This is a genomic window from Novosphingobium sp. HNCC26BN242 (assembly GCF_057180525.1).
The window spans coordinates 1-56,435 of the sequence record NZ_JBXUGM010000002.1 but is presented as its reverse complement, the minus strand read 5'-3'; the positions used below and the strand labels follow the sequence as shown (position 1 = coordinate 56,435).

Annotated in this window: 52 protein-coding genes and 2 tRNA genes; 23 read left to right on the top strand and 31 right to left on the bottom strand. The window is 61.4% G+C overall.

The features are described from left to right. The first annotated feature begins 38 nt into the window (after positions 1 to 38). The gene (locus AC2A1F_RS07915; RefSeq protein ID WP_484208240.1) at positions 39 to 1,283 is read left to right on the top strand and encodes a TIGR00341 family protein; all 1,245 of its coding nucleotides are present in this window, start codon (positions 39 to 41) and stop codon (positions 1,281 to 1,283) included. Positions 1,284 to 1,367: 84 nt separating this feature from the next. On the opposite strand, the gene AC2A1F_RS07910 is transcribed toward AC2A1F_RS07915, so the two are convergent. The 7 genes from AC2A1F_RS07910 to AC2A1F_RS07880 form a co-directional block, all read right to left on the bottom strand. Continuing rightward, positions 1,368 to 2,360: an RDD family protein gene (locus tag AC2A1F_RS07910; RefSeq protein WP_484208992.1), complete on the bottom strand. Its 993-nt coding sequence runs from the start codon at positions 2,358 to 2,360 to the stop codon at positions 1,368 to 1,370. A 5-nt stretch (positions 2,361 to 2,365) separates the two neighbouring features. Beyond that, a complete protein-coding gene (locus AC2A1F_RS07905) occupies positions 2,366 to 3,448 on the bottom strand; it encodes a stage II sporulation protein M (RefSeq protein ID WP_484208239.1) in 1,083 nt (360 codons plus the stop codon). Beyond that, complete coding sequence (locus AC2A1F_RS07900) at positions 3,445 to 4,728, bottom strand: DUF58 domain-containing protein (protein WP_484208991.1); 1,284 nt, start codon at positions 4,726 to 4,728, stop codon at positions 3,445 to 3,447. The genes AC2A1F_RS07905 and AC2A1F_RS07900 overlap by 4 nt, the downstream gene beginning before the upstream one ends. A 41-nt stretch (positions 4,729 to 4,769) precedes the next feature. Beyond that, the gene (locus AC2A1F_RS07895; protein ID WP_484208990.1) at positions 4,770 to 5,726 is read right to left on the bottom strand and encodes an AAA family ATPase; all 957 of its coding nucleotides are present in this window, start codon (positions 5,724 to 5,726) and stop codon (positions 4,770 to 4,772) included. A 17-nt stretch (positions 5,727 to 5,743) separates the two neighbouring features. Beyond that, the gene (locus tag AC2A1F_RS07890) at positions 5,744 to 6,979 is read right to left on the bottom strand and encodes a DUF4350 domain-containing protein (RefSeq protein WP_484208989.1); all 1,236 of its coding nucleotides are present in this window, start codon (positions 6,977 to 6,979) and stop codon (positions 5,744 to 5,746) included. Positions 6,980 to 7,020: 41 nt separating this feature from the next. Then, entirely contained in the window at positions 7,021 to 7,680 is a 660-nt protein-coding gene (locus AC2A1F_RS07885) for a DUF4129 domain-containing protein (RefSeq protein WP_484208238.1), read from the bottom strand. 100 nt (positions 7,681 to 7,780) lie between these two features. Then, positions 7,781 to 8,671, bottom strand: a complete 891-nt coding sequence (locus tag AC2A1F_RS07880) for a prephenate dehydratase (protein ID WP_484208237.1) — start codon at positions 8,669 to 8,671, stop codon at positions 7,781 to 7,783. A gap of 167 nt (positions 8,672 to 8,838) precedes the next feature. Between AC2A1F_RS07880 and AC2A1F_RS07875 the strand changes: the two genes are divergently transcribed. Next, positions 8,839 to 9,462, top strand: coding sequence for a c-type cytochrome (locus tag AC2A1F_RS07875; protein ID WP_484208236.1), 624 nt, complete (start codon positions 8,839 to 8,841; stop codon positions 9,460 to 9,462). Between the two features lie 207 nt (positions 9,463 to 9,669). Here the strand turns inward: AC2A1F_RS07875 and AC2A1F_RS07870 are convergent, their stop codons facing one another. Together AC2A1F_RS07870 and AC2A1F_RS07865 are read right to left on the bottom strand one after the other, a co-directional pair. Then, positions 9,670 to 10,350: an RlmE family RNA methyltransferase gene (locus AC2A1F_RS07870; RefSeq protein ID WP_484208235.1), complete on the bottom strand. Its 681-nt coding sequence runs from the start codon at positions 10,348 to 10,350 to the stop codon at positions 9,670 to 9,672. Further along, positions 10,347 to 11,672 (bottom strand): Ppx/GppA phosphatase family protein, encoded by a 1,326-nt coding sequence (locus tag AC2A1F_RS07865; RefSeq protein WP_484208234.1) that lies wholly within the window; start codon positions 11,670 to 11,672, stop codon positions 10,347 to 10,349. Before AC2A1F_RS07865 ends, AC2A1F_RS07870 begins: the two co-directional genes overlap by 4 nt. Positions 11,673 to 11,845: 173 nt before the next feature. On the opposite strand from AC2A1F_RS07865, the gene AC2A1F_RS07860 reads away from it, so the two are divergent. Next, positions 11,846 to 11,919, top strand: a tRNA-Gln gene (locus AC2A1F_RS07860). A 153-nt stretch (positions 11,920 to 12,072) separates the two neighbouring features. On the opposite strand, the gene AC2A1F_RS07855 is transcribed toward AC2A1F_RS07860, so the two are convergent. Next, positions 12,073 to 14,568, bottom strand: coding sequence for a TonB-dependent receptor (locus tag AC2A1F_RS07855; protein WP_484208233.1), 2,496 nt, complete (start codon positions 14,566 to 14,568; stop codon positions 12,073 to 12,075). Positions 14,569 to 14,863: 295 nt separating this feature from the next. Between AC2A1F_RS07855 and AC2A1F_RS07850 the strand changes: the two genes are divergently transcribed. Both AC2A1F_RS07850 and AC2A1F_RS07845 read left to right on the top strand, forming a co-directional pair. After that, positions 14,864 to 15,856, top strand: a complete 993-nt coding sequence (locus AC2A1F_RS07850) for a sterol desaturase family protein (protein ID WP_484208231.1) — start codon at positions 14,864 to 14,866, stop codon at positions 15,854 to 15,856. An 89-nt stretch (positions 15,857 to 15,945) separates the two neighbouring features. Next, positions 15,946 to 16,626 carry a hypothetical protein gene (locus AC2A1F_RS07845; RefSeq protein ID WP_484208230.1) on the top strand — a complete coding sequence of 227 codons (681 nt, stop codon included), beginning with the start codon at positions 15,946 to 15,948 and terminating at the stop codon, positions 16,624 to 16,626. A gap of 158 nt (positions 16,627 to 16,784) precedes the next feature. Here the strand turns inward: AC2A1F_RS07845 and AC2A1F_RS07840 are convergent, their stop codons facing one another. After that, complete coding sequence (locus tag AC2A1F_RS07840; protein ID WP_484208229.1) at positions 16,785 to 17,648, bottom strand: MBL fold metallo-hydrolase; 864 nt, start codon at positions 17,646 to 17,648, stop codon at positions 16,785 to 16,787. A 112-nt stretch (positions 17,649 to 17,760) separates the two neighbouring features. After that, a complete protein-coding gene (locus tag AC2A1F_RS07835; protein WP_484208228.1) occupies positions 17,761 to 18,117 on the bottom strand; it encodes a hypothetical protein in 357 nt (118 codons plus the stop codon). A gap of 230 nt (positions 18,118 to 18,347) precedes the next feature. On the opposite strand from AC2A1F_RS07835, the gene AC2A1F_RS07830 reads away from it, so the two are divergent. The 3 genes from AC2A1F_RS07830 (at position 18,348) to AC2A1F_RS07820 (ending at position 20,220) form a co-directional block, all read left to right on the top strand. Beyond that, positions 18,348 to 18,689, top strand: coding sequence for a UrcA family protein (locus tag AC2A1F_RS07830; protein WP_484208227.1), 342 nt, complete (start codon positions 18,348 to 18,350; stop codon positions 18,687 to 18,689). A 117-nt stretch (positions 18,690 to 18,806) separates the two neighbouring features. Further along, positions 18,807 to 19,685, top strand: coding sequence for an LOG family protein (locus tag AC2A1F_RS07825; protein ID WP_484208226.1), 879 nt, complete (start codon positions 18,807 to 18,809; stop codon positions 19,683 to 19,685). Between the two features lie 4 nt (positions 19,686 to 19,689). Beyond that, positions 19,690 to 20,220, top strand: a complete 531-nt coding sequence (locus tag AC2A1F_RS07820; protein ID WP_484208225.1) for a GNAT family N-acetyltransferase — start codon at positions 19,690 to 19,692, stop codon at positions 20,218 to 20,220. On the opposite strand, the gene thiD is transcribed toward AC2A1F_RS07820, so the two are convergent. The 3 genes from thiD to glmM all read right to left on the bottom strand — a co-directional run bounded on the left by thiD (position 20,205) and on the right by glmM (position 22,642). Beyond that, positions 20,205 to 20,951 carry a bifunctional hydroxymethylpyrimidine kinase/phosphomethylpyrimidine kinase gene (thiD, locus tag AC2A1F_RS07815; protein ID WP_484208224.1) on the bottom strand — a complete coding sequence of 249 codons (747 nt, stop codon included), beginning with the start codon at positions 20,949 to 20,951 and terminating at the stop codon, positions 20,205 to 20,207. The two genes, AC2A1F_RS07820 and thiD, sit on opposite strands and share 16 nt — an antisense overlap. Positions 20,952 to 21,079: 128 nt before the next feature. Continuing rightward, positions 21,080 to 21,304 (bottom strand): DUF1272 domain-containing protein, encoded by a 225-nt coding sequence (locus tag AC2A1F_RS07810; RefSeq protein ID WP_484208223.1) that lies wholly within the window; start codon positions 21,302 to 21,304, stop codon positions 21,080 to 21,082. Further along, positions 21,305 to 22,642: a phosphoglucosamine mutase gene (gene glmM, locus AC2A1F_RS07805; RefSeq protein ID WP_484208222.1), complete on the bottom strand. Its 1,338-nt coding sequence runs from the start codon at positions 22,640 to 22,642 to the stop codon at positions 21,305 to 21,307. An 84-nt stretch (positions 22,643 to 22,726) separates the two neighbouring features. Between glmM and AC2A1F_RS07800 the strand changes: the two genes are divergently transcribed. Together AC2A1F_RS07800 and AC2A1F_RS07795 are read left to right on the top strand one after the other, a co-directional pair. Continuing rightward, positions 22,727 to 24,037 carry a dicarboxylate/amino acid:cation symporter gene (locus AC2A1F_RS07800; protein ID WP_484208221.1) on the top strand — a complete coding sequence of 437 codons (1,311 nt, stop codon included), beginning with the start codon at positions 22,727 to 22,729 and terminating at the stop codon, positions 24,035 to 24,037. 132 nt (positions 24,038 to 24,169) lie between these two features. Next, on the top strand, positions 24,170 to 24,784 hold the full coding sequence (locus AC2A1F_RS07795; RefSeq protein WP_484208220.1) for a superoxide dismutase: 615 nt from the start codon (positions 24,170 to 24,172) through the stop codon (positions 24,782 to 24,784). A 109-nt stretch (positions 24,785 to 24,893) separates the two neighbouring features. On the opposite strand, the gene AC2A1F_RS07790 is transcribed toward AC2A1F_RS07795, so the two are convergent. Together AC2A1F_RS07790 and AC2A1F_RS07785 are read right to left on the bottom strand one after the other, a co-directional pair. Next, positions 24,894 to 25,538: a sigma-70 family RNA polymerase sigma factor gene (locus tag AC2A1F_RS07790; protein ID WP_484208219.1), complete on the bottom strand. Its 645-nt coding sequence runs from the start codon at positions 25,536 to 25,538 to the stop codon at positions 24,894 to 24,896. Continuing rightward, positions 25,531 to 25,686 (bottom strand): NepR family anti-sigma factor, encoded by a 156-nt coding sequence (locus AC2A1F_RS07785; protein ID WP_484208218.1) that lies wholly within the window; start codon positions 25,684 to 25,686, stop codon positions 25,531 to 25,533. The genes AC2A1F_RS07790 and AC2A1F_RS07785 overlap by 8 nt, the downstream gene beginning before the upstream one ends. Positions 25,687 to 26,093: 407 nt before the next feature. On the opposite strand from AC2A1F_RS07785, the gene AC2A1F_RS07780 reads away from it, so the two are divergent. Then, entirely contained in the window at positions 26,094 to 27,785 is a 1,692-nt protein-coding gene (locus AC2A1F_RS07780; RefSeq protein WP_484208217.1) for a CHASE domain-containing protein, read from the top strand. A gap of 124 nt (positions 27,786 to 27,909) precedes the next feature. Here the strand turns inward: AC2A1F_RS07780 and AC2A1F_RS07775 are convergent, their stop codons facing one another. Next, the gene (locus AC2A1F_RS07775) at positions 27,910 to 28,704 is read right to left on the bottom strand and encodes a response regulator (RefSeq protein ID WP_484208216.1); all 795 of its coding nucleotides are present in this window, start codon (positions 28,702 to 28,704) and stop codon (positions 27,910 to 27,912) included. 252 nt (positions 28,705 to 28,956) lie between these two features. Next, complete coding sequence (locus AC2A1F_RS07770) at positions 28,957 to 29,361, bottom strand: response regulator (protein WP_484208215.1); 405 nt, start codon at positions 29,359 to 29,361, stop codon at positions 28,957 to 28,959. A 154-nt stretch (positions 29,362 to 29,515) separates the two neighbouring features. Here AC2A1F_RS07770 and AC2A1F_RS07765 point away from each other — a divergent pair, with 154 nt between their 5' ends. Further along, complete coding sequence (locus AC2A1F_RS07765; RefSeq protein ID WP_484208214.1) at positions 29,516 to 30,310, top strand: Crp/Fnr family transcriptional regulator; 795 nt, start codon at positions 29,516 to 29,518, stop codon at positions 30,308 to 30,310. Positions 30,311 to 30,579: 269 nt separating this feature from the next. Here the strand turns inward: AC2A1F_RS07765 and AC2A1F_RS07760 are convergent, their stop codons facing one another. Beyond that, a complete protein-coding gene (locus AC2A1F_RS07760; protein WP_484208988.1) occupies positions 30,580 to 31,737 on the bottom strand; it encodes an N-acetyltransferase in 1,158 nt (385 codons plus the stop codon). 167 nt (positions 31,738 to 31,904) lie between these two features. Here AC2A1F_RS07760 and AC2A1F_RS07755 point away from each other — a divergent pair, with 167 nt between their 5' ends. Then, positions 31,905 to 33,011, top strand: a complete 1,107-nt coding sequence (locus tag AC2A1F_RS07755) for a fatty acid desaturase family protein (RefSeq protein ID WP_484208213.1) — start codon at positions 31,905 to 31,907, stop codon at positions 33,009 to 33,011. Between the two features lies 1 nt (position 33,012). On the opposite strand, the gene lptG is transcribed toward AC2A1F_RS07755, so the two are convergent. The 5 genes from lptG to AC2A1F_RS07730 form a co-directional block, all read right to left on the bottom strand. Continuing rightward, on the bottom strand, positions 33,013 to 34,113 hold the full coding sequence (lptG, locus tag AC2A1F_RS07750; RefSeq protein WP_484208212.1) for an LPS export ABC transporter permease LptG: 1,101 nt from the start codon (positions 34,111 to 34,113) through the stop codon (positions 33,013 to 33,015). After that, positions 34,103 to 35,344 (bottom strand): LPS export ABC transporter permease LptF, encoded by a 1,242-nt coding sequence (gene lptF / locus AC2A1F_RS07745; protein WP_484208211.1) that lies wholly within the window; start codon positions 35,342 to 35,344, stop codon positions 34,103 to 34,105. The genes lptG and lptF overlap by 11 nt, the downstream gene beginning before the upstream one ends. A 238-nt stretch (positions 35,345 to 35,582) precedes the next feature. Next, positions 35,583 to 35,963, bottom strand: a complete 381-nt coding sequence (clpS, locus tag AC2A1F_RS07740; protein WP_484208210.1) for an ATP-dependent Clp protease adapter ClpS — start codon at positions 35,961 to 35,963, stop codon at positions 35,583 to 35,585. Positions 35,964 to 36,183: 220 nt separating this feature from the next. After that, a complete protein-coding gene (locus AC2A1F_RS07735; RefSeq protein ID WP_484208209.1) occupies positions 36,184 to 37,074 on the bottom strand; it encodes a phasin family protein in 891 nt (296 codons plus the stop codon). 142 nt (positions 37,075 to 37,216) lie between these two features. Beyond that, positions 37,217 to 39,085, bottom strand: a complete 1,869-nt coding sequence (locus tag AC2A1F_RS07730) for a PHA/PHB synthase family protein (protein WP_484208208.1) — start codon at positions 39,083 to 39,085, stop codon at positions 37,217 to 37,219. Between the two features lie 182 nt (positions 39,086 to 39,267). Here AC2A1F_RS07730 and AC2A1F_RS07725 point away from each other — a divergent pair, with 182 nt between their 5' ends. The 5 genes from AC2A1F_RS07725 to AC2A1F_RS07705 all read left to right on the top strand — a co-directional run bounded on the left by AC2A1F_RS07725 (position 39,268) and on the right by AC2A1F_RS07705 (position 44,922). Beyond that, positions 39,268 to 40,467: an LL-diaminopimelate aminotransferase gene (locus AC2A1F_RS07725; protein WP_484208207.1), complete on the top strand. Its 1,200-nt coding sequence runs from the start codon at positions 39,268 to 39,270 to the stop codon at positions 40,465 to 40,467. A 147-nt stretch (positions 40,468 to 40,614) separates the two neighbouring features. Next, entirely contained in the window at positions 40,615 to 41,439 is an 825-nt protein-coding gene (locus AC2A1F_RS07720) for a crotonase/enoyl-CoA hydratase family protein (RefSeq protein WP_484208206.1), read from the top strand. Positions 41,440 to 41,460: 21 nt separating this feature from the next. Further along, positions 41,461 to 42,846, top strand: a complete 1,386-nt coding sequence (locus tag AC2A1F_RS07715) for an RNB domain-containing ribonuclease (RefSeq protein ID WP_484208205.1) — start codon at positions 41,461 to 41,463, stop codon at positions 42,844 to 42,846. 76 nt (positions 42,847 to 42,922) lie between these two features. Further along, a tRNA-Cys gene (locus tag AC2A1F_RS07710) sits at positions 42,923 to 42,996 on the top strand. Positions 42,997 to 43,242: 246 nt separating this feature from the next. After that, complete coding sequence (locus AC2A1F_RS07705; RefSeq protein WP_484208204.1) at positions 43,243 to 44,922, top strand: glycoside hydrolase family 13 protein; 1,680 nt, start codon at positions 43,243 to 43,245, stop codon at positions 44,920 to 44,922. Positions 44,923 to 44,965: 43 nt separating this feature from the next. Here AC2A1F_RS07705 and AC2A1F_RS07700 read toward each other — a convergent pair whose 3' ends face one another. Both AC2A1F_RS07700 and AC2A1F_RS07695 read right to left on the bottom strand, forming a co-directional pair. Then, positions 44,966 to 45,904 (bottom strand): MBL fold metallo-hydrolase, encoded by a 939-nt coding sequence (locus tag AC2A1F_RS07700; protein ID WP_484208203.1) that lies wholly within the window; start codon positions 45,902 to 45,904, stop codon positions 44,966 to 44,968. A 32-nt stretch (positions 45,905 to 45,936) separates the two neighbouring features. Next, on the bottom strand, positions 45,937 to 48,246 hold the full coding sequence (locus AC2A1F_RS07695) for a TonB-dependent receptor (protein ID WP_484208202.1): 2,310 nt from the start codon (positions 48,244 to 48,246) through the stop codon (positions 45,937 to 45,939). 136 nt (positions 48,247 to 48,382) lie between these two features. Between AC2A1F_RS07695 and AC2A1F_RS07690 the strand changes: the two genes are divergently transcribed. The 5 genes from AC2A1F_RS07690 to AC2A1F_RS07670 all read left to right on the top strand — a co-directional run bounded on the left by AC2A1F_RS07690 (position 48,383) and on the right by AC2A1F_RS07670 (position 52,575). After that, positions 48,383 to 49,327, top strand: coding sequence for a LysR family transcriptional regulator (locus tag AC2A1F_RS07690; RefSeq protein ID WP_484208201.1), 945 nt, complete (start codon positions 48,383 to 48,385; stop codon positions 49,325 to 49,327). Positions 49,328 to 49,413: 86 nt separating this feature from the next. Beyond that, a complete protein-coding gene (locus AC2A1F_RS07685; protein WP_484208200.1) occupies positions 49,414 to 50,178 on the top strand; it encodes an SDR family NAD(P)-dependent oxidoreductase in 765 nt (254 codons plus the stop codon). Next, complete coding sequence (locus tag AC2A1F_RS07680) at positions 50,168 to 51,097, top strand: NAD-dependent epimerase/dehydratase family protein (protein ID WP_484208199.1); 930 nt, start codon at positions 50,168 to 50,170, stop codon at positions 51,095 to 51,097. The genes AC2A1F_RS07685 and AC2A1F_RS07680 overlap by 11 nt, the downstream gene beginning before the upstream one ends. An 18-nt stretch (positions 51,098 to 51,115) precedes the next feature. Further along, positions 51,116 to 52,081, top strand: coding sequence for a fumarylacetoacetate hydrolase family protein (locus AC2A1F_RS07675; RefSeq protein WP_484208198.1), 966 nt, complete (start codon positions 51,116 to 51,118; stop codon positions 52,079 to 52,081). Then, positions 52,078 to 52,575 carry a cupin domain-containing protein gene (locus tag AC2A1F_RS07670; RefSeq protein ID WP_484208197.1) on the top strand — a complete coding sequence of 166 codons (498 nt, stop codon included), beginning with the start codon at positions 52,078 to 52,080 and terminating at the stop codon, positions 52,573 to 52,575. Before AC2A1F_RS07675 ends, AC2A1F_RS07670 begins: the two co-directional genes overlap by 4 nt. A 2-nt stretch (positions 52,576 to 52,577) precedes the next feature. Here the strand turns inward: AC2A1F_RS07670 and AC2A1F_RS07665 are convergent, their stop codons facing one another. From AC2A1F_RS07665 to AC2A1F_RS07650, 4 genes are all read right to left on the bottom strand, one after another. Next, positions 52,578 to 53,054, bottom strand: coding sequence for a hypothetical protein (locus tag AC2A1F_RS07665; protein WP_484208196.1), 477 nt, complete (start codon positions 53,052 to 53,054; stop codon positions 52,578 to 52,580). Between the two features lie 98 nt (positions 53,055 to 53,152). Further along, positions 53,153 to 54,511: a sensor histidine kinase gene (locus tag AC2A1F_RS07660; RefSeq protein WP_484208195.1), complete on the bottom strand. Its 1,359-nt coding sequence runs from the start codon at positions 54,509 to 54,511 to the stop codon at positions 53,153 to 53,155. Then, positions 54,508 to 55,194: a response regulator transcription factor gene (locus AC2A1F_RS07655; protein ID WP_484208194.1), complete on the bottom strand. Its 687-nt coding sequence runs from the start codon at positions 55,192 to 55,194 to the stop codon at positions 54,508 to 54,510. Before AC2A1F_RS07655 ends, AC2A1F_RS07660 begins: the two co-directional genes overlap by 4 nt. A 100-nt stretch (positions 55,195 to 55,294) precedes the next feature. After that, entirely contained in the window at positions 55,295 to 56,197 is a 903-nt protein-coding gene (locus tag AC2A1F_RS07650; protein ID WP_484208193.1) for an SH3 domain-containing protein, read from the bottom strand. Positions 56,198 to 56,435: the final 238 nt, after the last annotated feature.

Genomic DNA, 56,435 nt, shown 5'->3' with positions numbered 1-56,435 from the left:
TCCCCAGGGAAACACACCAAATGGGTTAAGGGCGACTGATGAGCGCAAGCGCGAAACCCACCGGCGAAGGCAGCGCGAAACCAAGCCACGGTCGCGCTGCTCTTTTGGCGTCCATCGCCCGTGCGGCCCGTTTATCACCGACATATCTGATGCTTGTCGCGCTTGCGACGGCCATTGCCCATGTCGGGCTGCTGATGGATTCACCACCGGTGATCATCGGCGCGATGCTGATTTCGCCCCTGCTCGGCCCGATCATGGGGTTCGGATTTGGCGTGGCGATTTTCGAATTGGCGCTGCTGCGCCGTGCCGCGCTGTCGCTAGGCGCGGGCATGGTGCTGGCGGTTCTCATCGCTATCGTGCTGACATGGATATCGCCGATTCAGGACGTGACGCCCAGCATCCTTGCCCGCGTGCGGCCCAACCTGCTCGATCTTCTGGTGGCCGTTTTTGGCGGGATCGCAGGGGCTTATGCCACAGTGCGCCGGGAGGCGATTAGCCTTGTCGGCGTGGCTATCGCAACAGCACTCGTACCGCCACTGGCCGTCGTCGGCTTTTCCATCGCCACCTTGCGCCTCGACTATGCCTGGGGCGCGCTGCTGCTGTTCATCACCAATGCCACCGCGATTGCCCTGATGGCCACGATCACCGCGCGCATTCGCGGCTTTGGCACGCAGCTTTCACCCCGGCAAAGCTGGGTGCAGACGGTTGGTATTTTCGCAACGCTGGTGGCGCTGGCCATTCCGCTGGGCTTGCGGCTTGCCGCCAACGTGCGCGAGGCGCGGGCGCAATCGGCGATCAGTCGCCAGTTGCAGGAACTGGCAGGCCCAGCTGCGCGGATTGATCGTCTGGAAAGCAACCTTGCGGCCACGCCAGCACAAGTCGATGCCGTGGTGATGGCGCCTACCTATAACGAAGGGCTGCAGGATCGCTTTGCCGACCGGGTTGAAGGGCTGCTGGGACGCGAGGCCAATGTGCGGCTGGTCCAGATCCGCAGCGGCACGCCCGAAGCGGATGATGCCCGCCGCGCGCTGGAAGATGCGGTTGCCACCGAACGCGCGCGCAAGGAGGAAATCACCCGTCTGCGCGCCACTTTGACGCGCATCGTCGAAGGCGATGGCACATCGGTGCTGGTCGATCCTGAACGTCGTTCGGCCCGGGTCTTTTCGGCTGAACCACTGCCGGATTCGACCATTGCCGCGTTGCAGATTGCCTTTCCGGGCTGGACGCTCAGCTGGGGTGAAGCCGAATCCCCGCCGGTTACGGCATCGGAAGCTGCAGAGTGAGACACTGGCGCTGAGTGTTTTTTCGAGTGCCGGTTTCAGATTGACAGGCAACAGATCCAGCGCCTGCGTCACATTCAGCAATCGTCAGGCCTTTTCGCTGTGCCTGTTGGCTTCACTGTGCTTGTCCGCCTTGCGTTTGCCAAAGCGCATGCCCGCTTCCAGCCGCGCGCGAAGCTGCGCATAATACGCTTCCAGAAACGCACGTTCGTCACCCGCTCCGGCACTCCAGCCGATCTTCAGGCAGATGGCCTGGGCGACGTCGCGCAAGGCCTCGGCGCGGTTTTCGCGCAATACGCGCTCCAACACTTGCAGTTCATATTCGCCGTAAACGGCCAAGTCGGCTTCACCGAAGGTATATTGCGCGCCGGTCTGCACCGATTTTCCGCGCGCGGCCTCGCCCACAGAAAGCGCCTGTTCCAGCTTCTTCTTCGGCGCTTCGACCACCCATGTGCCCGCAATCATGTCGCCACAGCGCATCCGGTCGCGGTTGAAGAACGGGAACAGCACGAAGATCGCGAACCAGCCAAGGCCCGCCCATCCGGCCAGTTCGGTATCGCCACCCTCGACACTGGCCGAAATGAAGAAGACCAGCGGCATGAACAGCTCGATATCGCGCACCAGATTGCGCGCAATCACGGCTTCGGTGGTCAATCGTCCACCATTCCCACCGCTGGCGCGCGCGGCCACGCGGATGCCGCAGATGCGCTTTCCGGGCGTTGCCCCGCGCGGGCCCAGTTCGAAAAACAGGAACCAGGCGTTGCGGAACAGGAACATGATCACGATCCAGATGATGATCAGTGCCTGAATCGCACGGTGCGCCGGGCTTTCGCCGTTTTCCACCTCGATGCCGATACCGCTGGCCACCCAGATCAGGAACAGCGTGGAGCCGACCATCGCAGTTGTGATCATCAGCAGATCAAGGAAAAGCGCCGCCGCCCGCGCCCCGCGTGATGCCAGCACGAAGGGGATCGGCACGCCTTCGGGCGAGATCACCATGCGCCGCCGCTTGTCCTCGTCAGCCCGGAACGGGCGGGTATCGCCAGCCGCCTTGCGGCCAAACGGCAGCTTGAGCGCCAGCGCCATCAGCGCGCACCCCGGCGGAACGCGAAGAAATAGCCGCACCACAGCACCAGCATGAACACACCCACGATCAGGCGCGATGGGGTGGAATCGACCATCTGGCGCGCAAACCCTTCAAGCAGCGCTGCGATCACCAGCATCAGCACTACGCCTGTCATCACTTGTGCCGCGCGCCTCCCGGCTGCGGCGGCTGCGTCTATGACCGGCAGATTGCCGGGAAAGGCCATGGACCGGCCCACGTGAATGCCCGCCGCCCCTGCCAACAGGATGGCGAAGAGTTCAGTCGTGCCATGGATCGAAAGCCAGCCGACCAGATCAATCAGCAGCCCTTGGCCGTGATAGAGCCACAGCAGCGCACCCAGCAGCGCCGTGTTGTGGATCAGCAGCAGCATCGTGGGCAGGCCAAAGGCAAAGCCCAGCGCAAAGCACAGGATCGAGACTTGCGCATTGTTGCTGAACAGGCTGGCGGCAAACACGCTCATCCCGTTCTGATCCTGATTGCCAAACAGCGTGCGCAGCAGCACCTCGCGGCTTGCGCCAGGGACGCGCACTTCGCCGGGGCCGCCGGGCACCAGCGCATAATACCAATCGAGATTGGCTTCCACCAGCAGCCAGCCCACCACCGTGCCCGCCACCATCAGGGCCAGCGCAATCCAGATTTCCAGCGCCATGCCGCGCACGCTGGCGCTCCACCCGCCGCCCAGAAAACTGCGAAACCATGACCACAGCGAGGCACGCGGTCCATAGACCAGGAACCACGCGCGTTGAGTCAGTGCTTCGAGATAGGCCACAAGCGCGGCATCAAGCGAGGTTTCGCGCGCGATGGACAGGCTGGAGGCGGCGGTGCGATAAAGCGCGGGCAGGGCGAGCAGATCCTCGTCCGACAGCGCACGGGTGCGGCCTGCTTCCATGCGTTTGAGGATCGCGTCAAGCCGCTTCCAGTCGGCCTCGCGCTCGAGCCGGAACCGGTCAGAGCGCAGCGCGGCCTGTTCGGCGGCGACGACGGATTCGGAAGGCTTGGAAAACCAGCCGCCGATGCGCCCTGCAAGTCCTTTGGCTGCAAGTCCAGTGGTGACCGCGTTCATCCGATCCGCCCTTCGCGTTTGATCGCAAGATAGGCATCGAGCAGGCGGGTGCCGATCTGGTCATGCCGCGCTTCCAGCACGCGCACGCCCAGATGGCGCAGCCGTTGGAGCACCAGCGCGCGCTGGCGGATCAGACCAGAGGCGGTCACCGCTTCCGCCACCGATTGCATATCGGTCACGTCAGCCGTGGTGATCCCGGCGAGTTCGGCATCGGTCATCACCACGAACAGCACGAGGTGCTTGTCGATCAGGCGGCCCACATTCTCCACCATCAGTTCGGCGCTGGTGGGATCGGAAAAATCGGAAAACAGCACGATCAGCGAGCGGCGTTTCAGCCGTGCGGCCAGCGTGGACAGGGCCAGCGTGAAGTTCGGCTCGCCGGGGTGGTAATCGAGCTTGGCAGCGGCGCGCTGCAATCTGGCGAAATCGCGGCTATCGGTGACGAAGGGTGTGGCGACTTCGGGCCGTGCGGCAAAGCCGAACAGGGCGACACGGTCCTGCGCCTTCAGCGCGACATAGGCGGTAGTCAGCGCGGCGGTGACGGCGCGGTCGATGCGCGGCAGGCCCTCGATCGGTTCGCACATCGCCTGCCCGCAATCAAAGGCGAAGACGATCTGGTTGTTGCGCTCAACCTCATACTCTTTGGCATAGAGGCGGGCGTGGCGGGCCGAGCTTTTCCAGTCGATCCGGCGGCGGTCCATGCCGGGTTCGTATTCGGCCAGCGCTTCAAAATCAGTACCTTCGCCACGGATGCGGCGCGCGATCATGCCGAACTGGGCATCGCGGAGGAAGATTTGCAGAGCAGGGCTGCGCACCGGGGCGATGTTCGGCCAAACGCGCACTTCGGCGTCGAGCAGGCGCGTGGCCTGCCGGTGCGCAAGGCCGAGCGGGCCGTTCCAGCGCAGCCACACGCGGCTGACAGCGCCGGTGCCGCGCCGGTTGGGCACGAGTTGCGTTGTGCCGCTCCATGCGCCATCGGCGAAGGTCAGCGGCAGAGCGATGCGTCCACCAGCGGCGATGCGCGGATCGCATTCCAGCGCGGCTTGAGGGCGTGCGCGTGGGGCGGTGCGGGCAAGGTCGGCCATGATGGTCAGCTTTGCTGCCTCGCCCACTTCGGCATCGCCGGGTGCGATCACGCGCAGATCATCAAGCGACCCGGCAAACAGGCCATCGAGCAGGATCAGCACCAGCAGCGCCCCGCCCAGCGCAGGCGCGGCAATCCATGCGCCGGGGGCTGCGGCGGCCAGCACCAGTGCCAGCGGCGCAAGTCCGGCAATCATCAGGACCGCGCGGCCCGTTGGCAGCAAGGCGGGCGGTTTGCTCAACGGGGGGCTTCCGTGCTTTCCACCAGCGCGGCGACTATGGCTTCCACCTGCTTGCCCTCGATTTCCGCCGCCGGGCTGAGCATCAGGCGGTGGCGAAGGACGGCGGTGGCGAGCGCCTTTACGTCATCGGGGATCACGTATTCGCGGCCATCCAGCGCAGCGCGGGCGCGGGCAGCGCCTGCCAGCAACACGGCCGCGCGCGGGCTGGCGCCTACCACCAGATCGCCGCTTTCGCGCGTGGCGCGGATCAGGCGGACGACGTAATCGACCACCGCTTCGGCCATCGTGACTGCACCGACGGCCATTTGTGCGGCCTTCAATTGCGCGGCATCGGCCACTGCCACAACGCCCAGATCGGCAGGCTTTGGTGCGCCGCGTCCTTCGCCATAACGGGTGACGATGCGGGCTTCTTCCTCTGCCGAAGGGTATTCAACCAGCAGCTTGAACAGGAACCGGTCCAACTGCGCTTCAGGCAGGGGATAAACGCCCTGGCTCTCGATCGGGTTCTGCGTGGCCACCACCATGAAGCGGTCCGACAGGGCGTGCGCCTCGCCATCCAGCGTCACGCGGCGCTCCTGCATCGCTTCGAGCAGCGCGGCCTGCGTTTTGGGCGGGGTGCGGTTAATTTCGTCGGCCAGCAGCAGTTCGTGGAAAATCGGGCCGCGCGTAAGGGTGAACTGGCTGGTCTGGAAGTTGAACAGGTTGGAGCCGAGGATATCCCCCGGCATCAGATCGGGGGTGAACTGGATGCGGCCGAAGTCCAGCCCCAGCGTGGCCGCGAAGGTTTGCGCAAGGAACGTCTTGGCGGTTCCCGGCGGTCCTTCAAGCAGGACGTGGCCACCGGCAAAGAGCGCGACGAGCAGGTGGTCGAGCACTGGCTCCTGCCCCACCACAGCCTTGCCGACCTCGGCCCGGATGGCGGCGGACAGCGCGCCAAGGTCGGCCAAAGTCATTCTAGGTGTATCTAGGTTCACTTCAGAAGCCTTTCTATCTGTTGCAGCACCAGCGCGCGGCGGGTCACCTCATGGGGTTTGCGCGCATCGCGCAAATGCTTGGCGGCGCTGGAAAATGGGGGGCCGGGAATGGCGCGGCGTTCCTGCGCGGTGTCGATCATTCGCTCCACCTCATCGGGAGCCAGCCCACGGGGAAATCCAAGGGCAAGCGCGATCCGTTCACGCACGGCATCGGCATAGGGCGCGCTGGCAAGGTGGACGCGACCCGCGCGGCGGATCAGTCCGGCGGCATTGGCCACCAGCGCGGCCTTGCCCATCGCGATTTCTGGCCCGCTTTGCAGCGCCGGGCCAAAGCGGTGGAGCGCGCGCCATGCCACGGCCAGCGCGGCGAGGAACAGGCAGATCGTGGCGGCCAGGAACGGCGGTTCAAACGCCAGCGTCAGCAGGTTGCGGCTGGCCCCGAAGCCGTTGAAAGTCATATCAAAAGCAATCGGCGCGTCACTATAATCTGCTGTGGCCAGCACCAGATCGCGGGCGAGCAGCGCGGTATCGCGGTCAGCCAGTCCCCAATTGTCCAGCAGGTCAGGTTCGAACACCAGCACGACCGGGTAGGCGTCTTCATCATCCCCGCCATACTCTTCGTCGATCCCGGCAAGTTCGTTGAGCGCCGGGTAATAGCCGTCATTGTCCAGCCACGCGGCCAGCACTTTGCCGTTTCCGGCGTTGACAATCGGCACCAATCCCTTGCCAGATCCGCTTTCGACCAACTTGTCATCGGGTAGCTTCCCGCGCCGTTCACCCACACGCCAGCCGCCTGCGGGAGGCTTCTTGTCGTTGCTGAGTTCGACCGTGACGTCATCGGCAAAGCCCCGCCATTCGGGCGTTGCGGTAGAAACGATCTGCACCCACCCCCGCTTGGCCTTGGACGAATTGGTGTCCATCGCCAGCCATTTGGGCGCAACAATCAGCGTTGGCCCGACATAGCGCCGCGCTTCGACGATTTTGGCGATTTCCTTGCCCTCGGCCTCGGCGGGCGGGGTCAGGATCAGCAGGCCCGGCGCGCTCTCCAACGCCTTCCGGTTGCGCAACCGCTGCACCTCCAGCCCATCGGCTTCGAGCATCTTGGCAAGGCCCGCAAAGCCGGTCAGCCCTTTGCCGCCGACATGCGCGCCGCCATTGTTGCCGCTGCCGCCGGTGTTGTTGCCCAAAAACCAGAGCAGCGCGGCAAACGACAGCGCGCCGACCAGCAACATGCCGATCACCGTTCCGCGGGAAAAGGGTGAGGCCGCAGTGCTCAAGCAGCAGCTCCCAACGGTTCCAGCGCAAAGCGGGCATAAGCCGCACGCGCGGTGGACCAGTCCTCTGCCCCCAGCGGGCGCAGCGCATAGCGGGCGCGTTCAACAAGGGCTGTGATCGTGCCGAAGGCGGTGCGCGCGTCAGCGGGTAGGCCGGTGATCGCGCCAATCTCGCGCGCGGTGCTGGCAGGGGTGAGCCAATCGGGCCGGGCGCGGGCAATCTGTCCCACGCTGCGCCGCAACAGCAGGTGCGCGGCCTCTCCATAAAGGCCCTGCGCGGCCAGCCTGTCAGCATCTTCGAGCAGCGCCAGCGCTTCTTCGCGCGGTGGTGTCCATTCGGGCGCGGCCACTTTGGCGCGGCCCTTGCGCGCCAACCACAGCGGCCAGAGGAAAGCCCATACGATCCATAGAGCGCCCAGCCCAGCGCCGACGATCAGCAGCTTTTCGACCATGCTCCAGCTGCCACCCAGCAGATTTCCCAGGGGTTTGAGCAGCCAGTCCAGCCATTCGCCAAGGCTTTTCAGCCATTCGGGCGTGACGGGCGGCGGATCAGGGGGCACGGGGGCGAATTGAATGTCCGACGAATCGCGGACAGAGCGCCATGCCGCTTGCGCTGCTGCGTTATTCTCTGCCGAATTTGCCGCCGCCGGTGCCGTCACCCCTGCAACCTTGCACGCGCGGGGATGCGGTTCAAGCGCAACTCACTCCGCCCCCTATGCCCGAAAGTGGCCAGTCTCGAATACGTCAGCCCCGAATACGTCAGCCGCGGATACGTTCCATCGGGTAGGTGCCCAGCATGCGCAGGTCCTTGGCGAAGAAGCCCAGTTCCTCAAACGCCAGATCGACCGCGCGATCGCCGGGCGCACCGACGATATCGGCGAAGAATGCAGTCGCGGCAAAGCTGGCCCCGCGCTGGTAGCTTTCCAGCTTGGTCATGTTCACGCCATTGGTGGCAAAGCCGCCCAGCGCCTTATACAAGGCGGCGGGGATATTGCGCACTTCGAACACGAAAGTGGTCATTGCAGGGCCGGTGATAGTGGCGGGATCAAGCGGCGATTTGGACAGGATCACAAAGCGCGTGGTGTTGTCGTGCGCGTCCTCGACATTGTCCTCGATGACTTTGAGGCCATAGAGGTCTGCGGCGATGCGTGGGGCCAGCGCCGCTACGGCCGGATCGCCAAGTTCAGCCACGAAGGCCGCTGCGCCGGCGGTATCGGCATAGCTCATTGGCACGATGCCCCGTTCGCGCAAATAGAAGCGCGATTGGCCCAGCGCTTGCGGGTGGCTGTAGGCAGCGGTGAAGGGGCCGGTGCCCAACGCCATCAGCGCGGCGTGAATTTCAAGGAAATGTTCGCCCACGATGGACAACCCGCTTTCGGGCAGGAGGAAGTGGATATCGGCCACGCGCCCGTGTTGCGAATTTTCGATCGGGATGATCGCGCATCCGGCGCGGCCTTCTTTTACCGCATCGAGCGCATCTTCGAACGAAAAGCACGGCAGGGGCAGGCCATCGGGCAGGGCTTCCATCGCGGCGCGGTGCGAGTTGGCCCCCGGTGCGCCCTGAAACGCAACTGCGCGCGCCGGATCGGCTGCGGCGGCAGCGGCCATCTTTTCAACAAGGGCAAGCGCGGGGGCGGGATAGCTCTGCATAACGCCTGCGCGTTAGGCTGCTGCGTTCTTGCGGGCAAGTGACAACACATTTTTGTGGGCTTTTTGGGAGTCAAACCGGCTTGCGCTGCAGCATGGCGCTGACTAGAGGGTCCCTCAACTCGCGCGGGTGCTGGCAAGGTGCTGGCGTGCGCCATTGGGGTTCTTAAATGGACGATCGTTTCAATACCATCGCCGGCTGGGGCTTGTTCGGAGGCATCGTGGCTCTGGGGCTTTCCAGCCTTTCGGGCCACTATTTCCTGGCTGACAAAGAGCACCGCCCTGAAACGATGGGCTATGCGATTGAAGGCGTGGTGGAAGAGGCCGCTGCCGGAGCTGTGGCTGAACTGCCGCTGCCGAATCTGCTGGCCGCAGGTGACGTGGGCAAGGGTGAAGCGGTGTTTGCCAAGTGCAAGGCCTGCCATACCCCGAACGAAGGCGGTGCCAATGGCATTGGCCCGAACCTCTATGGCGTTCTGGGCAAGCCTATCGCCAAGCACGCCGGGTTTGCCTATTCGGCTGACCTTGCGGGCAAGGGCGGAAACTGGGACTTTGCCACGATGGATGCGTGGCTGAAGAACCCCAAGGCTTTTGCCGCCGGCACCAAGATGTCGTTCGCTGGCCTTGCCAAGGGCGAAGACCGCGCCAACGTGATTCTCTATCTCAACTCGCTGGGTTCAAACCTGCCCCTGCCAGCGGCTGAAGCGGCCCCTGCTGCTGATGCTCCGGCTGATGCAGCTGCCAGCGAAGCGGCCCCTGATGCCGCGGCAAGCGAAGCGGCACCCGCCGCCTGATTTGCCGAACGCAAATGTGAAAAAGGGCGCGCGGAGATTGCTCCGGGCGCTCTTTTTCGTGGGAATTGAGGCATTAGTTTTGCCCGAGAGCTTGGGAAGCCCACCCCGCTGTGACTAACTTCGCCTTTGGCTCAGTAAGTCTCGCTCCCCTCCCGCAAGCGGGAGGGGTTGGGGGTGGGTTTGAGGTTGGGTGCTTCAGATCAAACTTCACTCAGGCGCAGCTTCGGCCCGCCCTTTGAAGCCTTGCGCGATCACATACCATTCGGACGAATCCTTGCGGCTGGAGGGCGGCTTGGCGTGCTTCACCGTGGTGAAGTTCTTTTTCAGGATGCTGAGCAGTTCGGCATCGGTGCCGCCTGCAAAGACTTTGGCCACGAAGGCGCCGCCGGGGCTGAGCGTCTGCACGGCGAAGTCCACCGCGGTTTCCACCAGCCCCATCGTGCGCAGATGGTCGGTCTGTTTGTGGCCCACGGTGTTGGCGGCCATATCGGACAGGACAAGGTCTGGCGGCCCGTCCAACGCATCGCACAGGGCCTGCGGGGCCTCGTCGGCCATGAAGTCCATCTGGAAAATGGTCACGCCCTCAATCGGCTCTGTCGGCAGCAAATCGATGCCGACGATCTTGGCAGCAGAGGCCTTCTTGCGCACCACCTGGCTCCACCCGCCAGGCGCTATGCCCAGATCGACCACACGCTTGGCATTGCGCAGCAGGGTGAACTTTTCATCCAGATCGATCAGTTTAAACGCGGCGCGACTGCGCCAGCCTTCGGCGCGGGCCTGTTTGACATAAGGGTCGTTCAACTGGCGCGAAAGCCAGCGGACCGATGAGGCAGAGCGTCCCTTGGCGGTCTTCAATCGCTCATGAGGGTTCTTGTCGGATCTGCTCATGCTGCTTCCGTTCCCTTGGGGCCGCGTGGGCTTTTTGGCGAATCCGGGCTGATCGCCATCAGGCTGCGCAGGATGCCTTCGCGGATGCCGCGGTCGGCAATGCCCAGCCGGTCGGCTGGCCAGATATCGAGGATCGATTCGAGAATTGCGCAGCCTGCCACAACCAGATCGGAGCGTTCGCGCCCGATACAGGGCAGGGCGACGCGTTCGGCAGGCGTCATCACCGCCAGTCGCTGGCTGATATCGCGCATCGAGGTTGCGGGCACGACCAGCCCGTCGACCGCGCGCCGGTCATACTGGGGGAGTTCCAGGTGCACGCTAGCCAGCGTGGTGACCGTGCCACTGGTGCCGAGCAGACGGATGCGGCCATCGCCGCGCGCGGCACTGCGCATCGGGCTGACGCGTTCGCAGAAATCGGCAAAGCCTTCATCCACGCGGCGGCGCATTTCGGCATAGGCGGCGGCGCGGGCCTGCGGATCATCGGCAATCGGCCCGATGCTTTCGGTGAGGGAGACAACGCCCCACGGCACCGATTGCCAATCGAGGATGCGCGGCACGGTTTCGCCGGTTTCCACCAGCACCATTTCGGTCGATCCGCCGCCGATATCGAAAATCATGGCGGGGCCGGTGCCCTGTTCTAGCAGGATGTGGCAACCCAGCACCGCCAGCCGCGCCTCTTCCTGCGCGGTGATGATGTTCAGGTGGATGCCGGTTTCGGCCAGCACGCGATCAATGAAGGCCTGCCCGTTGGTGGCGCGGCGGCAAGCTTCGGTTGCCACCGAACGGGCGAGGTGGACATTGCGCTTGCGCAGCTTTTCGGCGCAGACATGCAGTGCCGCCAGCGCGCGGTCCATTGCGGCATCCGATAGCCGCCCGGTCTGCGCCAGACCTTCGCCCAGCCGCACCACGCGGCTGAAGGCATCGATCACCACGAAGTGTTCGCCCGATGGCCGTGCGATCAGCAGGCGGCAGTTGTTGGTGCCAAGATCAATGGCGGCATAAGACTGCCGGTAGTGCGGCGCTGACCTTTGCCAGCCCGTGGGCGCTGCTGTGAATGCAGGTGCTGATGGCCTGTCGGTTGCTGGTGAAGTTGCGGGCCCAGTTGCGGGCGCAGTTACGGGTTGGGGGAGAGGTGCTGCGCTCCCTGCAATTTCACCATTCGTCCCGCTACCGCGCAATGCGGGCGGTCTCGTCTTGCCGACCGGTTCGGGAGGAATTGCGCTCCCGGCACTGCTGCGTGGCTTGCGAGGCTTTTTCCTTTGCCCCTTCTTGCTGCCAAAACGCGCAACCTGCCCGCTGGTCGGCGGAATGATTCCCGCCATGACATGTATTCGCTTATGTTTTCCCGTGCCGCTTCATGCCGCCGGGTACTTGGGCACAGTGCTAGCGCTGCAACGGCTTGCCCGCAAGGCCCCGACCACCGGCCCCTCGTCCAAAAATGCCTATCCGCGCGCTTGACTTGCACCCGGCGCCCCCTTAGGTGCCCGCCACACACTGCCCCGTCGTCTAATGGTAAGACTACGGATTCTGATTCCGTCTATCGAGGTTCGAATCCTCGCGGGGCATCCATCCTTCCTGAAAACACGCTGTTTAGGTCACCGCCGTTTTCGGTGGTGCTTGGGCGCGTGCGTGGCCTTTACTTCATGCAAAAAGGGCATGGGCCGGGTGAACCGGACCATGCCCCTGTGTGTTGGCGGGTGTGCCGCCGGATGGGATTCAGTTTTAGAAGCGGCCGCGGAATTCCACGCCTACCACGCGGGGCTGGATTACGCCGTAGCCGTACGAGCGGATGATCACGCCATCGTTCTGACGGGCCAGCGTGTAGTCGTTCGATACGCTGACGGTGGCGTACTTGTTGAACACGTTGTTGGCGAACAGCGTGATATCCAGTTGCGGCGTCTTGTAGGTGATCGATGTGCGGCTGGTGGAATAGCCGGGGATCGCTTCACCATATCCGCGCTTGCCGGTGGTGGAGAGGACATCGCTGCGTGCCGCCGTGGTCCACTGCAGGAACAGTTCGTTGTCGTTCTCCAATGGCACCGTGTAGGTGGCGGTGATCGATCCGGCGTGCTTGGAGGTTCCGGGCAGGCGATCACCCACGAAGGCATTCCCTGCGGTTGGCTGGCCGTCGACGACGACTCCAAAGCCATCGCTGATCCCGCCAATCAATCCCGGTGCATCCTTGGTCAGCTTGGCATCAAGGTAGGTATAGTTGCCCGACAGGCTCAATCTGCCGAGATTGAGCGCAAGAGTTGCTTCAACGCCACGGCTGCGGGCACCGCCTGCATTGGTCGTTATGCCAACTGCGCCATTTGCCGTTTGGCTGCCGAGTTGCAGGTTAGTCCACTCGACATTGTAGAGGTTGACCGTGCCTTGCAGCTTTTTATCCAAAACACTGAAACGAAGGCCAATTTCATAGTTCGTGGTTTCGTCTGGCCCGAAGCCAAGTTCGTTGGGTAGGGCGCAGACGTTTTGGCCCAGCGGGAGCGGCTGGATGCAAGGCGCAACGCGGTTTACGCCGCCGATGCGGTATCCGGTGGAGTAGGTCGCGTAAGCGAACAGTTCCGGGCTGAATTCGTATGACGCGTTCAGCTTGTAGACGAATCCGTCTCTCTCAGTCTCTCCAGAGCGGATGCGCGACGGATCAAACTGGATCAGCGGATAAGGCGTGCGGCGGCGACCGCCTCCGGTTAGCGGCGTGTCGGTTGCGCCCGAGATAAAGGCCGAGTACTTGTAATAGCGCACGCCGCCCGTGACCTGGAAGGCAGGGGTGATGTGCCAGGTGGCTTCGCCAAATAACGCCTGTTCCTTGTTGTCGATATCGGTGAACGAGATATACTCCAGACCATCGGGCCGGAAAACGCCCAGGAATTCAGGTAATCCGGGTGTGCGTTCGGCGCTGAACGTGTATTGCTCGAACCGGTTGTAGAAGCCGCCGAGGACCCAGTCGATCGGGCCGCCGTGAGCCGATACGATGCGGATTTCCTGGTTGAACTGTTTGGGGTTGCTGTCCGAATTGGTCCGGCCAGCGAAGGCGGGGAACAGTTCGTAGTCATAATCAAGATCGAGCAGCAGGTCAGTGACATCGGCCTGGCTGGACAGGGTTTGCCTTGTAAAGGCCGTTGCCGACACGATCTTGGCGATGTCCCCGACGTCGATTTCAACTTCGGCGGCGAACATTTCGGCCTTGCGGCGTGAAGGCTGCAGAACACGCTGGCCGTTTTCATACTTGCCGGTGCCCAGCACACCACGGCAGTTGGCATAGACGCACTGACCATCCGGGAAGGGCACGCCAATGGGGTTCAGCGTGTACCTTGCGCCAAAGCCGCCATTGGTCTGCGTACCGTTAGACCTGGTTTCCTGCAGGATGTAGCTGAAGGTCGGACGCAACCAGCCGAAATCGAAGCCAAGCTGTGCGCGGACCGAATAGGTTTGCTCGTCGTTCAAATCCTTGCCGCGATAGAGGTTTGCCTCAACCGCCTGCGGATTGTTAAAATCGGGCTGCGGCAGCGAGACGCCAAGCGTGCGTACGAGGAATGGCGAATCCATGAAGCCGGGATCGCTGAAGTACCCGCCGGTAACGCGCAGGGCGACCTTGTCTTCAATGATCGGGATGTTGATCGTGGCATCAACAACGCTGCCGACGCCTTCGGATTCAGCCACATCATAGATGCGAGCGTGGCCTTCGGCCTCAAGCTTCGAGAAGTTCGGGCGGTTAGGGATGTAGCGAATTGCGCCCGCCAGTGTTCCCAAGCCATAGAGTGTGCCCTGAGGCCCCAGCAGCGTTTCCACGCGGTTGATGTCAAGGAACTTGAAATCGACGTAGAGCGGAATCTCACCAAGGTAGACACCAACCGCCGTGTCGCGGTTTGCTCCGCCGGGACCGCCCGAGGTGATGCCGCGCATGACAATGCTGTTGGCGGTGCGCGGACCGGTGTCCGGCACGGTCAGGCCGGGCGTGAACAGGCCGAGGTCGCCCACGTCATCAAGTCGCTTGTTTTCGAGTGATGGACCATCGACCGCCGATATGTTGATCGGCGCAGTTTGCAGCGACAAGGAGCGCCGCGTTGCGGTGACCACAAGCTCGTTCTGGCCCGCCGCTTCATCGGATGCCATGTCTTGCGGAGCCTGTTCCTGCGCTTGGGCTGGCATGGCGATGATGCCCGCCAGGAAAGTCGCTGAGAGCAGCCTGAGTTGCGTTTGCTTCAAATTCCTCATGATTTCCCCCGGTCTATCAGATACTTAACCTAGGCTCACCCCGCCCATGCGATGGCTCCGGCCATTTACGGCTCACGCTCATTCCAGCTTGGAGTTGCAAAGTTACGCATCACTGGCGGGGGGTATATGTGTTGTTTGACGTATGCCCGGAGCCTGCTCGGGGAGAGGCGGGGGGGTGGGCCAAGGCTCACCAAAGGGCAGCTACGTTAAACGACGTAACACCGGAATCGGTCAGGCGCGGTAATGTTCCACCACAAAATCAGTATTTTCGAACCATTTTGTCGTGGGAAATGCCATGAGCGAAGCGATAGCTGCCGAAAAACCTGCATATATGGTCAGTGCCCCGATCACGCGCGGGCTTGAGAATCTGGGCCGCGTGGAAGGCGGGCCGGTGAAGCAATTCATCTTCACGTATTTTCAGCCAGCGTTTCTCGTGCTGGTCGTCGCGTTCTATTACTACGCCCCAGCAGCCTGGATCAAACCATCGGTCACGCTGTGGATCGGCTATATCGTCAAGGTGATGATGCTGTCGATGGAGTGGATTTCTCCGCGCTACAAAAGCTGGCAGCACACCTGGAAAGAGCTGGCCTGCGACACGTTTTATGTGGCCATGGGCGCGATGTTCGTGCGGGTGGTGTTTGGCCCGATCAACAGCGAAGCGATCATTACGTGGTTTCAAGACACGTTTGATCTGGCCAAGTTTGCATGGTTCATGGGCCTGCCGCTGCTGCTTCAGGCGGTAATGATCTCGTTCATCGGTGACTATTTCCAGTATTGGATGCACCGCGGCATGCACAACTGGCACCCGCTATGGCTGACGCATGCGCCGCACCACTATGTGACGCAACTGAACGTACAAAAGGGCGCGATCGGCAACCCGATCGAAATCTTCCTGATCGGCCTTGGCATCGGTGGCTTGTTCGATTTCCTGCCGCGCGCCGCGCTGTTGGCAGGGGCCTTCGGGATGGCTGTGAGCAGCTATCAGCACTGCAACATCCGTTTCAACACGCCGCGCTGGTGGTTCAAGATTTTCAACACGACCGAGCATCACAGCCTGCACCACGCGCAGGATTATGAAGCGACCCGCAGCAACTATGCCGGCACGTGGATCTGGATCGACCGCATGCATGGCACCTGCCTTGACGGTGAAGCCGAGCTGCTGGGCCAGGAAGGTGGCCGCCGGATGTCGATCTGGGAAACGATGCACTACACGTTCACCGAGTCCTACAAGATCATCCGGCAAAAGCTGGCTGCCCGTGGGCCAATGAGCGCGGTCCCTGCAGAATAATGAGCCCGACGTGATGGGGCGCGGAAATGCCACTTTTCACAGTGGACAGTGACCGCGCTCCACCCGCGCCGTTTGCGAAGGATGATATTGTGAACCTGCCATACATTGACTGGATTTGGCGCACCAAGGGACAGATCGAGATCGATCCATCCGAAGCCCCTGAGCAGGCCTTTGGCAAGCTGGAAGAGCTTTTCCAGAAGCATAACACCAAATATCAGATTGATGGCGATACGCTGACGTTCACAAAGAACAACCCGCTGCCGCAAGACAAGATGTCGATCTTTGACCGTGGCACTTTGGTGATTTCAAATGGCAAGCTGTTCTATGACATGACCAGCCGGGCCTTGCTGGCCTGCTTTCTGGCCCCGTTGTTCTTCTATGGGCTGGGCCATGCCGGGGTGGCCATCGACAAGTGGCGCAACCCGCCCGAAGTGGTGAAGGCCAAGGCAGAGGCGGCCAAGAAGCGCCAACTGGTAAAGCCCGAAGACGTGCCGATGAACCCGGTTGACCAACTGCTCGGCGCGCCGGTTCCCGAGAAGAAAAAAGACGGTAGCGAGATGGGCAAGCGCAACCGCAAGCCCTCAATGCAGACCGCCTATATTTACATGGGCATTTTCTTTGCTCTTTGGATTGTTGGCCGCATTCTGGAGCACAAGCTGATCCACAATCGGTTCCGCAAGATGCTGTATGGCGAGGCATTTGCCCGCGATGACAACACGAGAAGCGACATGGGTGTTCAGTTGGGCGGCACAGTGCAGACCACTGGTTGATCGTCCGCATAACGGGATGAGCTGCAATACACTCTCACCTGAACGCAGGCTCACAAGATTGATGCGTATCCGCGCACGCGGGGACCTCAGGCCGTATAAACCGCCCTTACGTAAAAGGCACGAGGCACCCGCCTTCGCGGGGGTGCAAAGCCTTTCCTTTATGGATTAGGGCGGGGCGGGCGCGGATAGACGATGAAATCGGCGTGCCGGTCAATCGTCGGCGGCGACGGGGCACTGGCCAGGGCCTGCCGCAGCTCTTCGATGACGGCGGGCGAAAGCGGCAAGGCACGTTCAGCCGGATGGGTTGCGGCCTGCATCGGATAATCCTGCCCCGGGGTGCTCGTCATTTCGATATGCGCACCAAGCAGCGCCTTTATCGGATGAATCTTTGCAAAGTCTGCCAACCGTTCTGTGCTGGCGCGGAAGGTGGCAAATTGCCCGGCGGGGACATAGAGCCGTCCCGGATAGAGCATGTCGCCGGAAAACAACAGTTGCGTCTGGCCATCATAGATCATGATGTGCGCCGGTTCGTGCCCCGGGGTTGGAATGATATCCAGAACCCGTCCGCCCAGATCAAACCGCGCGGTCTTTTCGGGCCAATCGCTTATGCCAAAAGTGGCCGCGACGTTTTCGGGCTTAAGGCCCACCACGGTCGTATCAGGCCGATCGGCAAATTCAGAATCACCTGCGTGGTGATCACCGTGCCCGTGCGAATGCGCCACGATCAGGTGTAGCGGGCGGTCGTTGTGCCGCTTGCGCCATGCTGCAATCAGGCGATCCACTACAGGACGAATGCGGACATTGCCCGCGCCGCTATCAAGCAGCAGGACACGGTCTTGCCCGAACACCAGATAAAGAAAGGGCGCTTCGAAGTTCGTCCGCACCGATTGCCGAATGACGACCGTATCCGCATCGATCATCTGAACCTGCGTTTCAGGCTCGTCTGTAGCGGTCCCATCAATCCACGGGGTAAAGCTGGGCGGCCGGAACGGCTCGGCACCGGCTGCGGGCTGGCACGCCATGACCGATACGAAAAGTGCAAGACGCAAGCCCGAAAGGGTTCGGCGCGCGCGACGATCAGGTGGAAGCCGGTTCAGAAATCGCACTCCTTCGTGCTTCACCGGCAGGGCAGGATTACGGCGCGCTGATGCTCAGAAAGGCGAGGTTGGTGGTGCCGCCGAACACACCGATGGGCAGTTGAGCCTTCGTCTGAATGCTCTCCTTGCCCACAATCTCTACGGAGATTGCGCGCGCGGCAGGCGCGCTCCAATTGCGCACGGTTTGCAATGGCAGTGATACGTGCCACCGTTTTGCGCCTGAGACCGCAACTTCGTGCTGTTCAATCAACACGGTTGCCGCAGGATCATCGCGCTGCCCGGAAATCCGCAGACATGTCCGTTCGCCGCACCGCTCAAGTTTTGTCGATGGGGTGGATTGCTTTGCCCAAGCCCATGTCGGGACAAGGGCCGAAGCAGCGAGAAGGGCAAGCAATGGTTTGCGAAGCTTTTGCATGACTTCAATGTCACCCATCGCGCACCATTGCTCTATACGGCAATTGACGTAGAGCTTTTCAGAGCGGAGCGACTATGCTGAAAGTATGAAGTAGTAGCTTCGCCCGTAATAATGCGGTTCGCGGCCGTGATTTGTTGCCATTTGCGCGGCTGAAGCCTATATCTCCAGTAGAGTCGACGAAGAGCGACCAGGTTTTGCAGGAGATAGAAATGTTGAAGGCTTCGATTGCGGCTCTGGCCGCCAGTATTATTGCCGCCACACCCGTATACGCCGCCAGCCCATCAAGCCCGCTGGTTGAAGACAGTGTGGTCCTGAAGCTCGGCAATCTCGATCTGGGCACAGTTGATGGTCAGCGCCAGCTTTCCATCCGCATGAACCAGGCCGCCCGCCGCGTTTGTGGTGAGCGTCTTTCGAACATCCACCTGTCGCTTGAAGCGCGCAGCCGTGAATGCAAGGCCGACGTCGTTGCAGACATCCGTTCGCGGATCGAACAGCAGGTCGCCAGCGCTGGCAACGTTTTGCCAACCGCTTACCAGATCGCTGTCCGCTGATTATCTGCCTGAGCGGGTGCGTCAGCAAATCTGGCAGCACCCGCCAGCCAGTTCTGAACCAGTCACCAAAAGAGTAACCTCTTGCACTTTCTGCCGGTTCGCCCGACTTAGGGGCCTATGACCGAAGAAGAAAAGCAGCACGAGCTGACCACACGCAAGTTCTACAAGGCCGAGCAAGAAGCCGGTTTTGTTGAGAGCCACCCAAAAACCACCCCGCAACAGCAGGACCCGGCCTACCGGCTGGCCTTCCGCGACACTGACTTCCTCCTGCGCGAGGAATTGCGCCCCGTCCGGTTCCAGCTGGAACTGATGAAACCCGAAATGCTGCTGGATGAGGCCAACATTGGCTCCACGTTGGTGATGTATGGTTCGGCGCGCATTCCTTCCCCTGAAATGGCCGATGCCGCGCTGGCCACGGCCACCACGCCCGAGCGCAAGGCCGTGGTGGAGAGCCTTGTGGCCAAGGCAAAGTATTACGAACAGGCGCGACAGCTTGCCAAAATCGCCAGCACTTGCGGTGTGGTTGAGGACGGCAAACGGCAATTCGTCGTCTGTTCTGGCGGCGGACCTTCGATCATGGAAGCCGCGAATCGGGGGGCCGAGGAAGTGGGCGCCGAATCGATCGGGCTCAACATCGTCCTGCCGCATGAGCAGGCACCCAATGCCCATGTCACGCCGCATTTGTCTTTTCAGTTCCACTATTTCGCGCTGCGCAAGATGCATTTCCTGCTGCGTGCGCGCGCCGTGGCCGTGTTCCCCGGCGGATTCGGCACGTTTGACGAATTCTTCGAACTGCTCACGCTGATCCAGACGGGCAAGATGCAGCCGATCCCGATCCTGCTGTTCGGCAAGGATTTCTGGAGCCGCGTCGTGAATTTTCAGGCACTGGCCGAAGAAGGCGTGATCAACTTTGACGATCTTGAACTGTTCACCCCTGTCGAAACGGCAGAAGAGGCTTGGAGCCATATCGTGAAGTTTTACGATCTGGACTGCTGATGCGATGATCTGCACGCCCCGGTTGCTCCTGCGCCAAGTGCGCCCGGACCAGGATCTGGGCGCAATGCACGCTATCATGAAGCAGCCGCGCGCCATGGCATACTGGTCCACCCCGCCGCATGACAGCGAGGCGCAGACGCGGGAATGGCTGGGAAATATGGTGGAAATCGAGCCTGCGCAGGGCGAGGATTTTATCGTCGAGCGTGATGGCCAAGTGATTGGGAAGGCGGGATTCTATCGCTTTCCCGTTCTGGGCTATCTGTTCGATCCGGCGGTCTGGGGGCAGGGGCTGGCGCGCGAGGCGGTGCGGGCGGTGATCGAACGCGGCTTTGCGGTGCATGGCTTGCCGCGCGTGACGGCGGATGTCGATCCGCGCAACAAGGCCTCAATGCGTCTGCTCGAACGGCTGGGCTTTGCCGAAACGCACCGGCAGGCACGGACCTGGCTGGTGGGCGATATGTGGTGCGACAGCGTGTACTATGCGCTGACCCGCGAGGACTTCGTCACCGGAAACTGGGATCAGCGCACCGCCTGATGGCCCAATGGGCCATGGCCTGCGCCAAAGCCGGGGGCGGACAGCAGGGCTGCGCGGACAAATTCGCGGGCGTCTTCAACGGCTTCTTCCAGCGATGCACCACTGGCAAGGAATGTGGCGATGGCGCTCGACATCGTGCAGCCGGTGCCGTGGGTGTGGCGCGTGATGATGCGCGGGGCGGTCCACACGCGCTCTGGTTGGCCGGGGATGACGAGGCGATCGGTTACATCTACGCCTTCTGCGTCACCGCCTTTGGCAATATAGGCCACGCCGCGCGCGCGCATGGCGGCATCGCCGCCTAACGCAACCAGTTCCGGCACGTTTGGCGTCGTCAATGTGGCAATGGCCATCAGTCGCTCGAACGCTGCAATTGTGGCGGCATCGGCCAGTGCCGCGCCGCTGGTGGAGATCATGACCGGATCGAACACGATAGGAATGCCAAGCTTTTCCAACCGGTCAGCCACCACGGCGGCGATTTCGGGCGAGCCGAGCATGCCGATCTTTACCGCATCCACGCCAATATCGTTCATGCAGGCGTCGATCTGGGAGGCGACCATGGCGGGATCGACCGGAAGCACAGCGTGGACGCCGGTCGTGTCCTGTGCGGTCAGCGCGCAGATGGCAGTCATGGCATAGCCGCCGAGCATCGTTATCGTCTTGATATCGGCCTGAATGCCAGCGCCGCCGCCGGAATCGGAGCCTGCGATGGAAAGGATGCGGGGTGGGGTCATTGGATTGTTATGCAAACCCCATCCGTTCGTGTCGAGCGAAGTCGAGACACGGCGAGCAAGTGTCTCGACTTTGGGCAAAGCCCAAAGTTTATCCCGAGCGTGACGAGGGGCTCGACACGAACGGAAAGTTAGATTTTGAACTTGCGCACGCTCGACGGCGGGCTCTTCGCATGTAGCGCCTTGGCGCGCGTGGGGCGGTCCATCAACTCGCCGCCACAGTTGGGGCAGCGATCATCGAGCCCCTCTGCACATTCGGCGCAGAAGGTGCATTCGAACGAGCAGATGAACGCGCCGGGAGCTTCGGCGGGAAGGTCTAGGCCGCAGCGTTCGCAATCGGGGCGCATTTCAAGCATTTACGCGGCCTTCCGCACGGCGTTGCAGATATCGTCGACCACGGCTTCCACCTCGCCCGCATCATCACCTTCGGCCATCACGCGGATCAGGGGTTCGGTGCCGGAGGGGCGGATGACGAGGCGGCCCTTGCCGGCAAGGCGGGCTTCGGCCTCGGCAATGGCCTGCTTTACCGACTTGTCTTCCAAGGGCTTCCCGCCGGAAAAGCGCACGTTTTTAAGCAGCTGCGGCACCGGATCGAAACAGTGCAGCAGTTCGCTGGCAGGTTTTCCGCTTGCCACCATGGCGGCCAGCACCTGCAGCGCGGCAACGGTGCCGTCTCCGGTGGTGGCATGGTCGGTCAGGATCATGTGGCCTGATTGTTCTCCGCCGACGTTGAAGCCACCGGCCTTCATGCGCTCCAGCACGTAGCGGTCGCCCACCGCAGTGCGCTCCAGGTGCAGGTTGTGGGCATTTAGGTGCCGTTCAAGACCAAGGTTGGACATGACTGTGGCGACCACGCCGCCGCCGCGCAATTCGCCGCGCGCGTGCAGTTGCGTGCCGATCAGCGCCATAATCTGGTCGCCGTCCACTGTCTGGCATTTTTCGTCCACCACGATCAGTCGGTCGGCATCGCCATCCAGCGCAATGCCGATATCGGCGCGGGTTTCGCGCACTTTGGCCTTTATCGCATCGAGGTGGGTGGAGCCGACGTTCAGGTTGATATTCTTGCCGTTGGGTTCAACGCCGATGGCGATCACTTCTGCACCCAGTTCCCACAGCGCCGATGGCGTGACGTGATAGGCCGCACCGTTCGCGCAATCGAGCACGATGCGCAGTCCATCGAGCCGCACGTTATCGGGCAGGCTGGCTTTGACGGCGTGGATATAGCGGCCGCGCGCATCTTCGATCCGGCGGGCGCGGCCAACCATTGTGGCATCGGCCAGATCCAGATCCTGTCCGAGCAGCGCTTCAATGGCGAGTTCTGCCTCGTCAGACAGCTTGTAGCCATCGGGGCCGAACAGCTTGATACCATTGTCTTCATAAGGATTGTGGCTGGCCGAGATCATCACGCCAAGGTCTGCGCGCATAGAGCGGGTGAGCATGGCGACGGCAGGTGTGGGCATTGGGCCAAGCAGGACCACGTCCATGCCGACTGAGGTGAAGCCTGCCACCATCGCCGATTCCATCATGTAGCCCGACAGGCGCGTGTCCTTGCCAATCACCACGCGGTGGCGGTGATCGCCGCGCTGGAAATAGGTGCCAGCGGCCTGCCCCACTTTCATCGCGGTGGCGGCGGTCATCACGCCGGCATTGGTGCGCCCGCGGATGCCATCGGTGCCGAAGAACTTGCGTGCCATTAAACGGCTTTCCCCTTTGCTTGCGCGCCCTTTTGCCAGCGCCCACATTGCCATGCCGCGTGACATAGCTAATGTCACCTCAACATGACCTTACCGCCTTCCGAAAATTCGTCCAAGCCGGAGCTGACATCGGCAGCAATGGCATTGCCGCCGATTGCACAAGTGCCTGCGGTGTGGACGTTCCTTGGCCTGATCGCCGGTTTGGGGGGCGGGCTGTTTGTGGCTTTTGCAGCCCCATCGGCGCTGCCTTTGGTAGAAACCTGGGTGAAGCCGATTGGCGAAATGTGGCTGCGCGCATTGCAGGCCACGATCGTGCCGCTGGTTGCCGCGTTGCTCTTTACCGGGGTGACGCAGACAGTGGCGACGGCAAGTGCAGGCGCGCTGGCTCGGCGCAGTCTTGGCCTGTTCCTTGCTGTGCTGACATTCAGTGCAGGTGCGGCGCTGGTGGTTACCCCGGCTCTGATCGCACTGATCCCGATCCCGGCAGATGCGGGCGCAGCGCTGCGTCAGACGCTTTCGGGCAAAGATGCAGGGCCGGTGCCGGGCATAGCCGATTTCCTGCGGTCTATCGTGCCGACCAACGTGCTGGATGCTGCGGCGAACGACCGGATGCTGCCGCTGATCCTGTTCATGGCAGTATTCGCGCTGGCCGTATCGCGGCTGGCCGGGCCGCAGCGTGAAGTGATGACCACGTTTTTTGCCGCGCTTGCCTCGGCCATGCTGGTGGTGATCGGCTGGGTGCTGGCGCTGGCCCCGCTGGGTGTTTTCGCGCTGAGCCTTGCGGTGGCAGCGCAAAGCGGCACGGCGGTGATCGGCGCGCTGGCGCACTACATTCTGATCGTGGTGCTGACCGGGGCCGTGGTGCCGCTGGCCGGATATGGCATTGCGGTGCTTCTGGCGCGCAAGCCTCTGATCGGCTTTGCCAAGGCCATGGTGCCGGTGCAGGCCTTTGCATTGTCCACGCAGTCCTCGCTCGCATCGCTGCCCGCCATGCTGGGCGCATGCCGCAATCTGGGCGTGCGCGAGACGACAGCGGAGTTCGTAATGCCGCTGGCCGTGGCGCTGTTTCGTGCGACCAGCCCGGCGATGAATCTGGCGGTCGCGGTCTATGTTGCGCATCTTTATGGCGTGGCGCTAACGCCGATGGCGATGATAGCCGGGTTTGCCGTGGCGATCCTCGTCTCTTTGAGTTCGGTCAGCCTGCCAGGGTCAATCAGTTTTGTCGCCTCGGTTGGCCCCATCGCCATTGCCATGGGCGTGCCGATTGAGCCGTTGGCGCTGTTGGTGGCGGTGGAAGTCCTGCCCGATCTGATGCGCACGCTGGGCAACGTCACGCTGGATGTGGCAGTTACCGCCGCGGTTGATCGCGGGCATGAGCGCGACATCCAGCCCTAGTGCATTGATTGCAACTGCTGTGGTGAAAAACGCAATCGTCTCGCCCGCTTCGGCAGCTTGCGCTTGGGCAACCAATGCGCATTTCGTGCGTTGATCTGTACCGCAGATTTCAACCAGAGGACTGAAACCAACATGGCAATCATCCTGCCCGCGCTGCCCTATGCCGATGACGCACTTTCGCCAACCATCTCGGCCACCACGCTGCAAACCCACCATGGCAAGCATCACAAGGCCTATGTCGACAAGACCAATGCCGCCATCGAAGGCACGGATCTTGCCGATGCCAGCCTTGAAGACATCATTGCGACCGCAGAAGCCAAGGGCGACAAGGGCCTGTTCAACAATTCGGCCCAAAGCTGGAACCATGCGTTTTATTGGAACAGCATGGCCCCATCAGCCAGCGCGCCATCGGGCGAACTGGCCGCTGCCATCGACGGCGCATTCGGTTCGCTGGAAAAGCTGAACGATGAACTGGTGGCGCAAGGCACCGCGCACTTCGCTTCGGGCTGGGTGTGGCTGGTGGTAAAGGACGGCAAGCTGGCGGTTGAGCAGACCCATGATGCCGCCACTTTTGCCCATGGCGATGCAAAGCCACTGCTGGTGATCGATCTGTGGGAACACGCCTATTACCTTGATCACAAGAACTTGCGCCCCGATTACCTGAAGGCCGTGACTGCCAAGCACCTGAACTGGGATTTTGCGGCAGAAAACTTCGCACGCGAAGGCAACTGGACCTATCCGGCCTGATCGCTGAACACGAAAGGGGCCGCCAGCTCATGAAAAGCTGACGGCCCCGTTTTCTTGCTGCCAAGGCCGACACGCCAAGTTGCGTGCGCGGCAATTCCCGGCGTTTCTCTCAGTCTCGGTGTCCGTGTAGCACCGTTTGCTCAAGCTCACTCATGATAGCCGAATGCGCAACGGCATCGCCTGTGCTGCGGCGCGGGATCTGGCCATGTTCGATCATCTGCGTCAGCGTGGCTCGCGCACGGCCTACGCGGCTTTTGATCGTACCAACGGCGCAGCCACAGATCTGCGCTGCTTCTTCATAGCTGAAGCCACCGGCACCCACGAGCAGGAGTGCTTCGCGCCGTTCAGGCGGTAACGTCAGCAATGCCCGGTGCATGTCCGAAAGGTGCATCGGCCCTTCTTGTGCAGCTGGAGCCACCAAAATACGTTCCGCCACGGTTTCATCGTAATCCGCGCGGAAGCGATTGCGGCGCATGTCTGTGAGATAGGCGTTGCGCAGGATGACAAAGGTCCATGCACGCATTGATGTGCCCGGTTCAAACCTTTCCTGCGCAGCCCATGCCTTGAGCAGGGTTTCCTGCACCAGATCGTCGGCCAGATCGGGGCGCCCGCACAGGCCACGGGCAAACGCGCGCAAATGCGGAATGACGCCTGTCAACTCTCGTTTGAAAGAAACCGGATCCTGCGCAGGGCGTGGCGCGGTATCGACCTTATCGGCCGGGGTGACATTGGCGATGGGATCAGCCTCAGCCATTGGACGGATCATCGAGTTTGTCGAGCAACTGGGCAAACGAATCTGGCAACGGTTCATCCAGCACGGAATCGTAAAGGCGTTTCAAACCGTCAGCCCATTCGGGAGGCTGCGATTTCGCACCTTTCCGCTTTTGCTTACCGGAATTCATGGATGGCTCTTTCGGCATTCGCTCTGTCAACGCCTCCCCCCCAGGGATTGTTCAATGTGGACCGCAACGGCGCGGCAGATGCGTACAATACAAGCTGTTGCGCCGCCGTTCCAGACACTGGTCAATTGACCAATACTGTTACGGCTGCGGCCAGCGGTTCAATTGTGGAACGATATCGCTGCCGGTCGGTTCCCGTTTTACATTTCGGTTCCGGTTGATTGCATCTTGCAATTCCTTTGGTGGGAAAAAGATGCAATGGAATGAAGGTCTTCGCATTGGCATAGATGCGTGTTCACTGGTCTGGAGAGATACCGGCCGCAAGTTGGAAGGTGTGCTGAATCGCTATGGAGAGGCTTCTTGCCCAAAAGAAGCTCACGCCAAGGTGGTATGAACGCTTCCCGCGGGGGGTGCCTGTCGGCATCTTCACGCTGACGATGACGGTTACCGTACTGAGTGTTTTTGCCATCGAGCGCACTGAGTATCAGCGCGAAACTGCCCAGATCGAGCAGGTTGCCCGCGATGTTGCATCGGGCATCGAGCGGCAATCGAATGTGAACTCCGCCTATCTCCGGTCGAGCGCCGCGCTGTTTGCCACGCAACATATGGTTGAAGCGCCGCTGTTTCGAACATTCGTGAAGCAATTGCATCTGGACGGGCGCTTTGTGGGTTCGGACGGCATCGGATGGGCCATGAAGGTTCGGCGGGCCGATGTGCCGGTGGTGGAAGCGATCATGCGAACCGGGGGTGTGGTGGACTTCACCATTACCTCGGCGCCGATCCCGTCGCCAGTCTCGCCCCCAGTCTCGTCGTCAGTCTCGTCGCCAGTCTCGGCCCTTGCAGAGACGCCCTTGCCCAACGTGGCCCCGATCATGTTTGTCGAGCCACAGACCGAACGCAATCAGCAGACCATCGGCTTCGACATGTTTTCGGAATTCGAACGACGCGCTGCTATGCTGAAAGCAGAGCGATCAGGCCAGCCGACGGCGACGGGCCGAGTTGAGCTGCAATATGAAGGAGAGGCTGACGGGCGGTCGGGCTTTATCATCTACATGCCGGTATTTGCCCTTGGCCAGGATGGCCCGGACCGCAATCTGCGAGGCTATGTCTATTCGCAGTTCAATGCCCAGCGGTTCTTGCAGTCTGCGATCGGTGCCGATCAGTTGGAAGGTGCGGTCGTGCGCCTGTTCGATCTGGGCACGGCCGCCAATGGCACGCCGGCGGCGATGCTGATGGCACAAACTGCGCCTGATCGCGCATCAAACCGGACGGTGAAGCGCCAGATCGAGATTGCCGCCCACAAGTTCGTGGTCGAAGTGGAAGCGCCGACCACGCCGATGCTGTCCAGCTTATCAGCCCTGACGTTGCTGTTCGGCCTGCTTGTGGCAACCTTGCTGCTGGTGCTGGCGCGGTTGTTGACCCAGCAGGCCATGGAAGACCGGATTGCCCTGTCATGGTTTGAACAGCAATCTTCGATCCGAAATTCGCTGACCCGTGAACTGAATCACCGCGTCAAGAACACTTTGGCCAATGTGCTTTCGATCATCTCGCTCACGCGCCGCCGGTCTGACAGCGTCCATGATTTTGCCGATAGCCTGGAAGGGCGAATTCGGGCGCTTTCAGCCACACATGATTTGTTGACCCAATCGGACTGGGGCACAACGCCGGTTGCTGCGGTGGTTCAAGCCGAACTGGCGCCTTATGCGCAGGATGAACAGCGCATGCTTGAGATCAGCGGGCCCGATGTTGAATTGGCCCCCAACGATGCGTTGTCACTGGGCCTTGCTATTCACGAGCTTGCGACGAACGCGGCAAAGTATGGCGCGTTGAGCGTCGAAAGCGGCGGTGTGAAAATCCACTGGGAAATGGCCGGGGAAGACGTTGCCAGAATCGAATGGATGGAGTGGGGTGGACCGCCAATCGATCCTGCGCTGCGACGAAAGCGTGGCTTCGGCACTGAACTGATCGAGAAGATCGTGGCGCACGAACTGCGTCATCCTGTCGACCTGAAGTTTGAACCCGAAGGCGTGCGTTGTTCTTTATTGATCCCGGTTCGCCGCCCGACTGACTTTGCGATCAGGCAGGATCGCGACAAGACCTGAGACCAACTTGCACTGATCCTGATCCATGACGGCCAGAATAAGTGCATGCTGTTATGACCCAAAAGAAAAGGCGCCGACACTTCTGTCGGCGCCCATAGCGTTTTGTGAAAGTGCTCCGGTGCAATCAGAGCGGGCGGCTATGCCCAAAGAACAGTGCCTGACTGATCGCCGTACGAACGGTTTGTTCCTGAAACGGCTTGGTGATCAGATAGGTCGGCTCAGGCCGGTCACCTGTCAGCAGGCGCTCTGGGTAGGCGGTGATGAAGATGACCGGCACGGAACCGAGCTTTAGGATATCGTCAACCGCATCCAGCCCAGAACTGCCATCGGCCAGCTGGATATCGGCCAGCACCAGTCCGGGCTGCTCACGCTTGACGATTTCCAGCGCTTGGGTGCGCGTGGCGGCCATTCCACAGACATCGTGACCTAGCGAGCGGACCAGATCTTCCAATTGCATGGATATCAGCGGCTCGTCCTCGATAATGAGCACCGAGGTTGCGGATTCATTGTCGATTTCGGCAATGGCGTCCTGCACCAGCACTTCCACTTCGGCCGCTTCACGGCCCATGATGTAGGCAGTATCGTCAATGCTGAAATCTTCGAGCGTTGTCAGCAGCAAGGCCTGGCGGTTGGCCGGTGTCATCGCGGCGAGCCGCTCCTGCGCCGCTGCTTCATGCTTTTCAACCAGACCCACGGTCCGCTCAGCAGTTTCTACATAAGCGGTGGACCACACGCGATTGAAGGCGTGATACAGCTGCGGGCGGCCTTCACCAATCAACGCGCGCAGCGCTTCATCAGCGAGGGCAGCTTCGAGTGTTGCCCGCACGAACGAATCGCCAGCCGATTGGCTGCCGGTCAGCGCGCGCGCATACCGGCGCAGATAAGGCAATTGATTGGCAACTTTTGAACCCAGCGACATTCCCACACCTTCCCGGTCAGTGACGTGCGCCTAAACGCGCAACATCGTCATCTGGTTCCCGGCCAGGAGCAAGACAATCTTCGCAGGCTAGTGGATTGATTTTGACATTCGGGTCCCGCTGGCCGCGCTCTCGCGTTCGAATGTCAAAATCATAAAATCCACTAGAACCACACATATTTTCTAGTGGTTCTTATGATTCTGACATTTGCTCCAACCCATCCCCACAGGAATGCAAATGTCAGAATCGAAACACTAGATACCATACCGCTGACGGCTCTGCCCCAAACCCAAGGCTTCGACCACCCAGTCTGCCAGAAGGTTGGCAGAGACGGGCTTTCTGAACTGAACAGCAAAGTCGTGAGAAGTCGGAACAGCATCTTCATCAAACGCGGAACTGAAGGCCACTATGCAGCCATGCTGGTGCAAGGTAATGGCAAGATCGAGAGTGTGCCCATCAGGCAACTGCAGGTCGAGCAAGACCGCATCGGGCAGGCGCTGCTGCACGAGTGCGCACGCGTTTGCGAGCGTAGTGGCGACGACAACGTCCACCCCGCGATCGATCAGCGCATCTTCGATGGCCATGGCGACCAGAATCCCGTCTTCCACAACCAGCACAATTGGCTTACCAGATAATTGTTTTTGCAGAAAATTCCCCAAAATTTGGCGCCTGAGCTGCCATAATTGGCTCGTGCATTAGGTGACAAACCGGGAACCAGCCCTGTCATTTGACATAGCAGCACTAGGCGCGGCGTGTTTGTCGTGCTCCCTTATGAGGGAACACTGGCATTCAGCCCGAGATCTTGGAGTCAAAATGGCAAGAGACGATGAGTCCGCGACAGCACTTGGGCATGCAGATCTCGGGCACTTCATTCGTAATGGGGGTGAACGCTGCCAAAACTGTCCGTTGGCACGTTGCCAGGGCTTGCACCAGCATGCCCCTGACGTACGCGACTGGGTCGCCTCGTTCCGTAAAGGCGAGGTGCGCTATGATCGTGGAGATCAGGTCTTTGTCCAAGGAACGCGTCCTCCCTATCTGTTCACTGTCTTGTCCGGCGTGCTTATGCGCACACGACTGCTGGAAGATGGCCGTCGCCAGATCATCAACTTCATGTTTCCTGGCGATTTCATTGGTCTGCAGGCAGCTGTCGATGGCGAGATGGGGCATTCGGTGGAAGCCTTGACCAGCGTCACGCTGTGCGCCTTTGCCCGGACACAATTCTTCGATCTGGTCATCCAGCAGCCTCGGCTGTCCTTTGATCTCACCTGGCTGGCGGCGCACGAAGAAGCCGCGCTTGAAGAGCACATCGTTTCATTGGGGCAGCGCAACGCGCGCGAACGCATGGTCGCGCTGGCGGTGTTTCTGGTGCAACGGGGACTCGATACCGGGCTCGCACCCGAAGGCGTTTTGCAACTGACGGTCACGCAGAGTCAGATTGCCGACATGCTCGGGCTATCACTTGTTCACACCAATCGCAGTCTGCAGGCTCTGCGCCGTCTTGGCCTTGTCGATTGGACGGTGACGTCTATCCGCATACCCGACCTTGCTGAGGCGCGCCGTTTTGCCCGGCTTGATAGCGGCTCCCAAACATTGCGGCCTTACATTTAAATCTGCATTCCAATTTCTATGGCCGAGGGAACATCTCAAAACATTGAATTATAGAGATAATAAAAAATCTATCGTGTGGGAACCGGTCGGCCGAACGTTCGTTTTAAGTCTGTCACCGCCGAGACCCCCCTCCCGTCCAAGCGGCTGGTGACACGATCCCGGAAGGTCCCCGATGGAAACGTCGGGGACCTTTTTTCTGGTGATCAGTCCCGGTCGGGTGGAAACGCCCGATCGGGATTTGCCCGATCGCACTATCGCCAGAGGGGCGCTCACAGTGCCTTTTCGTAGATCACGTAAGACTTGTTGACGTGGCTATTGATGGCGTCGGCAATGGCGTTCATCCCCTGATTGTCATCAAGTATCCAGCCAAGTTCACCGCGCGTTGCGCCATAATCGCGCACCGAATTGCGCCGAATGTATTCGATCATCATGAAGGCAAGCTGGCTGGCCAGCCGCGAAGATTGCAGCCGTTTGCGCACCCCCATCAGCGGCACCCTCATCGTACGAACTTTGGGTTTGCGCAGCCATAGCAGCAGCTTGGCCCAGTTAAACGGAAACAGGCTGCCCCCCATCGGCCTGATAACTTCATTAAGGTCGGGCAGCGTCATCATGAAGGCGACCGGTTCGCCTTCGTACTCGGCGATCATGATCAGATCTTCGCGCACGATCGGTTTGAACTTCTTGCCCGCGTACTGAATCTCGGCATCGCTGAACGGCACGAAGCCCCAGTTGGTGGACCATGCATCGTTCAGAATGTCGAGGATCAGCGCCGCTTCCTGATCGAACTTCGATTTATCGACATTGCGGATGCGGATCTTGGCGTTTTTTTCGCCCGACTGGATCACGCGCTGGATCAAGGGCGGGAAATTCTGGGTGATATCCAGTTCAAAGCAATTCAGCGTCTTGGCCGGCTGATAGCCCAGTGCGTTGATATAATCGTCATAGCGCTTTGGCTGATGGCCCATCATCACTGTGGGGGCGTGATCGAAACCCTTGACCAACTGGCCCGGCTCTTCCCAGATCGACATCGACAGCGGAGCAAGCACGCGTGTCATTCCTTTGCTGCGCAGCCAGTCCTCGGCCCTGGCGATCAGGGCCTGCGCCACGGCTTCATCTTCAGCGTCCAGCAGACCCCAGTTACCTGTGCCCGGTCCCATGCCTTGCGATGGGTCCATGCCGATGGCCAGATGATCGATATGGGCAGAGATGCGTCCGACCACGCTGCCGCCGCGCCGGGCAAGGAACAATTGGACGTCGGCGTGGGCGAAGAACGGGTTCTTGCCCGGCGTGATCAGCTCCTCCGCCTCCATCCGCAGTGGCGGCACCCAGTTTGGATCGGACGCATTCAGGCGATAAGTGATATCGACGAATGCCTTCTTGTCTGCCTTGCCGGAAACGGGGGTGATGACTATTTCGCTGGGGGCCACGTTCTTGCCTTTGTTTACAGGTAGGCGGGTTTTGCCGGTCAAACTGCGGTCGCCCGACTGCGGTTAGCACCGTCAAGTTGTCAAGCCAGTGGCGCCAGGTGGGGGCGCTGCGTGGTGCAAAAAGCCGGTTCAGACCGGCCAATACGGGTCTTACTGGAATTTGTGGCATGATTGCGACCAACACGCTTGAACCTGCGGCAGCACCCGCCCCAGTCACTAACGCGCCAGCTGCTCCGCTTCCGCGCGGCCTTGCCGGAACCCCTGATGACAAGGACATGCTCCGCGCCGCAGTGGATCTGACGCGCGACATCGCAGCCGCGCGGCCTGAAATCTACTGGCCCGATATGCTGATTTCCACCGCGTTGGGCTATGCCGCGATGGCTGGCGCGATCATGCTCGAAAATCCCGTTCTGGCCGCGCTTTCGGGCGTGCTGTCCGCGGTGGCGCTCTATCGTGCGCTGCTGTTTATCCACGAACTCACGCATATCCACAAAACGGCGCTGCCGGGTTTCCGCTTTGGCTGGAACCTGCTGGTCGGCATTCCGATGCTGATCCCCTCGTTGATGTATGAAGGCGTCCATACCTTGCACCACGCGCGTACGCGCTATGGCACGGCGGAGGACCCGGAATACCTGCCGCTGGCCTTGATGAAGCCTTGGAGCCTGCCGGTCTTTGCGCTGTCTGCGCTGCTGCTGCCGATTGGCCTGCTGATCCGTTCGGCCGTGCTGGTGCCGCTCGGCGCAGTGGTCCCGCCCCTGCGCAAGCTGGTGTGGGAGCGCGCCTCATCGCTGTCAATCAATCCCGATTTCCGCCGCCGTCCACCCGAAGGTGATTTTGCACAGATGGTGTTCTGGCAGGAACTGGGCGCATCGGCCTGGGCGCTGTTTGTGGTGGGGTGGAGCGCAACGCATTCGTGGCGTCCGCTGCTGATCGGCCTTGCCGTGATTTCGCTCACCGCGCTGCTCAACCAGATCCGCACGCTGGTGGCGCATCTGTGGGAGAATGAGGGCGAGGCGATGACCGTGACCGGGCAGTATCTCGATTCGGTAAACGTACCACCGCCTGCGCTGCTGGCACCGCTCTGGGCGCCAGTAGGGCTGCGCTATCACGCACTGCACCACCTGCTTCCATCAATGCCCTATCACTCGCTCGACGAGGCGCACCGCCGTTTGCGCGCGCACCTTGGGCTTGCCTCGACCTATGAAAAGGCCAACTACATCGGGCTGATGCCGTTGCTGCAACGGCTGGTGCGTTCTACCATGAGCGCGCGCTGAGTTATTCCTCGGTGCGGATCAGCACCGTTTCGCCAATCAGGAAAAACAGCACAAACGGGGCCCAGGCTGCCAGAAACGGCGGATAAGCCCCGAAATTGCCCATGGCCAGCGCGGCATTGTCAAACACGAAGTAGGCAAAGCCTAGACCCATCCCCGTCACCGCGCGCACGAACAGGTGACCCGACCGCGCAAGGCCGAACGCGGCGACGGCACCCAGCAAGGGCATCAGCAGCGCTGATAGCGGCCCTGCCAGCTTGTGCCACCATTTGCCTTCAAGCTCGGTCGTGCGGAAACCGGCTTCGCGGATTGCGGTCAGCGATGTGTTGAGTTGGCCCAGCGATTCGGCATCGGCATCAACCCGGCTGATCGTCACCTGCACTGGTTCTACTGACTTTGCATAAGTTTCATCGCGCCCAAGCTGAGCCTTTCGCGCACTTTGCACGTCAAACAGAACTGGCGCGCGGAATTTCCAGCCGGGATTGGCGTAAGTGGCCGACGCTGCCGTCACGATTTCGGTGACCATGCCTGTGGGGTCGCGTCGATACCAGCTTACCCCGTCCATATGCATGGCCTTGCCCTCACCAGCCACCGTGCGCGCAAACAGGATATTCGGCCCATCCTGCAGCCACACATTGGTCTTGGTTCCCGATTCCAACGGGATCGGGCCATACTGGACGTTCTGCCAAGCCTTGAGCGTCGAGGTGGCGCGCGTCACGACGCGTTCGTTGAACCCGAAAGTGACCGCCGATGTAAGCGCCGCGACAAGGAACAGCGGGGCCAGCACCTGATGCGCTGAAAGGCCGGCAGCTTTCATGGCAATGACCTCGCTGTTCTGGTTCAGCGTCATCAGCGTGATGATCGTGGCCAGCAGCACCGAATAGGGCAGGAACCGGCTGATCAACTGCGGCATGCGCAAGGAAACATAGGTCAGCAACTGGCCCTGCCCGTTGCCGGGGGCGGCGAGCACTTTGCCGCTTTCGCTGAGAAGATCGAGCATTTGCAGCACGAGCACCAGCATCAGCAGCACCGCCACGATGCGCATCGCAAACATCTTGCCGATGTAGATCGCCAGTGTGCGCGAGGGGAAGAATTCAAACTGCATGCGCGGTGTCCTCTGCTGCAGTGGGCACTTCGCCGGGCAGGCGCTGGCGCTGGAACAGCTTGCGCAAGGACCGGGCGATCTTGCCGAACGCCGTTTCCAATGCTCCAATCGGCTGGCCGCCGGGAACATACGCAATGCGCCAGTACATCCACAGGATCAGCGCAGCAAACAGCAGGAACGGCCCCCACAGCGCCAGCACAGGATCGATCCGGCCAAGGCTGGCAACATCCTGCCCATACTGATTGACCTTGTGATAGGCCACCACCATCACGATCGACAGGAACACGCCCAGCGCCGAGGTTGAGCGCTTCGGCGGCACGGCCAGCGCCACGGCCAGCAGCGGCAGCAGGAACATCATCACCACTTCGACTATGCGGTAATTGAAGCTGGCCTGCGACTGGATGCGCATTTCTTCGGAATAGCGATCATTCCAGCCGATCCGCAGCAGTTCAGGCAGGAAGTATTCGTTATCGGCATCGCCGCGTTGGCGGAACTGTTCAATCTTGGGCAAATCGATCGGCAGATCGTGGCTGGCAAAAGTCAGCACGCGGGGTGATGTGATGGTCGGGCCATCTTGCACAATCTGGCCATCAGTCAGCCGCAGGATCACCGTGTCAGGGCTTTCGCGATTGGCGAAGAATCGGCCTTCGCGTGCGGAAATGACCATGACCTGGCCATTGGCGGTCTGTAGCCGGGCAAAGATGCCGCGCAGATCGCGTCCTTCATCACGGCTGGAATCCACCCGCAATGCGGTGCGGTCTTGCAGCGAGTTGAATTCGCCCACTTTGATCGAGGCACCCAGCGCGCCCGAGCGTAGCTCGAACTGCAATTGCTCGTAGTAATAGCGGGACAAGGGCTGCAGATAACTGACGATCACCAGATTGAGCGCGGCAAGGCCAATCGCAAACATGTAGGGCACGCGCAGCAGCCGGGTGTAGGACAGCCCCACCGCGCGCATCACGTCCAGCTCCGAACTCGTCGCCAGTTTGCGAAACGCAAACAGGATGCCCAGCATCAGGCCCAGCGGAATGGCGAGGCTGGCATATTCGGGCAGGAGGTTGGCGAGCATCTTGAACACGATGCTGACCGGCCCGCCCTCGGTCGCGACAAAATCGAACAGCTTGAGCATCTTGTCGAGGATCAGCAGCGATGCAGCCAGCACGAACACCGACACCATCGGCACGAAAACCAATCTGGCGATGTAGCGGTCCGTGGCGGTGAGGAACTTCATGCAGGGGGTGCTATCCGATAGTCAGGCCGAGTGTCAGGCATCGTTGCGTCCAGTGACGTCTTTATTGCCATCATTTGATTCGTAATGGCAAAACGTCGCAGGCTTCACTGGCAAGATTTCCGCAATCGCGCAAACTCGGCTTGTCGCAGCGCCTCTTGTCTGTGGCTTGGTTGGCTTAGCGGGAAAGCAAAAAGGCGCTGGGGTTGCTATTGCGGCGTCGGCAATACTCGGGCCGCGTTCACGCCTTTTCGAGCGTGCATTGCAACGGATGCTGGTTCTGCCGCGCAAAATCCATCACCTGGTTCACCTTGGTTTCGGCAATTTCATACGGGAAAATCCCGCAGACGCCGACACCGCGCTGATGAACGTGGAGCATAACCCGCGTCGCCTGTTCCAGATCCATATGGAAAAAGCGTTTGAGGACCATCACCACGAATTCCATCGGGGTGTAATCATCGTTGAGCATCAGCACTTTGAACTGGCTTGGCTTCTTGGGCTTGGCCCGCGTCTTCGTGGCAATGCCAACCTGATCGCCATCGCCAGGCCCACGCGAATCATCGCCACCCGCACAATGTGGGGCAGCGGACTTGTCCGGCAAGGGATGGCTGATACTTTGCATGATCGGTCCGAATATCGCATTCGCTGCGCCCATTCGCAAGAGGCACTAGGGGCACAGTCCTGCGGTGTGGCGCAAAAGCAGCAATCTTTGGCACGCCCGCAGCGCACGCTTGGCGTTGCGGTATGTCCAGTTCAGGCAAAAGGGCCGCACACCTTAGTGCGCGACCCTTTTTCGTCGGTCCACAGGCACCGGCACCCAAAAGGGGCCAGTGCGGGATGGATCAGGCAGCCTGCTTCATCTTTTCGACAGCAAGGCTGACGCGCGTCGAGATCGGCTGGAAAGCCTCGGTCGCAAGCTTCAGCATGGCTTCGCTGTTCTTCGAGCTTGCGGCAACCGCAGCGTCAAAGTTCTTGCGCATCAGGGCCGACTGCTTCTGGAAGAATTCGGTCGGCGAGGTAACCGTGGTCAGGTCCTTGACGTCGGCCGTCATCGTTTCGATGACAGTCTTCGTTTCGGCGACATAGCCCTTGGTCATTTCCTGCAAGCCGGTGGCGAGGATCTTGGTCGATTCAACCACGGCTTCAACGTTGCCCTTGGTGAATTCGGTAACATCGCCCATCGCGGCCTGGCTCTTTTCAAGCGCGGCCTTGGCCTTTTCCTGAGCTTCCTTGAAAGCGACGGTCATCTTTTCGGTGATTTCGGTGCTGGTGGTAGCCATTGCGAACAGTTCCTTTCTGGGCGCCGTCGTTGCTTTGAGGGCGGCGCTGTTTTGCTTCACGCGGGGTGTGGCGGTGAAAGGACGCTTTATTGCGGGCTTCACCGCAGGCACTGGTGAGATTGCCGCAGGGGCTTTTGCAGCAGGGACCTTTGACTGGGTTTTCTTGGCGGTCTTGACGGCAGGCTTGGCCTTGGCGCTCGCCTTTGCAGGCTTTGCCGTGGGCTCCGGTGCAGGCTTGGCCGTTGCCTTGGCTTCGGGCGCTTCCACTTTCGGGGCAGCAGCCACTTTGGCCTTGGGTGCCTTGATCGGGCGCGTCTTCACGGGCTTGGGCGCTTGCTCTACCGCCGCTGGGGTGGCTTCGATCGCCGCGACAGGCGCAGTTTCGGGCAGCACGACGGTTTCATCTGCCGTCGGGGCAGTTTCAACCATGCTGGCTTGCGTTTCTTCGACCATCGTTACGACTCCTGCTGGCATCACATACTAGGCTTACGCCAGCATTGTGCTGCACTGCACAAAATAGGAATGCGCAAGGCGATGTCAAGAATATTGTGCACTGCACAATAATTTGAAACGGACCATTTTGGCTTAAATACGCTCAGCGCATGCTGACATAGCGTCCCGGTGCATCTTCGATCACGCGGTCACCCCGGCCACCAGGAACGCGTTTGCCTTTGGCAGCTAACCGTGCGGGAGCTTGTGCCTCCAGCCATGAAACCCAGTCCGGCCACCAGCTCCCCTTGTGTTCGGTGGCCCCGGCTTCGAATTCGCCAAGACTGCTGACATCGCCGGGGTTCAGCCAGTACTGATATTTACCCATCGATGGCGGGTTAACCACGCCTGCGATATGGCCTGACCCTGCGAGCACGAACCGCCATGGCCCCGAAAGGTGCCGCGTGATTTTCCACACGCTGCCCGGCGGTGCAATATGATCCTCACGCCCAGCCTGAATATAGCACGGTGTTGCAATGCGGCGCAGATCAACAGGGGTATTGTCGACGATCATGGCATCGGGAATGACAAGGCGGTTATCGCGATAGAGGTCGCACAGATAGCTCTGGTGCCATTTGGACGGCAGGTTGGTGGTATCGCCATTCCAGTGCAACAGGTCGAACGCCGGATAGTCCTGGCCCAGCAGGTAGTTGTTGACCACATAATTCCAGATCAGGTCCGCCCCGCGCAGGGCATTGAAGGTTGCGGCCATGTACCGCCCATCAAGGTAACCGTCTGTGGCAAGGCTGTTCATCAGCTTCAACTGGCTGTCGTCGATGAAGTTCTTGAGCTCACCCGCATCTTCAAAATCGACTTGCGCGGTAAAGAACGTCGCGCTTGCCACCTTGTCAGCTTCGCCCCGCCGCGCCAGCACCGCCAGCGTTGCCGCCAGCGTCGTGCCGGCCACGCAATAGCCGATGGTATGGACAGCAGGCACTTTCAGCCTTGCCCGAACGTGATCGATCGCTTCGATTTGCGCGCGGACGTAATCATCCCACACCACATCGGCCATCGCAGCATCAGCCGATTTCCATGAGACGACGAAAACGCTCACGCCCTGCTCCACCGCCCAGCGAATGAAGCTTTTCTGCGGGTTCAGGTCCAGAATGTAGAACCGGTTGATCCACGGCGGGAAAATCACCAGCGGCACCTCCAGCACTTCGTCGGTGGTCGGCGTATACTGGATCAGCTGGAACATCGGCGTTTCAAACACCACTTTGCCTGGCGTCATCGCGATATTGCGGCCCAGTTCGAAGGCGTTCGGATCGGTGTGCGTCAACTGCCCCTTGCGCAGATCGTCGAGCATATGTTCGACGCCTTTGACAAGGTTCTCCCCGCGCGTTTCCATCGTCCGTTCGATCACCACCGGATTGGTCAGCGGGAAGTTTGCAGGCGAGAGCGCATCGGTCACCACTTTGGTGGCAAAGCGCAATTGCTCCTTGCGTTCAGGCGAGAGGCCCTGCGTTTCCGCCGCCATCTGCTGCAACCGTTCGGACAGTAGCAGGTAGGTTTGATGCAGCAGCGCAAAGGCGGGCTGTTCATGCCAGCGCTTGTCAGCAAAGCGGCGGTCCTGCCGCGGCAAGGCGGGCGCTTGCGCGTCAGGCTTTGGCCCGGCGATGAATTGTCCCATCACCGCGCTCCACAGCGCCATGCTTTCATTCCACAGCTTGGCCTGCGTTTCGGCATGGGCAATCGGCATCTGGCCTGCCATCGCCATGAAGGTCTGCGTCCATTTGCCGATATCGCCAAACCGGGCGAGCATCGGCTCAATATGGCCGGCCTGCTCTGCGCTGAAATCCAGCCACATTTTCTGCAACTTTGCCGCAGACATTGCCCAATGCTGCAGATCGGCAGGATCTGTCGGCAAGGCCTCTGCCCCCGGAACAAGCGGCATGAACATCGTACGGAACGCCTCACCCTGTTGCCGGAACAAGTCCTCAAGGACGATCGGATCGGTTACGGTCTTGTCCGTCATGCGTGTTCCCTGCCACTACGTCATGCTTCTGGTTAGGCCATCTATACACGCAGTGTGACAGCTTGTTAGCCCCGACGTTACCGTCTGCCGTCGGGGCGAGAGCGTGGTTTCCACAAGCCGCCATTTCGCGTAAGGGCCAATCTGCGGCGATCTTGCCGCGCCTTTTCGACGAGTATTCAACCGTGGACGAAGAATTCTACCGCATGAAGCGCCTGCCGCCCTACGTCATTGCCGAAGTCAACGGCATGCGGGCCGCCGCGCGCGCCGCCGGTAGGGACATCATCGACCTCGGCATGGGCAACCCCGATCTGCCGCCGCCCGATCACGTGATCGACAAGCTGTGCGAAGTGGCGCGCAAACCCGATGCGCATGGCTATTCGGCCTCATCGGGCATCCCCGGCATCCGCAAGGCACAGGCCAATTACTATGGCCGCCGCTTTAACGTGGACCTTGATCCCGAAACCGAAGTGGTGATGACGATGGGCTCGAAGGAAGGCTTGGCCTCCCTCGCCACCGCCGTCACCGCGCCCGGAGACGTGGTGCTCGCGCCCAATCCCAGCTACCCGATCCACACCTTCGGCTTCATCATCGCCGGGGCCACGATCCGATCTGTGCCCACTACGCCCGATGAACGCTATTGGGATTCGCTGGACCGCGCGATGAAGTATTCGGTGCCGCGCCCGTCGATCCTGATCGTCAACTATCCCTCGAACCCCACGGCCGAAACGGTTGATCTGGCCTTCTATGAACGGCTGGTGGCCTGGGCCAAGGAAAACAAGGTCTGGATCCTGTCCGACCTTGCCTATTCCGAGCTTTATTTCGATGGGAATCCCACCCGTTCGATCCTCGAAGTCCCGGGTGCAAAGGACGTGGCGGTAGAATTTACCTCGATGTCCAAGACATTCTCGATGGCGGGCTGGCGCGTCGGTTTTGCGGTTGGCAATCCGCGCCTGATCGCCGCGCTAAAGCGGGTGAAGTCGTATCTCGATTACGGTGCCTTCACGCCAATTCAGGCCGCTGCCTGCGCCGCACTCAATGGCCCGCAGGATATCGTGCAAAAGAACCGTGAACTCTATCAAAAGCGCCGCGATGTGATGGTCGAGGCGTTTGGCCGTTCGGGTTGGGAAATCCCCAGCCCGAAGGCGTCGATGTTTGCATGGGCACCCTTGCCGCCCGCGCTGAAGCATCTGGGCAGCCTCGAATTCTCCAAACAACTCCTCACCCACGCCGAAGTCGCTGTCGCCCCGGGCGTCGGTTATGGCGAGGATGGTGAAGGCTTCGTGCGGATCGCTATGGTTGAAAACGAGCAGCGCCTTCGCCAGGCCGCGCGCAATATCAAGCGCTATTTGCAGTCGATGGGCGTCAATTCCTCGGCTGCCTGACGCTCAAAATCCGATTGAAGTGACGGCCCTTTCCGCCAGTGCGGGGAGGGCCGTTTGCGTTCGCGCGATCCGTCAAATGAGAGCACTGGACCAGCAGCATCCGGTAAGGCACGTTGGTGCGCAACGAACAATAAGCGGATGCCCCCGATGAATGTCCCAGCCCAAACCTTCAACGATCGCGTTTCCATCACCGTCGAAAACCACGTCGCCCACGTCCTGCTGGACCGGGCGGACAAGATGAACGCGCTTGATGATGCGATGTTCGAAGCCATCATCGCCGCAGGACACTACCTCCACAACGAACGCGGCATTCGCGCCGTGGTGCTGTCGGGCGCGGGGCGTTCATTCTGCGCAGGGCTTGATTTGTCGTCCATGGCCAAGGCTGATCGCTGGGCCAAGGACGGGGAAAGCGGCGGCCTCACCGAACGCACCCATGGCAATGCCAACCGCCCGCAGCAGGCGGCGATGGTCTGGCGCAAGCTGCCCATGCCGGTGATCGCGGCCATCCACGGCGTCTGTTTTGGCGGGGGCCTGCAGCTGGCCAGCGGCGCGGACATCCGCTTCATCGCGCCCGATGCGCGGCTGGCGGTGATGGAGGTCAAATGGGGCCTTGTGCCCGATATGGCCGGTTACGCGCTGTGGCGCGGCAATGTGCGCGATGATGTGTTGCGCGAATTGACCTATACCCACCGCGAATTTTCGGGCGAGGACGCGGTCCGCTTCGGCTTTGCCACCCACATCAGCGCCGATCCGCTGGCCGATGCCAAGGTGCTGGCGCAGGACATCGCTTTCAAAAGCCCCACCGCAGTGCGCGGGGCCAAGCTGCTGTCCAACCGCACGCCCGATATGACTGTGGATGAAGTGCTGATGGCCGAATCGCTGGCCCAGCACGAACTGATGTATTCAAAGAACCAGATCGAAGCCGTGCGCGCTGGCATGGAAAAGCGGCCCGCAGAATTTGTCGATCCGTGATCTGCTGCTAAGCCTTCTGGCATGAAGGCCATTCACGATCCCACCGGCGCGCTCACGGCCGGTCTCGCCGCGATCCGTCAGCAATATCCTGTGCCGCACGGTTTTCCGCCGCAAGTGCTGGCGCTGGCCGAAGCAACGGCGCGGCGCGCGCCCACCGCGCATGTGGATCGCACTGCTATCCCCTTCGTCACGCTCGATCCCGCCAGCAGCACCGATCTCGATCAAGCGCTGTGGATTGAAAAGGCAGGTGCCGACCTGATCCTCCACTATGCCATCGCCGATGTCGCGTGGTTCGTGGATGATGGCGACGCAGTCGATGCCGAAGCGTGGAAGCGGGGCGAGACGCTCTATCTGCCCGATGGCAAGGCCAGCCTTTATCCGCCCGTCCTGTCCGAACGCGCCGCCAGCCTCCTGCCCGATGGCCCGCGCCCAGCCGTGGTCTTCACCGTACGCCTTGCGCCCGATGGCACCGCGCGGCTTGATCACGCCGAGCGTGCGCTGATCCGCAGCCGCGCCAAGCTTGCTTATGATGCGGTGCGGGACGCTGATCTCCCACCCGCCTTTGATGACTATGCCCAGCGCGTAAACGCAGCCGAAGCCGCACGCGGCGCTGCCCGCGTCGATCCGCCAGAGCAGGAAGTCGAAGCCTTGGGGGATGGGCGCTATGCCCTTGCGTTCCGGCCATTGTTGCGTTCCGAACGGCACAATGCCGCCATGTCGCTTTCGGCGAATCTGGCCATTGCCGATGCGCTGCATCTGGCAGGCACTGGCCTGTTCCGCGTGATGGCCGGGCCGGATCAACGCGCCCTGTCACGCTTGCGCTCCACCGCCGCCGGATTGGGCATCCCATGGGAAAGGAACGAGGATCTGAAATCCCTCGAACGGCGGCTCGACCAGAAAAGCCCGCACCATGCCGCCTTCATGCTGGCCGTCCGCCGTGCAGGCAACGGCGCGGGCTATGCGCCGTGGACGCAGGGGCAAACGCCATGGCACGAGGCTATAGCCGCTACCTATGTCCACGCCACGGCCCCCTTGCGCCGTCTGGCTGATCGTTATGTGATCCGCGCCACCCTGGCCGTTGCCAATGGCCAGCCTGTCCCCGTAGAAGTGCAGGACGCCTTCCAGCGCCTGCCAACGGTCATGGCCCGCTCTGGCGCATTGTCGGGCCAGATCGAACGCGCGGTGATTGATCTTGCCGAAACGGTCATGCTGGATGGCCGCACGGGTGAGCGATTTTCGGCCTGCGTCACTGATGCGGATGGCGATTCGGCCCGCGTTCAGTTGCTCGACCTTCCTGTCGTCACGCGCGCCAAAATCCCCGGTGCTGTGCCGGGCCAGCGCATCGATCTGCAGTTGCAAGCCACCGACACCGCCAAGCGCCGCCTCATTTTCATCCCTGCCACCTGATCTGCCGCACAAGAACCTCTTGCGGCACCGCCCCGTTCCGGCTAACCGCGCCGAACCACGCATAACCTGCGATCGAGGCCCGATGGCGGAGTGGTTACGCACCGGATTGCAAATCCGTTTACGCCGGTTCGATTCCGGCTCGGGCCTCCAACACAATCAGACACTTACGTCAAATGACGATGACCTTAACTCCCTTGTGGGGGACGAAGTGGGGCCATTATGCTGATTGTTCATCCTATTTCGGATGCAAAGCCAAAATCATCGGGGGCCACAAAGGCGCATACCAATTCAAGTTGGAATTCTCAGGTGGGAATGCAATCGATTTAATGTGTATGGTTCGGGGGTGTATTTGCTTCGTGAAGCGTGCGTGAGAGGTTTTTAGGGAAAGCCCGGAAGATGAACGCCAGCACAGATGCACATCCCGCAGCTTCGCATGCTGTCATCGCCACAGGCGCTGAAGCCTGGTGGCAATCAGCGGTCGGCTATCAGATCTATCCGGCCAGCTTTGCAGATAGCAATGACGATGGCATCGGCGATATTCCCGGGATCATCGGCAAGCTCGATTATCTGGCCGAGCTTGGCATCGGCTTCATCTGGCTGTCGCCAGTCTATGCCTCGCCGATGGTCGATAATGGCTATGACATCTCCGATTATCGCGCGATCAATCCGATCTTTGGCACCATGGCAGATATGGAACGCCTTATCGCCGAAGCCCGCGCCCGCGGCATCGGCTTGGTCATGGACCTTGTGGTCAACCATACATCGGATCAGCATCCTTGGTTCCGCGCAGCCCGTTCGGATCGCCAGTCGCCCTATCGCGATTACTACATCTGGCGCGATGCACCTCCGGCAAAGGGCGCTCCTGCAGATATCGAGGCTTCGTTCGGCGGATCAGCCTGGAGCCGCGATCCTGAAAGCGGCGACTGGTACTTCCACCTATTTGCGCCACAACAACCCGATCTGAACTGGGCCAACCCGGCCCTGCGTGCCGAAGTGCATGCGATGATGAACTGGTGGCTGGACAAGGGCATTGCGGGCTTTCGCATGGATGTGATCGACCTGATCGGCAAACAGCCTGAATCCGGCATCGTTGCCGATGGGCCTGATCTTCATCGCCACTTGCGCGAACTACACGAAGCGACCCTTGCCGGTCGCGATGTGGTAACTGTTGGCGAGGCGTGGAGCAGCACCCCCGACAATGCGCCGCTCTATAGCGCGCCAGATCGCCATGAAGTGTCGATGGTGTTCCAGTTCGGCCACGTAACCCCCTTCTGGGACGCGAAGCTGGGCAAATGGAAGCCGCAGCCGGTTGATTGGCCAAAGCTTAAAGCCACCTTCGCCACATGGCAGGAAGCGCTGCACGGCCAGGGCTGGAACTCGCTGTTCTGGGGCAACCATGATCTGCCGCGTGCCGTCTCACGTTATGGCGATGAGGGCGAGCACCGGGTTGCCTCTGCCAAGGCGCTGGCGATGGTGCTGCATCTGATGGAAGGTACGCCCTATATCTATCAGGGTGAGGAAATCGGCATGACCAACGCCGGTTTTACCCGCATCGATCAATATCGCGATGTCGAAACCCTGAATTATCATCGCATCCAGCTGGCCGATGGCGTGAGCGAAGCCGATTTTCTGGCAGGTGCGCGTGCCAACAGCCGCGACAATGCCCGCACCCCGATGCAGTGGTCGGCAAAGCATGCTGCCGGCTTTACCAGCGGCACGCCGTGGATTGAGGTCAACGCGAACTTTACCACGCTGAATGTGGAGCAGGACCGGGCTGATCCTGACGGTGTGTTTCACCACTACAAGCGCCTGATTGCACTGCGCCGCGAACACGCCGTGATCCGCCATGGCGAATTCTGCGTACTGCTTCCAAATCACCCCGCGCTTTTCGCGTTTGAACGCAGGCTGGGTTCCGAACGCCTGCTTGTTGTCGTCAACATGTCCCGACAGGAAGCCGTAATACCGCTTGATGGCATTCCGGCGGTTGAAGGTCTCGATCTTATGACCGGACGAGGCGTTTCAATCTCGGAGGGAAGTGTGCTTGCACCCTATGCTGGCTTTGCGATCCTGACGTGATGGTCGCCAGACTGGGTGGCTCGCCAATTGATCGGGCGTGTTCTCAGAACCGGTCGAGATCGTTGGCGAGTGTGACCGGCCCGGAATAATGCGCCTTGATCTGCGCGATGTAGCCCCGGGTGCGGACTGGATCGGGCGTTCCTGCAGCAAAATGGGTGATCACCAGCGTCTTTACGCCAGCTTTTCCCGCCAGTTGCCCAACTGCCTCCGGGGTCAGATGGTGGGTCGAAAGGTGCTGCTCCAGCTGCCGTTTGGCTGCAGGCGGCATGTTCGGAGAATTGCGCGCAACATTGGCCATCGTGCCGCCCATGTCGATCATCTCGCTCACCAGCAGATCGGCACCTTGCGCCAGCTTCTCCACCGCAGCGCTTGGGCCGGTATCACCGGTGTAGACGATTGATCGGCCGCCCAAATCAAACCGATACGAAAGCGATTTGTAGTTGCGGTCCTCGGTGCTGCCCGGCGCAAAGTCATAGTGCGTGTTCTGCGCCGCGCTCACTTTCATCCCGTCAACATCAAGCGCCTCGTCGCCGGCCATGTCGATCACCGTCACCGTATCGGCGGGCGGCATCCAGCGCTGGCCGGGAATGCCATAACCTACGCGCGCCGCAGGTTGCATCGATGCCACCATGCCCGCCACCAGCTCGCGCGTGCCCGGCGGACCGTAAACGGTCAGCGGCTTGGCCACGTTGGTCTGGTTGCGCAGCGCCAGTACAGCAGAAAGTCCGCCCGTGTGATCGGCGTGCAGGTGGCTCAAAAATACCGCATCGATGCGCGGCAGCATGATCCCGGCGCGGCTCAACTGCTGCACCGTGCCATCGCCCGCATCCACCAGATAGACATGGCCCTTATGAATCAGCGCATTGGCGGGTTGTGATCGGTCCGGCGAAGGCACCGGCCCGCCCATCGTGCCCAGCGTGATGAATCCATCCGTTTGCTGCGCAGCCGGTTGGGCCAGAACCGGCGCGGCGCTGATGGCCAACGCCAGTGCTAACCCGGCCCAACCCGAGCGCATCAGAACCCGAACCCGACGCGCACGCCATAAGTCCGTGGCGGACGCAGCGTGCCGACCGGGAAATCGAGGATCGGGCGCGTGCCCGCGCGGGCCAGCACTTCTTCATCGGTGATGTTGTTGATGAAGGCCGTGATGTTCCACCCGCCAGCCGCTTCGATCGTGGCATAGGCATCGGCCATGGCAAAGCCGTCCTGCTTTTCCTCGGGCCGGTAGTTCGAATTCATGAACCGGCTGCTTTCGATGTTGCCGCGCGCGCCCAGGATCAGGCTCAGGTCGTCGGTCATGGCAAAGGTCCGCTCATAGCCCAGGTTCAGCGCCCACTTAGGCGAATTGACCGTCGGCTTGCCCGAACAATCGATGTCATAGAACCGCGCGCCATTCACGCCGGGGTTGGCAAGGCGGCTGCCCACGGTCGTGCAGCCCGTCGTCACCGGCGCCCCGGTGGGCGAGAAGTTCGACGTGCGCAGAGTGTTGTACTTGCCGTTCAGATATTGGACGTTCAGGCTGAACAGATCGTTGCGGCTGGGGGCAAAGCGCGCTTCGAACTCGGCTCCGAAGATCCGCGATTTGCCCGCGTTGACCGTGGTGGACCCTTGCGCAAAGATGCCAGCCCCGGTGCGCACGCCGCCCACGAAGGTGATCTGCTGGTCCTTGTAATCCCAGTAAAATGCCTCAAGATTCAGCTGCAGCTTGTTGTCGAAGAAGCGGTTCTTGGCCCCCACGGTATAGGCTGTCAGCGTTTCGGGCGCGAACGTGTTCGCAGGGGGCTGTGCCACAAAGAAGCCGCCCGATTTGAAGCCGGTGGCGACATTGGCATAGACCAGCGATGCCGGCCCGGCATCCCATTCGACGCCAGCCTTCCATGTGAACTTTTCGAACGACAGATCACCGGTGAAAGGCGTGCCCAATGGCGGCGAGATTGGCCCTGGCAAACCGCCTGCAGCAGTAGATGTCAGCTGCGATTTGTCTTCACGCGTATAGCGCCCGCCCGCAACCAGCCGGAATGTATCAGTCAGGTCAAAGGTCAACTGCCCGAACGCGGCATAGCTTTCCGTCTCAAGCCGCGGGTTGAACCGCGTGGTTGAGATATTGCCCTGACGGAAGAAGTTCTCGGTCACCTGGTCTTCGGCAAAATAGAACAGCCCCAGCACATAGCGCAGCGCCTGATCTTCCTTCGATGAAAGCCGCACTTCCAGCGAAGTCTGCTCGGCCACATCCACGATGTCGCCCCGGAAGCCGGGCAGATATGTGCGCACGTTCACGTCTGATTTGCGCCACGCCGGGATCACCGTCAGCGTGCCAAAGCCCATGTCGCCCACCACCGTGGCGCTCACGCCATAGAACTGGTTGTCAAGGAAGCCATCGGTGCCCGCCAGCGCCACACAGCCGCTGTTCACGAAGTTGCCCGGCCCACCACAGAACGGCGGTGCAAAGATGCCCGATGCCAAGCCGCGCACCGCAGCCTGCGCGCGCGGATCGGATACGCTAACGCGGTCTTCCAGCGCTGGCACAGAATAGCGCGCTTCGGGCAGCAGCACCGCGCCTGCACCCTTGCCGCGCTGGTTGTAGTAATCGGCCACCAGCGTCATCGACCACATGTCAGACGGCTGGATCAGCAGCGATGCACGCACCGCCTCACCCTTGTCATCGTCATATCCGTCAGAGATATAGCCGTCGCGGTCCACGATCTGTCCGGCCACGCGCAGCGCCATGATATCGCCAATTGGCACGTTCAGCGCCAATGCGGCTTTCTTGCTGTCATAGTTGCCGTATTCGGCCATGCCTTCTGCGCCAAAAGCGCCCAGCTTAGGCTTCTTGGGGATGACGTTGATCGCACCGCCCGTGGCGTTGCGTCCATAAAGCGTGCCCTGCGGTCCCTTGACCACTTCGACACGCTCCAGATCATAGAACACCCCGGCAGGCGCGGTCGGACGGCCGACATAGACGCCGTTGAAGTTGAACGCGATGGCGTTTTCGGCAAACGAGTTTTGCGAGTTGGTGCCCACCCCGCGCAAGAAGAAGCTGGTGGTGCCGCCCGTGGGCTGAACCACCAGCGAAGGCACCAGCCGCCCAAGGTTGGCGGTTTCGGTAATGCCGGATTTGATCAGGTCAGCTCCGGTTACCGCAGAAACGGCCACGGCGGCCTTCTGCAGGCTCTCCACGCGCCGCTGTGCGGTCACCACGATTTCAGCGAGGCCTTCGTTCGGCTGAGTTTCCGCAGCCTGATCGGCGGCTGTATCCTGCGCAAATACGGTTCCGGGAACGGCCAATCCGGCGATAACGGTCGTGGCTAGCAGCAAAGCCTTCATTCCTGATCTCCCCATGAATTGCAGCAGGCATGCTCTGGCCGCTGCTTTTTCTGGGTGCGCCTTAGATCATTCGATTGATATAGGTTAAATTTTTTGTTTTAATGATAATCCAGTTGTCCCGTTTATAGGTTGCGCCATGCGTTTTAAGGGTCTCGATCTCAATCTGCTGGTGGCCTTCAGCGTGCTGATGGAAACCCGGAGCGTTTCGCGCGCGGCAGAAAAGCTGCACCTGAGCCAACCGGCGATGAGCGCCGCCCTTGGCCGGTTGCGCGATTATTTCGGCGATGATCTGCTGGTGCTGCAGGGAAAGCGCATGTTGCCCACCGCCTATGCCGAAACACTGGTGCCGATGGTGCAGGAAACGCTGCGGCAGGTCGATGCCCTGATCACCACCTCAACGGTTTTCGATCCGGCCACCTCGCAGCGCACATTCCGTCTGATCGCTTCAGATTACATCACAGCCGCCGTGATCGCGCCCTTGTCGCGTCGCCTCAGCCAGGAAGCTCCCGGAATTCAGATCGAAGCCGTGCTGCCATCGGACGGCAGTGCCGACCTGATTGCGCAAGGTGCATTTGACCTTCTGATCACGCCCGAAGATTTCATCAACCCCGGCCAACCTGCTGAACTGCTGTTCGAAGAGCGCCACGTTATCGTCGGCTGGGATCGCAATCCGGTGTTTTCCGGCGAAGTCACCGAAGCGGCCTTCATGGCCGCTGGTCATGTGGCCGTGCAGATGGGCAACCAGCGCACCAGCGCCTTTGCTGACAGAACAATGGAACAGATGGGCCGGTTCCGGCGCATGGAAGCCATGGCCTCGTCGTTCACCGTGGTGCCTTGGCTGGTTATCGAAACCATGCGGCTGGCTGTCATGCACGAAAGGCTGGCCCGGCGCATGGCCACCATGTTCCCACTGGCCATCGCGCCCATTCCCTTCGACTTTCCGATCATGCGTGAAATGCTGCAGTTCAATCGCACGCGCGGTTCGGACGAAGGGTTGAAATGGCTCCGCACCCAATTGCGTCAAGACAGCGCTCTGCCCTATTCCAACAATTCTTCTGATACATTTCAATCCAAACAATAACTTTTACAGATTTACCTTAGCCGCCCTATCGCAGCACGGTGATGACATTCCCGATCCAAAGCGGGGATGCAGGAGAGGTGGCCAGCATGGACAATTTTCCCGGGCTGACCGGCAAGACGGCCATCGTCACCGGATCGACTCAGGGCATCGGATTGGGAATTGCGCAGGCGCTGGCTGGAGCAGGCGCGAATGTCGTGATTTCCAGCGAAGATCCCGCCGCCGTCACCGCCACCACTGCTGCACTCGCCGCAGCGGGCTACACGGCCCACGGAGTAGCTTGCGATGTAACCGATGAAGCCGCTTTGGGCGCACTGGTCGATGGCACCGTGGCCTGCTTTGGTGGTCTCGATGTTCTGGTCTGCAATGCCGGGATAACAGGCGTTGCGGGCTCGTGGGCGCTTGATGATTTCGATCGGGTGATGGCGGTCAACTTGCGGTCATTGGTCGCGCTGACCAGCTTGGCCCTCCCGCACATCGCCGCGTGCGGTGGGGGCAGCGTGATCCTGATGTCCAGTCTTTCGGCCCTGCGCGGCAATGGTGCGATCAATGCCTATGCGCTGGCCAAGGCAGGCGTGGCCCAGCTTGCCCGCAACCTTGCGGTGCAATGGGGGCCGCAGCAAATCCGCGTAAACACGCTGGCACCGGGCCTGATCCGCACCCCGCTGTCAGAGCCGCTGCTGGCCGACGAAGCCTTCATGGCGCGGCGACTGCAGATGACCCCGCTGCGCCGTGTTGGCACTGTGGCCGAAGTCGCCTCGGCCTGCCTGTTCCTCGCATCGCCTGCCAGCAGCTTCATCACCGGACAGCACATTGCCATCGATGGCGGAACGTCGATCACCGATGGCAATTGAAAACGCCCCCCGCGTGCTGGTCACTGGCGCTGGCGGCTTTGTCGGCAAGGCGCTCGTGCGTGCGCTTTCCGGTGCAATGCACGTCACCGCAACTGACCGCACCGGGCTGGATGCTTGCCCTCCCGGTGTTGCCGCCCTGCCCGGCAATCTCGATGATCCGGCGCTGCTTGCCGCCCTGACCGCCGATCCGTTCGATGCCATCGTGCATCTGGCCACGATCCCCGGCGGCGCGGCAGAGGCTGATCCGGCGCTGGCCGCGCGGGTTAATGTCGCGGCCACAATGGCCTTGATCGATTCCGTGGCAGCCCATGGCAATGTCCCACGCGTCCTGTTCGCCAGCAGCATTGCCGTGTTCGGTGATCCGCTGCCCGCCCATGTCGATGATGCCACGCCGCTCGCGCCCATGCTGCGCTATGGCGCGCATAAGGCCATGGTGGAAGAATGGATTGCTACGATGAGCCGGCGCGGCGCGATCCGCGGCCTTTCGCTGCGCCTTCCCGGCATTGTGGCGCGTCCGCTCGGGCCATCGGGCATGAAATCGGCTTTCCTCAGCAACCTGTTCCACGCACTGAAGGCAGGTCAGCCAATCACCCTGCCGGTATCTGCACAGGCGACCTGCTGGCTGCTGTCGCGGCCCTCGCTGATCGGGCAGATTACTCACGCGGTCGCCTTGTCCGAATATCCCGCCGATGCCCGCCTTACCCTGCCAGCGCTACGCGTGGTCATGGGGGATCTGGTGGCAGAAGTGGCGAGGCAGACCGGTGCCAACCCTGCGCTGGCCGATTACGCGCCCGATCCTGCGATAGAGGCTGCATTCGGCACCCAACCACCCTTGTTCACCCCTCGCGCCGATGCGCTGGGCCTGCGGCACGATGGCAGCCTTGCGGCGCTCGTGTCACACGCTCTTGCCGATCTTTGATATCTTGAAAGGACGCCCATGAAACTCGCCACTCTGGAAAACGGCACGCCCGATGGCACGCTCGTCGTCGTCAGCGCCGATGGTGCCCGCTATCTCGGCGCGGCGGATGTTGCCGCCACGCTGCAATCGGCCATCGAAAACTGGACCACTGCGGCCCCGGCCTTGTCCGCGCTGGCTGAAAAGCTGGCGGCAGGCGAAGGACACAGCACCGCCGATGTGGCCTTCGCCGCGCCCATGCCGCGCGCGTGGCAATGGCTCGATGGTTCGGCCTTTCGCAGCCATGGCGAACTGATGGAAACCCTGTTCGGCACTGAGCCGCCACCGCCGGGCCGTCCGCTGATGTATCAGGGCCTGTCGCACCAGTTCCTGTCCGCCACCGCCGATGTGCCGATGCCGCGCGAGGAAGATGGCATCGATTTCGAAGGCGAATTCGGCGTGATCACCGATTTCGTGCCGATGGGCGTAACCCCGGAAGCGGCCATGGCGCACATCAAACTGATCGTGCAGATCAACGATTGGTCGCTGCGCGCGCTGGCGCCTGTTGAAATGAAAACCGGCTTTGGCTGGATTCACGCCAAGCCCGCCTGCTCTGTCGCGCCCTTTGCCGTCACGCCCGATGACCTTGGCGACGCCTGGCGCGATGGGCGCGTCCATCTGCCGCTTACGGTGGACTGGAATGGCGCGCGGTTTGGCAATGCGCAGGGCGGGGTGATGGAATTCGGCTTCCACGATCTGGTCGCCCACGCCGCCAGCACCCGCTCGCTCTGCGCGGGTACGATCATCGGATCGGGCACCGTCTCCAACAGCAATTTCCGCGAAATCGGCTCCTCGTGCATTGCCGAACGGCGCGGGATCGAGATGCTGGACGAAGGCACCGCGCGCACCGCCTATATGCACTTTGGCGATACCGTGCGCATGGAAGCGCGCCTGTTAGATGGCAGCGTGCTGTTCGGCGCGATTGAACAGAAGGTCGTGAAGGGGTGACCGCACCAGCTTCTCCCCCCGTGCGCCGGATCGTCACCGGCCACGATGCGGCGGGCAAGGCCGTGTTCCGCAGCGATGATCTGCTGCCGGTCACCCCGATCCCATCAGGCGATGCGAACTTCAGCCTGATCTGGACCACCACCACCGTGCCTGCCGACAACAACGATGAAACCGATGGCCGCTTGCGCGAAGCGGGGCTGACACTGCACCACGGCTCGGTCATCCGCATTGTCGATATGCTGCCCGGCGGCGCATCGCCGATGCACCGGTCCAGCAGCATCGATTATGGCATCGTCCTGTCCGGTTCGGTCGAACTGGAACTTGATGACGGCGCAGTAACAACGGCGCACGCTGGCGACATCATCGTCCAGCGCGGCACGATACACTTGTGGCGTAACCCTTCACCCACCGAAGTATGCCGCATCGCCTTCGTGCTGATCGAAGCCACACCGGTGCAAGTGAACGGTGTTCCACTGCCCGATGTGGAGCCTTAGGGTCAGTCGATGACCAGGTAATACCCGGCGGCATTGGCCGATGAATTGTTCAGCACGATTTCAAACCGCCCGCTGAACAGCGGGGTCCAGCTGCACTCCTTGCTGCGCGCTTTGGCGGGTGGGCAAACCGGCTTGGCCTCGCGGTCCAGCACGGTGAAATTGAGCGGCGCCTTGTCCGCCGTCGCCACCGCCACCCGCGCCGCGCGCCCACCGTCGAAAAGCTGTGGCAGGCGCACCGTATCGCCGGGATTGAGCATCCCCGCCTTGTACGCCGGGCCAAGCACGCGCCCGCGATAGGGCGGGGTCTTGGGCATCACCGCCCGCGCCCGCCACTGCGCCACCGGATCGGCCCCAGCATCCAGCGGCCGCGCACCCAGCGCATCAAGCCTCGCCAGCGTGGTGCCAAGCCGCTTGGGCTGATCCTGCAAGCCCTGCGCTTCGACCAGCAACTGCGCTACCGCCTCGGCAGGCTCCGGCATCTGAGCAGGTAGGGGCGGTGGAACGCGCGCTGTTTCAGCAGTTTGTGCCCCACATCCGGCAAGCATGGCGCAACCCAGCAAGGTCAGTGTTCTCGTCATCATGGCGCAGGCTCCAGTATGAATTGCGCGCCGCGCGGCACATCGCCAAGGCGCAGCAGCATGCCGTGGCGCTCGGCAATGGCGCGGGAAAGGGCAAGGCCGAGCCCATGGCCGGGCTTGTCGCCGGGCACCGTGGCACGGGCAAAGCGCTGAAACACGCGCTCGTGCTGATCGCGCGGGATGCCGGGACCATCGTCTTCCACCACCAGCCTCGGGCCAGCCATCAGCGACAGCCGCACGTGGCCGCCTGCAGGCACATACTTGATCGCGTTGTCGAGCAGGTTGGACACCAGCCGCGTGATCTGCATCCGCTCCCCCAGCAATGTAATCCCCGGCGCAATCGCGGTTTCCAGCACCAGCCCGGCATCCTCGGCGCTGTCTTCATAAAGTTCGGCCAGATTTTCCAGCAACTGGCTCAAATCAATCTGCGCCAACCCCGCCAAATCGCCCCGGCGGCTTTCGGCAGAAGCAATGTCGAGCAGCGAATCGAGCATCGTGGCAATGCCGCGAATATCCTCACGCGCCAGCGCCAAAGGCCCAATCCCTGGCCCGCCTGCAGGCTCGGGTCGCGCTTGCATCACCGCGCCCAGCTGATGATCCAGATGCATCAGCGGTGTGCGCACTTCATGCGCCACATGTTCCGACACCTGCTTGTAGGCCTTCAGCAAGTGCGCCTGCCGCGCCAGCAGGCGCGTGCCGTGCCCGGCCATCTCGTCAATCTCGTCCCCTCCGCGCACCCGCGTCGGAAAGCTTGCCGAACGCCCATCCGCCGCCGCTCCCAGCGCCGCATTCACCGCATTCATGCGCCGGGCCAGATGGCCCGCCGTGATCCACGCCACCAGCGCCACCGCAGCAATGATCGCCGCACCTACCCCCAGAAACACGGCAGAAAGCACCATCAACGCTGCCCTGTCGCTTGCATATTCGCGCGCCACCAGCAGTTGCAGATCCGGTGCAAGCCGCGTACCTTGCGCAAACACCGGCGTGCCATCGGCCAGCGTGATAAAGCCCTGTTCGGATTGCGCCGCATTGATCTGCGGCCAGCGGCGTTGATCCCCGCCCAGCGCACGCCCGCTGCCATCGGCCACCAGATAGTGCGATCGCCGCGTCTCCAGGCTGACCACGGCCTGCCGGTCCGCCACACGCCGCAACAGCTCCTCGCGCCCGCCGCTGGCGTAGATATCAATGAGCCCTGCCAAGTCGGTGGCGACCGTGGCGGTAAGCGATGCCCGGGTTTGCCGTTCAACCGTGATCGTGGTGACGGCAAACAGCACCACTACGGCCAGCACCGCGATCAGGATCGATGCCGCAGTCAGTTGACCAAAGATCGAGCGCTTTCGCAGCCGTGTTGCTGTCATTCCCCTCTCGTCAGGCGGTATCCGGCACCCCAGATTGTTTCCAGAGCCGGGCTGGCAAAGCCATCCTCCAGCTTGCGCCGCAGCCGCCCGATGTTCACATCGACCACATTGGTCTGCGGATCGAAGTTCATGTTCCACACATCGCGCAGCAGCATCTCGCGCGTCACCGTCTCGCCCGCATTTTCCATGAAGTACCGGAACAGGGCAAATTCGCGCGGGGATAGCGGTATGTGCTTGCCCGAACGGAACGCGGTGCGCGCCTTGGTGTGGCACTCGAATGCGCCGTAGATGATCACTGCGCCATGCACCGCCCCGCCCGAACGCCGGTGCAAAGCGCGCACGCGGGCCACCAGTTCCTGCGGTTCATAAGGCTTGGCCAGATAATCATCGACGCCCGCCTCAAGCCCTTCGATGCGGTTTTCGCTGCGGCCCAGCGCCGATAGCATCAGCACCGGCGTGCCCACACCCGCCCCGCGCAGGCGCGAAACGATGGTCAGGCCATCGATATCGGGCAGCATCCGGTCAAGGATGATCACGTCAAACGGCTCTGCCCCCGCACGCTGCAGGCCTGCCGTGCCGGTCTGCTCCCAGGCGAGCCTGTCACCGTCGCGGCAAAGCAGCGCCTGTACGGCATCGGCCGCACGCGGATCGTCCTCGACATAGAGGATATTAAGATTGCCCATCAGCCTCGCACCCCGGGTGGTCCTTTGCGGGACCAAACCGTCCGGTGTAAGTTATTCACACCGGACAGCGGTCTTGCAACTGCTCAGTTTCTGATTTGTATCAGCGCATGTCCTCAACCGAGACCCAGCCTTTTGTGCCAAAGCTGTCACTGACCTCGATCAAAAGACCCCTGCGTTCACCGGTGGGGGTGAGAGCGGTGCCGGCACGCACGGTGCGGAGCGTTGCAGACTTCGTATCGGCCGCTGCGAACATCTTTGTTTCGATGGCAGTAACAGCCGAAGCCGCAGGCACTGCTGCCGCAGTCGCCGCGGGAACCATGGAGGCCAGCGCCGGGCCTTGGGCAGAAACGCCGTTGAATGCCTTGACGAAGGCTTCGATCAGCATCTGCCCGTCCTTGCTTCCGGCATAGGCCGCGCCAGTTGCACCGTTGGCCACCGCGCCGATGGTGCCACCAGCACCGCCGAACGAGATCGAGGTTTTCTTCACCTCGCCCGAACCCGATGCCACGGTCTGTCCGCTGGCCGGGCTGATCAGGCGGATGCCTGCGGCCACCACCTTTTTCTTGCCGCCAAAGCCGCCGAACATGCCCAGCATCGCCCCGCCGCCGGGAACGCCGCGCAGCAGGCCACTGGCCGCGCCAGACCGCACAAGCCCTTCCATCGCCACGCCCTTGGCAGTCTCGATCGACTTGTCGACCTCTTCCTTGTCGCCGGCGATCACGTTCATCAGGAACGAAGCGGGCTTGCCGCTGGCCGGATCATGGACGGTAAAGCACCCGGATTCGCGCGCCATGGCGGCAATCAGCTCGCGCGGGGAACTCAGGCCATACTTGGTCCAGCCCTGCGTATCGCCATCCACCAGCGCGACCGAACCGATAGCCTTGTCACACTTGTTGAGCGTGACCGGCGGTTCCTTGTCGGCGGCCTGTGCGGTCATCGGCATGCCGCCCAGAAGTCCTGCAGCAAGTGCCAATGAAGCGATCAATTTCGTCGTGCGAAACATGGAAGACACCCCTCGAAAAACCTGCCGCATTTCGACTGCGGCCATGGGGTGACAATGCGCTTGTGGGATGATGACTCCCACACAACAGTCCTGTCATGCGTGTGACAATGACTGTTAGGGTGGGTATTGTGAGGTGGGCTTTACTTGAAATCAGCACCAAACCCGTTCGTGTCGAGCGCAGTCGAGACACAGTTCGCAGTGTCTCGACTGCACTCGACACGAACGGAGGGTGGGTTGA

Bases quoted from the DNA above. Each gene is read 5' to 3' on its own strand.
- AC2A1F_RS07915 (WP_484208240.1), top strand. From the start codon at position 39: ATGAGCGCAAGCGCGAAACCCACCGGCGAAGGCAGCGCGAAACCAAGC.
- AC2A1F_RS07905 (WP_484208239.1), bottom strand. From the start codon at position 3,448: ATGAACGCGGTCACCACTGGACTTGCAGCCAAAGGACTTGCAGGGCGC.
- AC2A1F_RS07900 (WP_484208991.1), bottom strand. From the start codon at position 4,728: ATGATTGCCGGACTTGCGCCGCTGGCACTGGTGCTGGCCGCCGCAGCC.
- AC2A1F_RS07895 (WP_484208990.1), bottom strand. From the start codon at position 5,726: ATGACTTTGGCCGACCTTGGCGCGCTGTCCGCCGCCATCCGGGCCGAG.
- AC2A1F_RS07890 (WP_484208989.1), bottom strand. From the start codon at position 6,979: ATGTTGCTGGTCGGCGCGCTGTCGTTTGCCGCGCTGCTCTGGTTTTTG.
- AC2A1F_RS07880 (WP_484208237.1), bottom strand. From the start codon at position 8,671: ATGCAGAGCTATCCCGCCCCCGCGCTTGCCCTTGTTGAAAAGATGGCC.
- AC2A1F_RS07875 (WP_484208236.1), top strand. From the start codon at position 8,839: ATGGACGATCGTTTCAATACCATCGCCGGCTGGGGCTTGTTCGGAGGC.
- AC2A1F_RS07870 (WP_484208235.1), bottom strand. From the start codon at position 10,350: ATGAGCAGATCCGACAAGAACCCTCATGAGCGATTGAAGACCGCCAAG.
- AC2A1F_RS07865 (WP_484208234.1), bottom strand. From the start codon at position 11,672: ATGGCGGGAATCATTCCGCCGACCAGCGGGCAGGTTGCGCGTTTTGGC.
- AC2A1F_RS07855 (WP_484208233.1), bottom strand. From the start codon at position 14,568: ATGAGGAATTTGAAGCAAACGCAACTCAGGCTGCTCTCAGCGACTTTC.
- AC2A1F_RS07850 (WP_484208231.1), top strand. From the start codon at position 14,864: ATGAGCGAAGCGATAGCTGCCGAAAAACCTGCATATATGGTCAGTGCC.
- AC2A1F_RS07840 (WP_484208229.1), bottom strand. From the start codon at position 17,648: ATGGCGTGCCAGCCCGCAGCCGGTGCCGAGCCGTTCCGGCCGCCCAGC.
- AC2A1F_RS07830 (WP_484208227.1), top strand. From the start codon at position 18,348: ATGTTGAAGGCTTCGATTGCGGCTCTGGCCGCCAGTATTATTGCCGCC.
- AC2A1F_RS07825 (WP_484208226.1), top strand. From the start codon at position 18,807: ATGACCGAAGAAGAAAAGCAGCACGAGCTGACCACACGCAAGTTCTAC.
- AC2A1F_RS07820 (WP_484208225.1), top strand. From the start codon at position 19,690: ATGATCTGCACGCCCCGGTTGCTCCTGCGCCAAGTGCGCCCGGACCAG.
- thiD (WP_484208224.1), bottom strand. From the start codon at position 20,951: ATGACCCCACCCCGCATCCTTTCCATCGCAGGCTCCGATTCCGGCGGC.
- AC2A1F_RS07810 (WP_484208223.1), bottom strand. From the start codon at position 21,304: ATGCTTGAAATGCGCCCCGATTGCGAACGCTGCGGCCTAGACCTTCCC.
- glmM (WP_484208222.1), bottom strand. From the start codon at position 22,642: ATGGCACGCAAGTTCTTCGGCACCGATGGCATCCGCGGGCGCACCAAT.
- AC2A1F_RS07800 (WP_484208221.1), top strand. From the start codon at position 22,727: ATGACCTTACCGCCTTCCGAAAATTCGTCCAAGCCGGAGCTGACATCG.
- AC2A1F_RS07795 (WP_484208220.1), top strand. From the start codon at position 24,170: ATGGCAATCATCCTGCCCGCGCTGCCCTATGCCGATGACGCACTTTCG.
- AC2A1F_RS07790 (WP_484208219.1), bottom strand. From the start codon at position 25,538: ATGGCTGAGGCTGATCCCATCGCCAATGTCACCCCGGCCGATAAGGTC.
- AC2A1F_RS07785 (WP_484208218.1), bottom strand. From the start codon at position 25,686: ATGAATTCCGGTAAGCAAAAGCGGAAAGGTGCGAAATCGCAGCCTCCC.
- AC2A1F_RS07775 (WP_484208216.1), bottom strand. From the start codon at position 28,704: ATGTCGCTGGGTTCAAAAGTTGCCAATCAATTGCCTTATCTGCGCCGG.
- AC2A1F_RS07765 (WP_484208214.1), top strand. From the start codon at position 29,516: ATGGCAAGAGACGATGAGTCCGCGACAGCACTTGGGCATGCAGATCTC.
- AC2A1F_RS07755 (WP_484208213.1), top strand. From the start codon at position 31,905: ATGATTGCGACCAACACGCTTGAACCTGCGGCAGCACCCGCCCCAGTC.
- lptG (WP_484208212.1), bottom strand. From the start codon at position 34,113: ATGCAGTTTGAATTCTTCCCCTCGCGCACACTGGCGATCTACATCGGC.
- lptF (WP_484208211.1), bottom strand. From the start codon at position 35,344: ATGAAGTTCCTCACCGCCACGGACCGCTACATCGCCAGATTGGTTTTC.
- clpS (WP_484208210.1), bottom strand. From the start codon at position 35,963: ATGCAAAGTATCAGCCATCCCTTGCCGGACAAGTCCGCTGCCCCACAT.
- AC2A1F_RS07735 (WP_484208209.1), bottom strand. From the start codon at position 37,074: ATGGTCGAAGAAACGCAAGCCAGCATGGTTGAAACTGCCCCGACGGCA.
- AC2A1F_RS07730 (WP_484208208.1), bottom strand. From the start codon at position 39,085: ATGACGGACAAGACCGTAACCGATCCGATCGTCCTTGAGGACTTGTTC.
- AC2A1F_RS07720 (WP_484208206.1), top strand. From the start codon at position 40,615: ATGAATGTCCCAGCCCAAACCTTCAACGATCGCGTTTCCATCACCGTC.
- AC2A1F_RS07715 (WP_484208205.1), top strand. From the start codon at position 41,461: ATGAAGGCCATTCACGATCCCACCGGCGCGCTCACGGCCGGTCTCGCC.
- AC2A1F_RS07705 (WP_484208204.1), top strand. From the start codon at position 43,243: ATGAACGCCAGCACAGATGCACATCCCGCAGCTTCGCATGCTGTCATC.
- AC2A1F_RS07695 (WP_484208202.1), bottom strand. From the start codon at position 48,246: ATGAAGGCTTTGCTGCTAGCCACGACCGTTATCGCCGGATTGGCCGTT.
- AC2A1F_RS07690 (WP_484208201.1), top strand. From the start codon at position 48,383: ATGCGTTTTAAGGGTCTCGATCTCAATCTGCTGGTGGCCTTCAGCGTG.
- AC2A1F_RS07685 (WP_484208200.1), top strand. From the start codon at position 49,414: ATGGACAATTTTCCCGGGCTGACCGGCAAGACGGCCATCGTCACCGGA.
- AC2A1F_RS07680 (WP_484208199.1), top strand. From the start codon at position 50,168: ATGGCAATTGAAAACGCCCCCCGCGTGCTGGTCACTGGCGCTGGCGGC.
- AC2A1F_RS07675 (WP_484208198.1), top strand. From the start codon at position 51,116: ATGAAACTCGCCACTCTGGAAAACGGCACGCCCGATGGCACGCTCGTC.
- AC2A1F_RS07665 (WP_484208196.1), bottom strand. From the start codon at position 53,054: ATGCCGGAGCCTGCCGAGGCGGTAGCGCAGTTGCTGGTCGAAGCGCAG.
- AC2A1F_RS07660 (WP_484208195.1), bottom strand. From the start codon at position 54,511: ATGACAGCAACACGGCTGCGAAAGCGCTCGATCTTTGGTCAACTGACT.
- AC2A1F_RS07655 (WP_484208194.1), bottom strand. From the start codon at position 55,194: ATGGGCAATCTTAATATCCTCTATGTCGAGGACGATCCGCGTGCGGCC.
- AC2A1F_RS07650 (WP_484208193.1), bottom strand. From the start codon at position 56,197: ATGTTTCGCACGACGAAATTGATCGCTTCATTGGCACTTGCTGCAGGA.